This is a genomic window from Zhouia amylolytica (assembly GCF_900116365.1).
Lineage (GTDB): Bacteria > Bacteroidota > Bacteroidia > Flavobacteriales > Flavobacteriaceae > Zhouia > Zhouia amylolytica.
Window position 1 is genome coordinate 57,672 of record NZ_FPAG01000009.1, and the last position, 57,671, is coordinate 115,342.

40 protein-coding genes and 1 tRNA gene (2 of these 41 cut by a window edge) are annotated in these 57,671 nt (G+C 39.0%); 17 read left to right on the forward strand and 24 right to left on the reverse strand.

All coding sequences use genetic code 11. The annotated features are described in order from the left end of the window. The 15 genes from sov to BM361_RS15025 all read right to left on the reverse strand — a co-directional run. A protein-coding gene (sov, locus tag BM361_RS14955) for a T9SS outer membrane translocon Sov/SprA (RefSeq protein ID WP_074979894.1) crosses the window boundary here: on the reverse strand, positions 1-1,939 show its 5' end (the start). 5,129 nt of this gene lie to the left of the window's left edge; 1,939 of the gene's 7,068 nt are visible here — the first part of the coding sequence; it begins with the start codon at positions 1,937-1,939; the stop codon falls past the left edge of the window. A gap of 33 nt (positions 1,940-1,972) precedes the next feature. Beyond that, positions 1,973-2,554, reverse strand: coding sequence for a Holliday junction branch migration protein RuvA (gene ruvA / locus BM361_RS14960; protein ID WP_074979895.1), 582 nt, complete (start codon positions 2,552-2,554; stop codon positions 1,973-1,975). Positions 2,555-2,688: 134 nt separating this feature from the next. Next, positions 2,689-4,977, reverse strand: a complete 2,289-nt coding sequence (locus BM361_RS14965) for an NADP-dependent malic enzyme (RefSeq protein ID WP_074979897.1) — start codon at positions 4,975-4,977, stop codon at positions 2,689-2,691. A 600-nt stretch (positions 4,978-5,577) separates the two neighbouring features. Continuing rightward, on the reverse strand, positions 5,578-6,474 hold the full coding sequence (queG, locus tag BM361_RS14970) for a tRNA epoxyqueuosine(34) reductase QueG (RefSeq protein ID WP_074979898.1): 897 nt from the start codon (positions 6,472-6,474) through the stop codon (positions 5,578-5,580). A gap of 123 nt (positions 6,475-6,597) precedes the next feature. Next, positions 6,598-7,176, reverse strand: a complete 579-nt coding sequence (locus BM361_RS14975; RefSeq protein WP_139226734.1) for a hypothetical protein — start codon at positions 7,174-7,176, stop codon at positions 6,598-6,600. A gap of 75 nt (positions 7,177-7,251) precedes the next feature. Continuing rightward, on the reverse strand, positions 7,252-8,625 hold the full coding sequence (locus BM361_RS14980; protein WP_074979901.1) for an FAD-binding oxidoreductase: 1,374 nt from the start codon (positions 8,623-8,625) through the stop codon (positions 7,252-7,254). A 379-nt stretch (positions 8,626-9,004) separates the two neighbouring features. Then, positions 9,005-10,027 carry a Holliday junction branch migration DNA helicase RuvB gene (gene ruvB / locus BM361_RS14985; protein ID WP_074979903.1) on the reverse strand — a complete coding sequence of 341 codons (1,023 nt, stop codon included), beginning with the start codon at positions 10,025-10,027 and terminating at the stop codon, positions 9,005-9,007. A 73-nt stretch (positions 10,028-10,100) separates the two neighbouring features. After that, the gene (locus BM361_RS14990) at positions 10,101-11,897 is read right to left on the reverse strand and encodes a cytochrome c oxidase subunit I (protein WP_038266794.1); all 1,797 of its coding nucleotides are present in this window, start codon (positions 11,895-11,897) and stop codon (positions 10,101-10,103) included. Positions 11,898-11,946: 49 nt separating this feature from the next. Beyond that, positions 11,947-13,005: a cytochrome c oxidase subunit II gene (locus BM361_RS14995; protein WP_038266797.1), complete on the reverse strand. Its 1,059-nt coding sequence runs from the start codon at positions 13,003-13,005 to the stop codon at positions 11,947-11,949. A gap of 33 nt (positions 13,006-13,038) precedes the next feature. Then, complete coding sequence (locus BM361_RS15000; RefSeq protein WP_038266801.1) at positions 13,039-14,364, reverse strand: hypothetical protein; 1,326 nt, start codon at positions 14,362-14,364, stop codon at positions 13,039-13,041. Positions 14,365-14,396: 32 nt separating this feature from the next. Continuing rightward, the gene (locus tag BM361_RS15005) at positions 14,397-14,954 is read right to left on the reverse strand and encodes a c-type cytochrome (RefSeq protein ID WP_038266804.1); all 558 of its coding nucleotides are present in this window, start codon (positions 14,952-14,954) and stop codon (positions 14,397-14,399) included. A 7-nt stretch (positions 14,955-14,961) separates the two neighbouring features. Continuing rightward, positions 14,962-15,486, reverse strand: coding sequence for a DUF3341 domain-containing protein (locus tag BM361_RS15010; protein WP_038266807.1), 525 nt, complete (start codon positions 15,484-15,486; stop codon positions 14,962-14,964). Next, positions 15,479-16,870 carry an NrfD/PsrC family molybdoenzyme membrane anchor subunit gene (nrfD, locus tag BM361_RS15015; protein WP_038266810.1) on the reverse strand — a complete coding sequence of 464 codons (1,392 nt, stop codon included), beginning with the start codon at positions 16,868-16,870 and terminating at the stop codon, positions 15,479-15,481. The genes BM361_RS15010 and nrfD overlap by 8 nt, the downstream gene beginning before the upstream one ends. A 37-nt stretch (positions 16,871-16,907) precedes the next feature. Next, entirely contained in the window at positions 16,908-20,051 is a 3,144-nt protein-coding gene (locus BM361_RS15020; protein WP_074979905.1) for a TAT-variant-translocated molybdopterin oxidoreductase, read from the reverse strand. A 33-nt stretch (positions 20,052-20,084) separates the two neighbouring features. Beyond that, positions 20,085-21,368: a c-type cytochrome gene (locus BM361_RS15025; RefSeq protein ID WP_074979906.1), complete on the reverse strand. Its 1,284-nt coding sequence runs from the start codon at positions 21,366-21,368 to the stop codon at positions 20,085-20,087. 220 nt (positions 21,369-21,588) lie between these two features. Here BM361_RS15025 and BM361_RS15030 point away from each other — a divergent pair, with 220 nt between their 5' ends. Then, a complete protein-coding gene (locus tag BM361_RS15030; RefSeq protein WP_074979908.1) occupies positions 21,589-21,987 on the forward strand; it encodes an SPOR domain-containing protein in 399 nt (132 codons plus the stop codon). A 44-nt stretch (positions 21,988-22,031) separates the two neighbouring features. On the opposite strand, the gene infB is transcribed toward BM361_RS15030, so the two are convergent. The 3 genes from infB to rimP are packed head-to-tail and all read right to left on the reverse strand — an operon-like array spanning position 22,032 to position 26,723. Then, positions 22,032-24,983: a translation initiation factor IF-2 gene (gene infB / locus BM361_RS15035; RefSeq protein WP_074979909.1), complete on the reverse strand. Its 2,952-nt coding sequence runs from the start codon at positions 24,981-24,983 to the stop codon at positions 22,032-22,034. A gap of 33 nt (positions 24,984-25,016) precedes the next feature. After that, a complete protein-coding gene (gene nusA / locus BM361_RS15040) occupies positions 25,017-26,249 on the reverse strand; it encodes a transcription termination factor NusA (RefSeq protein ID WP_038266824.1) in 1,233 nt (410 codons plus the stop codon). Between the two features lie 12 nt (positions 26,250-26,261). Next, a complete protein-coding gene (gene rimP, locus BM361_RS15045) occupies positions 26,262-26,723 on the reverse strand; it encodes a ribosome assembly cofactor RimP (protein WP_038266827.1) in 462 nt (153 codons plus the stop codon). A 171-nt stretch (positions 26,724-26,894) separates the two neighbouring features. On the opposite strand from rimP, the gene BM361_RS15050 reads away from it, so the two are divergent. Next, the gene (locus BM361_RS15050) at positions 26,895-27,713 is read left to right on the forward strand and encodes a universal stress protein (RefSeq protein ID WP_074979911.1); all 819 of its coding nucleotides are present in this window, start codon (positions 26,895-26,897) and stop codon (positions 27,711-27,713) included. Between the two features lie 762 nt (positions 27,714-28,475). Here the strand turns inward: BM361_RS15050 and BM361_RS15060 are convergent. After that, positions 28,476-28,547, reverse strand: a tRNA-Gln gene (locus tag BM361_RS15060). Between the two features lie 164 nt (positions 28,548-28,711). On the opposite strand from BM361_RS15060, the gene BM361_RS15065 reads away from it, so the two are divergent. Both BM361_RS15065 and BM361_RS15070 read left to right on the forward strand, forming a co-directional pair. Beyond that, positions 28,712-31,990: a glycosyltransferase family 117 protein gene (locus BM361_RS15065; RefSeq protein ID WP_074979914.1), complete on the forward strand. Its 3,279-nt coding sequence runs from the start codon at positions 28,712-28,714 to the stop codon at positions 31,988-31,990. Between the two features lie 32 nt (positions 31,991-32,022). Beyond that, complete coding sequence (locus BM361_RS15070; RefSeq protein ID WP_074979915.1) at positions 32,023-32,682, forward strand: polysaccharide deacetylase family protein; 660 nt, start codon at positions 32,023-32,025, stop codon at positions 32,680-32,682. On the opposite strand, the gene BM361_RS15075 is transcribed toward BM361_RS15070, so the two are convergent. Next, positions 32,675-33,271 carry a helix-turn-helix domain-containing protein gene (locus BM361_RS15075; RefSeq protein ID WP_074979917.1) on the reverse strand — a complete coding sequence of 199 codons (597 nt, stop codon included), beginning with the start codon at positions 33,269-33,271 and terminating at the stop codon, positions 32,675-32,677. The two genes, BM361_RS15070 and BM361_RS15075, sit on opposite strands and share 8 nt — an antisense overlap. Before the next feature lie 129 nt (positions 33,272-33,400). Further along, complete coding sequence (locus tag BM361_RS15080) at positions 33,401-35,812, reverse strand: TonB-dependent receptor (RefSeq protein ID WP_074979918.1); 2,412 nt, start codon at positions 35,810-35,812, stop codon at positions 33,401-33,403. Positions 35,813-36,044: 232 nt separating this feature from the next. Between BM361_RS15080 and BM361_RS15085 the strand changes: the two genes are divergently transcribed. Beyond that, entirely contained in the window at positions 36,045-36,638 is a 594-nt protein-coding gene (locus BM361_RS15085) for an FISUMP domain-containing protein (protein WP_083425970.1), read from the forward strand. A gap of 2 nt (positions 36,639-36,640) precedes the next feature. Here the strand turns inward: BM361_RS15085 and BM361_RS15090 are convergent, their stop codons facing one another. From BM361_RS15090 to BM361_RS15100, 3 genes are all read right to left on the reverse strand, one after another. Next, a complete protein-coding gene (locus tag BM361_RS15090) occupies positions 36,641-36,937 on the reverse strand; it encodes a thioredoxin family protein (RefSeq protein ID WP_038266844.1) in 297 nt (98 codons plus the stop codon). A gap of 52 nt (positions 36,938-36,989) precedes the next feature. Beyond that, positions 36,990-38,222, reverse strand: a complete 1,233-nt coding sequence (locus BM361_RS15095; RefSeq protein WP_038266846.1) for a metallophosphoesterase — start codon at positions 38,220-38,222, stop codon at positions 36,990-36,992. Between the two features lie 66 nt (positions 38,223-38,288). Continuing rightward, entirely contained in the window at positions 38,289-39,011 is a 723-nt protein-coding gene (locus BM361_RS15100; protein ID WP_074980023.1) for a copper homeostasis protein CutC, read from the reverse strand. A gap of 86 nt (positions 39,012-39,097) precedes the next feature. Between BM361_RS15100 and polA the strand changes: the two genes are divergently transcribed. The 12 genes from polA to asnS all read left to right on the forward strand — a co-directional run. Then, positions 39,098-41,926, forward strand: a complete 2,829-nt coding sequence (gene polA / locus BM361_RS15105; protein ID WP_074979921.1) for a DNA polymerase I — start codon at positions 39,098-39,100, stop codon at positions 41,924-41,926. Positions 41,927-42,009: 83 nt separating this feature from the next. Beyond that, positions 42,010-45,927, forward strand: coding sequence for a leucine-rich repeat domain-containing protein (locus BM361_RS15110; protein WP_074979923.1), 3,918 nt, complete (start codon positions 42,010-42,012; stop codon positions 45,925-45,927). Then, on the forward strand, positions 45,924-46,610 hold the full coding sequence (locus BM361_RS15115; protein WP_074979925.1) for a fibronectin type III domain-containing protein: 687 nt from the start codon (positions 45,924-45,926) through the stop codon (positions 46,608-46,610). Before BM361_RS15110 ends, BM361_RS15115 begins: the two co-directional genes overlap by 4 nt. Positions 46,611-46,833: 223 nt before the next feature. Next, positions 46,834-47,289: a 50S ribosomal protein L13 gene (gene rplM / locus BM361_RS15120; protein WP_038266856.1), complete on the forward strand. Its 456-nt coding sequence runs from the start codon at positions 46,834-46,836 to the stop codon at positions 47,287-47,289. Then, positions 47,290-47,676 carry a 30S ribosomal protein S9 gene (rpsI, locus tag BM361_RS15125; RefSeq protein ID WP_038266859.1) on the forward strand — a complete coding sequence of 129 codons (387 nt, stop codon included), beginning with the start codon at positions 47,290-47,292 and terminating at the stop codon, positions 47,674-47,676. Positions 47,677-47,835: 159 nt separating this feature from the next. Beyond that, positions 47,836-48,621, forward strand: coding sequence for a 30S ribosomal protein S2 (gene rpsB, locus BM361_RS15130; protein ID WP_038266862.1), 786 nt, complete (start codon positions 47,836-47,838; stop codon positions 48,619-48,621). 95 nt (positions 48,622-48,716) lie between these two features. Beyond that, the gene (gene tsf, locus BM361_RS15135; RefSeq protein WP_038266865.1) at positions 48,717-49,541 is read left to right on the forward strand and encodes a translation elongation factor Ts; all 825 of its coding nucleotides are present in this window, start codon (positions 48,717-48,719) and stop codon (positions 49,539-49,541) included. A 248-nt stretch (positions 49,542-49,789) separates the two neighbouring features. After that, positions 49,790-50,497 (forward strand): UMP kinase, encoded by a 708-nt coding sequence (gene pyrH, locus BM361_RS15140; protein ID WP_038267913.1) that lies wholly within the window; start codon positions 49,790-49,792, stop codon positions 50,495-50,497. 36 nt (positions 50,498-50,533) lie between these two features. Beyond that, positions 50,534-51,088, forward strand: a complete 555-nt coding sequence (frr, locus tag BM361_RS15145) for a ribosome recycling factor (protein WP_038266868.1) — start codon at positions 50,534-50,536, stop codon at positions 51,086-51,088. Positions 51,089-51,184: 96 nt separating this feature from the next. Beyond that, positions 51,185-53,707, forward strand: a complete 2,523-nt coding sequence (locus tag BM361_RS15150; RefSeq protein ID WP_074979926.1) for a DUF5686 family protein — start codon at positions 51,185-51,187, stop codon at positions 53,705-53,707. A 143-nt stretch (positions 53,708-53,850) separates the two neighbouring features. Then, the gene (locus tag BM361_RS15155; RefSeq protein ID WP_074979928.1) at positions 53,851-56,250 is read left to right on the forward strand and encodes an efflux RND transporter permease subunit; all 2,400 of its coding nucleotides are present in this window, start codon (positions 53,851-53,853) and stop codon (positions 56,248-56,250) included. A gap of 245 nt (positions 56,251-56,495) precedes the next feature. Then, on the forward strand, positions 56,496-57,671 hold the 5' portion of the coding sequence (gene asnS, locus BM361_RS15160) for an asparagine--tRNA ligase (RefSeq protein ID WP_074979930.1). 258 nt of this gene lie beyond the right edge of the window; the window shows 1,176 of its 1,434 coding nt (coding positions 1-1,176); the start codon lies at positions 56,496-56,498; the stop codon falls past the right edge of the window.

Genomic DNA, 57,671 nt, shown 5'->3' on the forward strand with positions numbered 1-57,671 from the left:
TCTCGTATAAGCTTCTAAACACATATTTGCTTTGATTCGCATTGTAAGAGTCCGGGTTATTATAATCTCCTCCACCAAGCACCCCATGAATATATTCTCCAAAGGGTTCAGCCTTGGTAAAAATGATCAAGCCATTTTGAGTATCAACGGTAATTCCCGGATAGAAATCAAAGAATCCGTCTCCACCATTTTGCGGATCGTTGTAAACGTTCAATCGATCAAAGTTAAAAACATCTAATAAAATCCGTTCTTCCAACCCTGAGGGCCATGTTGCCTCATCTACCGGCGAGATATAGTTAACAGGCGAAGGATCTGTATATAGGATGTTCATTTTAAAATCTTCTTGCAACAACTGAAAAGCTCCTGTTGCATAAATATTTTTCATCATTAAGTCCCAAACCGGATCTTCTACACGGGTAAGATTACTTTTAAGCATTTTAAGCACCAAACTCTGAGGGTTTACCGCTACTACCTGACCACTTGCATTACTCTCATACTCTGTTGCATTCACACCATCGTTGGCAAACTCACCTACTTGATACACCTCTCCCCTATACGTATACTGATAAGCCACACCGAGGATCTCATCGTTACTAAGGCGCTGGTTTAATGAAATGTACCCCAATTGCTGATCTAATCGATAATCTCTTCCTTGCTCTAATTTTCTTGCGTTTTCAAGTACGGCATAATCGTATCCTTGATTCACCTGGGTGTTTAATATTCCAAAACCTTGTTGAACGGTTGCTACATCTCTTATTTCTTCAGTTAGCACAGAGGTGCCCCCTATTTCAAATGGATTATAATCATTCGCTTCATTTTGAGGAAGATCACTTGTGGTATTAAAAAAGCCTGCAGGCGCATTTTGATTTAATCGGGTGTTATCCAGAAAAGGCTCCCCTAAATCCTGTAAGGCTACAATATTTCTAACGTTCTGGGTATTTTGAATTCTATTGGTCACCCATACTTCTATTCTGGTAATCTGAACAGGGGTATTCACATAGGGATAATTAGCAACAGCCTGATCGTACTGATCCCGGAAAAAATGCGACAAGAAGAAGTGTCTGTCAGCATCATAATCCAATGCCGAGATTTCAAACTCATTCACTGTACCTCCTCCTTCAGCAACTACTCTCCTGTTTTGAGATCGTTGTTCGGAAAATACAGCTGTAACTCTGGTTTTCCCAAATTGCAATTCTGTTTTAACACCAAACAAACTTTGAGCTCCATTTATCAAAGAACTATTAAGTGGCATGCTTATGTTACCCACTTCAATTTTCTGAATAATATCATCTTCCGTGGGCGTATATTCCAGTTTTATCTGATTTTGAAAATCTAAGGTCGCTTCCGTATCGTAATTTGCATTGATTGTTAATCGTTCTCCAACCTTACCAAGCAAACTTAAACTTATACGCTGATCAAAATCAAAAGTGATATTCGTCCTGTTTCTAGGTGATAAAGCCGGGTTGTCATTTTTTTGAACGCGGACTCCCAAATCCATTGAAATGGAACCTGTAGGGATTACTTCAATTTTATCGCCACCAAAAACCGATTGGAAAAAATCTGAATTAACATAGAAGTTGGGCAACAGGTTTTTTTGATCTTCCTTCCCTTCTTCAGTTTTACCTGAGATCGCACTTTCTTTTTCTTTGAAATAATTCTTCATTTGTTCACGAAGCATCATTTCTTTGAATGCCTTCGGAGTTAGTATCAGCGGATAGGCCGTATCAAAATCTCCGATTTTTTCTGTATAAAAATAGCGATCAGTTACAGGGTCGTATGTATACTTAGAAATTACACTGGCTGGATTTTTTAATTTAATTGTTCCCAAAGAAACCCCTGACTTTACAGTATCCTGTTGTTGTGCAGGATTCTGAGCCACGGTTAAGCCTGATACGCATAACATTAAAAAGATGAAGATCCTTTTCAAAAGGTTCGTCATATATTTTGGGGTATTGGTTGGATTCAAATTTAATTAAAGGTTCTTCAGTGATTGTTTGATTAACGCTTCAACACTTAATTCAGGTTCTGATTTTAAAATTTTATTCACCACTCTCTCGGCTTGCTTCCTAGCATAACCTAACACCTCTAAAGCAGATAACGCTTCTTCCTTATTTGTATTGTTTTGAACCTCCGAAACTTCATCAATACCAAACACTTTCAACACCTTGTCTTTAAGGTCCAAAATAACTCGTTGTGCAGTTTTTGCACCAATTCCTTTGATGGATTGAATCGTCGGGGCATCTCCCACTGCAATGGCATCTCTAATCTGAGCAGGAGTCATCGATGACAACATGGTTCTGGCCGTACTCGCCCCCACTCCTGACACTGATATCAACAATCTAAAAATCTCTCTTTCCGATTTTTCTATAAACCCATATAACGTATGAGCATCTTCCCTAACTTGAAAATGGGTAAATAACTTTATATTCTCATCTGGTGAAATATGCGAAAATGTATGAAGTGAAATATTGATAAAATACCCAAGACCATTAGATTCAATAACCACATAGGTTGGATTTTTCTCAACCAACTTACCTTTAATATGCTCAATCATTTTTAGAAAACATTAGTAGCTCAAACCTACAAAAAATTTTCATACCAAATCTTAGACGTTTGGTATGAAAATTTTTATATCATTTTTACTCTATAAGTATATATTCAAGGAAAGTTTATAAAACTTAAGTTGAGCTATGCTTTCTTTTTGCGCTTTCCACGCTCTTGTGCATCTACAACGGCCACAGCGGCCATATTTACCATTTCTTCAACACTGGCTCCAAGTTGAATAACGTGTACCGGCTTGTTCATCCCTAACATTATAGGCCCGATAGACTCTGATTTATTCAATTCTTTTATGAGCTTATAGGTAATATTAGCCGAGGCCAGGCTCGGGAAAATTAATGTATTTACTTTTCTGCCTGCCAATTTAGAAAACGGAAATTTCGATTGATGCAGCTCCTGATTCAGGGCAAAGTCTGTTTGAATATCTCCATCAACTATAATTTCAGGATGCTCTTCATGCAACATTCTCACTGCATCATTTACCTTTCTGGCGACCGGATGCTCCGATGAACCGAAATTCGAATATGACAACATAGCAATTACCGGTTCTAAACCAAACAACTTCACTGCAGAAGCAGTCATTTGAGCGATATTAGCTAAATCATTCGCTGATGGCTCAATGTTTATTGAAGTATCTGCAAGGAACATAGGACCACGTTCGGTCATCATTAAATTTACCGCCGCTACTTTAGACACATTATTTGCCTTTCCGATAAGCTCTAACATTGGCCTTACCACGGTTGGATATGACCTTGAATATCCAGAAATCAAACAATCAGCATCGCCTTCATTCACCATCATAGCCGCATAATAGTTACGCTCACGCATCTTCTTCTCAGCTTCATACAAGGTAACGCCTTTGCGTTTGCGTAATTCCCAATATTGCTTGGCATATTGCTTTTTCTTCTCGTTATGATCGTCTGTTTTGGTATCAATAATCGTTAGATCGGCGTCGAATTCTAATTCTTGCTTAAGTTCAAGAATTACATCTTTTCTTCCCAAAAGTATCGGAATTCCAATACCTTCATCAAAGACTATTTGCGCCGCCTTAAGCACATCTAAATGATCTGCTTCAGGAAATACGATTCTCTTTGGATTTGTTTTAGCTCTACTATGAAGTAATCGCAGTAATTTATTGTCATTACCCAAACGCTGCAATAATTGTTCTTCATAACGCTCCCAATCTTCGATAGGTTCTTTAGCTACTCCACTTTCAATAGCTGCCTTTGCAACAGCAGGAGGAACTGTGGCTATTAACCTTGGATCGAATGGTTTTGGTATAATGTATTCGCGTCCGAATGTCAATTTGGTTTCTCCATATGCGATATTCACTTGTTCCGGCACCATTTCTTTTGCCAATTCTGCCAATGCACGAACGGCTGCCATTTTCATTTCTTCATTTATCTTGGTAGCTCTAACGTCGAGGGCTCCACGGAAAATAAAAGGAAAGCCCAGTACATTATTCACCTGATTAGGGTGATCTGATCTTCCGGTTGCCATGATAATATCTTCCCTGGTTTTAATAGCAAGGTCGTAGGCGATTTCTGGGTCTGGGTTTGCCATGGCAAATACAATAGGATCTACTGCCATAGCATTCAACATCTCAGGAGTTACAATATCTGCAATAGAAAGTCCAATAAAAACATCTGCATCTTGCATCGCTTCTTCTAGGGTGTCTATTTTTCTATCTGTAGCAAATTCCGCTTTTTCTGAAGAAAGGCTATCTCTATCACTTCTAATTACCCCCTTACTGTCAAGCATTACTATATTTTCTGCCTTAGCTCCAAAAGCCTTATAAAGCCTCGTACATGAAACTGCCGCCGCTCCTGCTCCACTAATTACAATGCGAACTTCATCTATTTTCTTCTCGGCAATTTCCAACGCATTCAACAAGGCTGCTGCAGAAATAATAGCTGTACCGTGCTGATCGTCGTGCATCACAGGGATGTCGAGCTCTTCTTTGAGTCTTCTCTCTATTTCAAATGCCTCTGGAGCTTTGATATCCTCAAGGTTAATACCTCCAAAAGTAGGAGCTATTGTTTTTACTGTTTCTATGAACTTATCGACGTCCTTGGTATCTAGTTCGATATCCATACCATCGATATCAGCAAATATCTTGAATAAAAGTCCTTTCCCTTCCATAACAGGCTTAGAGGCTTCCGGACCGATATCACCAAGACCTAATACTGCAGTACCATTTGATATTACGGCTACGAGGTTTCCTTTTGTCGTATACTTATATGCGTTGCTTTTGTCTTTAGCAATCTCCAAACAAGGTTCTGCTACTCCGGGAGAATACGCTAATGCCAAATCCCTTTGTGTTGCATATTTTTTGGTTGGAACTATTTTAATCTTCCCGGGCTGGGGCTTGGCATGGTACACCAATGCCTCTCGCCTTCTAGTACTGTCTTTACTCATAAGTTCATTCTTTTAAAATGAAGCTACAAAGGTAAAAGTTATCTTGGATATACCACCACCTTAAAACTGTTGTTTTTAAATAATCATCATCTCAGGGTTTTTACGAATCATCTGCCGGAAATTAACAAGTATTTCATTGACACCTGCACCCTTAGGGGTGCTATAATTCTATACCGGGAACGCATCATCTTTCTGATACTAATATTGCTCGGACCAGGTTCCTTTTTAGCTCCTGTAATCGGAACGAAACCGGGAGAGATGATTAACTTTTTCATTAGGGAACAAGCGAAGATGGATAAAGATTATTTAGGGATATTATGGGGATAACATGGGGATAATATGGGGATAACCTTGCATTATTTGCCGATCAAGTTTGTTTTAACGTCGACGCAGCCCCTTAATTCCAATATCGATTTAGAACCCTTCGACGGCTAATGACCGGGATTTTTATATTCGTATAAATGCGCTTGAAATTCACGTAATGAAAAACCTGACAGAACTGAAAATTCACCAATTATTTCAAGATAATAGAATCAGATCCAAGGATTCATTTTTTTTATAGAAAAGTGCTTTTGAATATCTCTATTGAGGAAGGGTTGTTTATTTGAGAAAATCTATGTTTCTCTTGAGTCCGGAGAATTTGGTACGCTTTACAGCAGATTTCTTAAAGACCTTTCTAAAGACATCTTCTGTAATTTCTTCCCAATCCTTTTTGGTCATCGACAATAAATCGGGATGCGGGTTAAACAGTGGTTCATTATGGGGCTTCGAAAAGCGATTCCACGGACAAACATCCTGACACACATCACAACCAAACATCCAGTTATCAAATTTACCGCGAACATCTTGTGGTATTTCATTTTTAAGTTCGATGGTAAAATACGATATACACTTACTTCCATCAACCACATAGGGTTCTACGATTGCCTGGGTAGGACATGCATCGATACATGCGGTACAACTACCGCAGTGATCAGTTACAGGGGTATCACAGGCCAGGTCCAAATCGATAACCAGCTCAGCGATAAAGAAAAACGAGCCAACTTGTTTAGAGAGCAGGTTGGCATTTTTACCAATCCAGCCCAGTCCGCTTTTTGCGGCCCATGCTTTATCTAAAACAGGTGCCGAATCGACAAAAGCACGACCATTTACTTCACCGATCTCCTCCTGAATAAATTGCAGTAATTGTTTCAGCTTATCTTTAATCACAAAATGATAATCGGTACCATATGCATATTTAGAAATCCTGGGAGCTTCAGGATCCTCCTGGGTATTTTCAGGGTAATAATTAAGGAGCATGGAAACCACAGATTTTGACCCTTCGACTAATTTACGCGGATCTAAACGTTTATCAAAATGGTTCTCCATATAATGCATTTCGCCATGCATATTATTCTTTAGCCATTTCTCCAATCTCGGAGCTTCTTCCTCTAAAAAATCTGCTTTAGAGATACCACAAGACAAAAACCCGAGACGTTTAGCCTCTGACTTTATCATTTGTGCATATTTCAATTGTTTGGTCAAATTCACAGCTATTCTAAGGATGCTAAGGTACAATATTCGAATAAAAAAACGCCTGAGGTCAGGCGTTTTGATTTTATAGACGTGTAACGTGGCTCTTTATTCCAGTAAAGGATTTGAAGCTGCAAATACGCCATCAGGATTTTCCATCCTCACCCATACATGCAGTGTCCAGGCACCTACATCCGTATTAAAAAACCATACATCCTCATCTCCCAGGAATCCCTCGGGAGGCGTACCGGGATCTTCCGGATTTGTCGGGAAGACCAGATATTCTACTGCCAAAAACTCCCAGTTACCATCTTCATCAGGAGCATACAACAACGCTTCCGGTTTTAACATTTCAAAAACATCATCCATCAGGGCTTCATTGACAAAATGATGTCCCATCTGGGGTACATACCCTGAAGCATCAACGTTCCATCCGCGTGCTTTAGCCACCTTAAAGTTATAAAAGCTTCGTGTTTTATTGGTTAAAAGCTGCACCTGTGCTTCCCAATTATCCCAATGGTTGGATTGGAAATGAGCATCAGCAGCATTAAGGTCTTCTAAATCCAGAACCTCATTATCGGTTGAACAGGAAAACATCAATAATCCTCCGATACAACAAAGCGAGATAAATTTGATTCCGGATAAAATCGGGGTTGTAATTAAACAGTTTACTGGTAATTTCATCATTGAAAACATTTTTGGTTATACTTTCATTTGCTATATCATCAATACAACTATTCAATAATCCTCCATTAATGTCTATTACCCTGCGGGTTTAATATTTTGATTTATATGAAAGAAATTCCCCGGATCATATTTAGCCTTAATGGCGGCCAATCGATCGTAATTTTCCCTATATGAAGCTTTCACACGATCCTGTCCTTCTTCCATCATAAAGTTGACATAGGCTCCACCCATGGCATGAGGAGTTAGTGCATCAAAATAGCCTTTACACCATTTGGTAACTTTATCAGCATTTGCCGGATCAGGATCAACCCCTACTATTACCTGTGACCATCTTGCCTCTCGATTACCCCAAGCGGTATCACTATTTGAGAAATCGTGCACTCTACCATCGATCGGATATAGGTGTGTAGTTGAATGGATACTTGGAATTTTCGATCCAAACTCAATATTTGCAGCTATTGCTTCGGGAGTTAACTCTTTAATATAATGAGCCCTCCAATACCATTGCATCCCCGGAGGGTATAATTCATCGAACATACCATTAAGCGCTGGCATAGGGATTTCTTGAACAAAGTCAAGAATTGGCGGGCCGAATGCCCTTATTGGCTTAAAGACTTCTTCTGCTTTTTCTATCGGTCCGGTATAATTCCAAACCACTCCACACACATTTTTATTTCTTAAATGTTCCGGGAAAGGGTCGCCGGGTGGTACAATTAAAAACGCAAAGAAACCGTATAGATCATTTGGAGCATCTTTTGTAAAAGCATCATAAAACTCCATTACTTCTTTAGCTTTTTCTAATGGCCAAAACATAGGTCCGGCATATACATTTTTAACATCGATAAGTTTAAATTTAAAAGAAACCACCACTCCAAAATTACCGCCTCCACCTTTCAAGGCCCAGAATAAATCTGAATTTTCATTTTCATTAGCGGTTACCACTTCTCCATTAGCCAACACCACTTTACATTCCAATAAATTATCAATTGTAAGTCCGCCTTTTCGACTGAGATAACCGAGTCCTCCTCCCAGGGTGATTCCTGCTATTCCGGTAGTTCCGATAATTCCACTTGGCAATGCCAGTCCATATTCGTGTGTTGCCTTATCCACATCCCGAAGCACATTTCCGGGTTCTATAACAGCGGTTTTAGTAGCGGGATCGACGCTTATGCCTTTCATTTCAGAAAGATCGATTACTAATCCGTTTTCTACGAGTGCCAATCCAGCCCCATTATGTCCGCCACTTTTAATAGAGACTTCGAGGTTATGTTTTTGTGCAAATTCAACAGCCTTGACAACATCTGAGGTGTCTTTACATTTAAAGATTGCTGCCGGCTTTTTGTCGATCATCCCATTATATATGGTTCGAGCTTCATCATAATTAGGATCTCCAGGCATAATGAGACTTCCATTTACTTTTGACTTGAGTTCTGCTAAACTAGTATTCATGATTACAGGTTGATTAATTAAACTATCAGTGATTTATTTGAACATTCAAGGACATACAGCTGATATGGATCGTAAGGATATTTATTATCTGTTTAGGTTCACTAATTAACACAACCCGATAAGGTTGATTCAAGAAAATCAAAGCGAACTACATACCACTACTAAAACAAATTGATATGGTAACCCTTTTTTACCACACGGCAGAAATAGGCAGGTAATCCCTAAATCTTCTAACAAAAGATTTAGAGGCAATAGCCTTTATAAGTTATTTGGAAAGATTTATGAAGGTAAAATGCAATTGCATTCAGCTGTTCCTAACATAAAAATAAGGAATATTAACTAATTAACAATGAATAAGTTATAGCAAAAAGAAAATAATTTAGAACAGGCCTCCCTGGGCACCACCTTTAATGCGACCCAGATGCTTATACGCCTGCTCGGTAACTTCTCTACCACGAGGTGTTCGTATGATAAAGCCCTGTTGAATAAGAAAAGGTTCATAAACTTCCTCGATAGTTTCAGCATTTTCCGAAACCGCGGTTGCCAGGGTTGTAATACCTACAGGACCTCCTTTAAACTTATCGATTATCGTAGACAAGATTTTATTATCCATTTCATCCAAACCATGGGCATCAACGTTGAGTGCTTTTAGGCCATACTTAGCAATCTCAATATCTATTTTACCGTTGCCTTTGATTTGGGCAAAGTCCCGAACTCTTCTTAGTAATGCATTTGCAATACGTGGCGTACCTCTGCTTCTTCCTGCAATTTCAATTGCGGCCTCCATAGAGATAGGCACTTTAAGAATAGCGGCACTTCTTTGTACGATATCTGCGAGCAGTTCAGTTGTGTAATACTGTAGTCTGCTACTAATTCCAAAACGGGCACGCATTGGAGCTGTAAGCAACCCTGAGCGGGTAGTTGCTCCTATCAGGGTAAATTGATTCAGGTTTATCTGGACGGTTCTGGCATTCGGACCACTTTCGATCATAATATCGATACGGTAGTCTTCCATAGCCGAATAGAGGTACTCCTCTACGATAGGACTAAGACGGTGAATTTCATCTATGAAGAGAACGTCTCTGTCTTCTAGATTTGTCAGCAAACCTGCCAAGTCTCCGGGCTTATCAAGGACGGGGCCGGAGGTTACTTTAATTCCTGCACCCAATTCGTTTGACAGTATGTGGGCCAGGGTAGTTTTCCCAAGTCCGGGAGGGCCATGGAAAAGGGTATGGTCGAGTGCATCACCTCTGAGGTTAGCCGCTTCTACGAAAATTTTAAGGTTTTCAAGGACTTGATCCTGGCCTGTAAAATCATCAAAAGAAAGGGGCCTCAGGGCTTTTTCTATATCCACTTCTTCCGGAGAAAACTGTTCTCCTGTAGGGTCTAAATACTCGTTCATACACGGCAAATATAAGACAAAAAGAAAAGCCCTTTCAAAACTGAAAGGGCTTTATATTAAAAGAATAAATATTCTAATGATTCAATTCTTCTTCATTGGGTTGTAATGGTACCGTTTGCGGAACATAATCTTGTCCGGCTATAACGTATTCTCCATTTTCATTCGTCTTACTGTAATCGTAAGCCCATCTGTGTACTTCCGGAATTTCACCAGGCCAGTTACCATGAATATGCTCAACAGGGGTAGTCCACTCAAGTGTGGTAGCATCCCAAGGGTTTTGAGTTGCTTTCTTCCCGTAGAAGATACTATGTATGAAGTTATATACGAACACCAACTGCGCTAATCCTGCTAACAAGGCGAATGAAGTCATCACAACCTGAATATCAGTAAGGTCGTCAAACATTGGGAACGCTGTATTTTGATAGTAACGTCTTGGTAAACCAGCCATCCCTACAAAGTGCATTGGGAAGAATACTCCGTATGCTGCAATAGCTGTTAACCAGAAGTGTACATATCCTAAATTCTTATTCATCATTTTACCGAACATCTTAGGGAACCAGTGATATACACCTGCGAATAGTCCGTAGATTGCAGAAATACCCATTACTAAGTGGAAGTGAGCCACTACGAAATAAGTATCGTGAACGTTAATATCTAACGCACTATCTCCTAATATGATACCTGTTAAACCACCTGTGATAAAGGTTGAAACCATTCCGATAGAGAATAACATCCCTACGTTGAATTGCAGGTTACCTTTCCATAGGGTAGTAATCCAGTTAAATGCTTTTACTGCCGATGGAATCGCAATCAATAAAGTTGTGAAGGTAAATACCGAACCTAGGAACGGGTTCATACCAGACACGAACATGTGGTGACCCCAAACGATCGTTGATAAAAATGCAATAGCTAATATCGATGCAATCATCGCTCTATATCCAAAGATTGGTTTACGAGCATTGGTTGCCATTACTTCTGATACAATACCCATTGCAGGTAGAATAACGATATATACTTCAGGGTGACCTAAGAACCAGAATAGGTGCTCGAACAATACCGGAGAACCTCCCTGATAATGTAAAACTTCACCTTGAATAAATATATCTGATAAGAAGAATGATGTACCAAAACTTCTATCCATTATTAACAATAATGCTGCAGACAATAATACCGGGAAAGAAACTACACCGATAATTGCAGTGATAAAGAATGCCCAGATCGTTAATGGTAATCTTGTCATTGACATCCCTTTTGTTCTCAGGTTAAGTACCGTAACGATATAGTTAAGAGAACCTAACAATGAAGAAGCAATAAAGATTGCCATTGAAACTAACCAAAGTGTCATACCGGCACCAGAACCTCCTTGAGCCATTGGCAAGGCACTAAGCGGCGGATAGATGGTCCAACCTGCTGCTGCAGGACCTGCTTCAACAAACAGAGAAATCACCATCACAACACTTGACAAGAAGAACAACCAGTAAGAGATCATATTCAAAAGACCAGATGCCATATCTCTTGCCCCAATTTGTAATGGAATTAAAAGGTTACTAAAGGTACCACTTAATCCTGCTGTTAATACAAAGAATACCATAATGGTACCATGCATTGTAACTAATGCCAGGTAGATATCTGCATCCATAACTCCATCAGGAGCCCATTTCCCTAACAAAGCCTCAAACACTGGAAACGATTCCCCAGGCCATGCAATTTGCATTCTGAACAATAATGACATTGCAATACCGATGAATCCCATGATCAAACCAGTAATTAAATACTGTTTAGAGATCATTTTATGATCAAGGCTAAAAATGTATTTAGAAATAAAAGTTTCTTTATGATGATGCCCGTGATCGTGTGCTGTTGCTGACATAATCTTTATCTATTTATATAAAATCGTTATTCGTAATTTTTACTTATAATTATTGTAATGACTCTCCGAAGGTCTTCTGTTGGCTTAACCACTCTTTATACTCTTCTTCAGTCTCCACTACAATTTTCATTTGCATGTTATAGTGCGATTTACCACATATCTTGTTACATAGTAAGATATAATCGAACTCAACATTTACCTCTTGTCCTCTGTCGAGAACTTCCTGTGCATTTTCAGCTCTAAGCTTATTAATGTTCTTATATTTTTCAACAATACCCGGATCCTGTCTCATTTCTTCAGTCGTTACAGTTGGGGTAAAGGCAAACTGGGTAATCATACCAGGTACACAGTTCATCTGAGCTCTAAAGTGAGGCATGTACGCAGAGTGCAAAACATCTTGCGATCTCATTTTGAACAACACTTTTCTACCTACCGGTATATGAATTTCAGTCGTTGAGATAATATCGTCCTGTCCATTAGGATCTGATTCGTCTAAACCTAGGATATTAGCCTTATCCATATCAATTAAACGAACGTTTGCATCCCCAAGCACATTATCCTGTCCGGCATATCTTGCTTTCCAGTTAAACTGTTGTGCATACAATTCGATAACAATCGGATCATCATCTTCACTCACATCCATTACGGTGGTCCAGGTATAAAGACCGTAAAGAATTAAGGCTGCAAGAACGATCACAGGAATAATAGTCCAGATAAACTCTAACTTATCATTATCTGCAAAGAACAATGCTTTTTTACCTTTCTCTCCTCTGTATTTATAAGCGAAGTAGTGCAGTAAAGCCTGAGTGATGAACTGAACGATAAAAATTAACACCAATGAAATAAGCATTAAATTATCGTAGTCTTTACCATGCTCTGAAGCAGGTGTACCCAGAACTACGCCACCCCATTTCCACAATGAGTAAATGGTTAATACATAGATGAACGCTAAGAAGCCGAACATCAGGTAGCCGTTAAGCTTGTTATCCTTATCACTTGCAATTTGAGAATTGTCTGTATTTGGTTGAGACAATTCAAATATCTTGGTCATTTGCCAAATGGCTATGGCTACCAGTACGAGAACTATAATAGTTAATAAAGCAGTCATGTTATTATTTCCTGTTTACTATTTAATTTCTAATTAATAATGAAAGTGTTTACTTTCTTCAATAAATGGGTTGCGCTTCGGTGTTAGTGGTGCTTTAGTAAGCGCACTAAACACAACATATATGAACAGTCCTAAGAAGAACAATACTGCTCCTATTTCGGCTATTCCGATATACCATTGATCACCTACAGTAGCTGGCATGATCATTACATATACATCTATGTAATGTCCAAGAAGGATTACGATACCTGCCATTACCACAAACCAGTTAACGCGTTTATAATCGCTATTCATCAACACCAATAATGGGAAGACAAAATTCATCACTAACATTCCAAGGAACGGAAGTTTATAATCTTCTAATCTGGTTACGAAATAAGTTACCTCTTCCGGAATGTTCGAGTACCAAATCAACATAAACTGAGAGAACCATAGGTACGTCCAGAATATACTAATTGCGAACATAAATTTAGCAAGGTCATGTAGGTGACTATCATTAACCTGTTCTAAATATCCTTTAGACTTCAAGTAAATTGATATTAAGGCTATAACGGTGATACCTGAAACAAACATACTAGCGAATACGTACCATCCGAATAATGTACTAAACCAGTGCGGATCTACACTCATAATCCAGTCCCAAGACATCATAGATTCAGATACCAGGAAGAATACAAGGAAACCAGCTGATAACCTGAAGTTCTTTTTAAAGTTACTGTTATCTTCTGCAGTATCCTGGGCGATAGAGAACTTCCTAGAGAAATGTCTGTAAGCAACCCATCCTGCAATGTATATCGCAGCTCTGATTAAAAAGAAAGGCACATTCAAAAATCCGGTCTTACCCTGAATCAATTCATCTTCTGCTACTACTTCCGGATCCATCCAAATAAACAGATGATTTAAATGCATTCCTGAAAGTGCAAGTATTACAAATACGATTACTGCACCTGGCAATAAGTATGCTGTAATACCTTCCATGACTCTAAATAAAAGAGGTGACCAACCGGCCTGTGCAGCTCTTTGAATAGCATAAAATGCAAGCACCCCTAATGAAATCATCATAAAGAAGAATGCTGCAACATACAAGGCTGCCCATGGTTTATTTTGCAACTGGTGTAACAGGTGTTCATCATGAGCACTATGATCTTCGGCATGACCTTCAGCGGCATGCGCATCGTGTGCTGCAGTTTCGTGTGAAGCTTCTTCACCGTGACCATCTCCATGATGTGCGTCAGCAACCATAGCTTTAGCTTCTTCTACCGTAGCAGGTGCGGAGATATATCCGTAACCCCAGGCCAACAGACCAAGTATCATCAAAACAAAAGCACCAGTCCTTAATTTACTTGAAAACGTGTACATATCTAAAACAATATATCCTTAAATTCTATTATTTATTTTGTTAAGTCTCCTTTTAGCTTCATTACATAAGAAGTAACCTGCCATCTTTCTTTTTCATTCAGCTGAGCAGCATGTGAGCCCATTGAATTTCTACCAAAGTAGATAACATGATATACACTTCCTTCTGTAATTTCTCTATCAGCATAATTAGGAACCCCTAAGAACTTCTCTCTTTTTACTAATGTTCCTTGTCCATCTCCTTTGTCTCCATGACATACAGAACAGTAGATTCCGAATAATTCTTTTCCTTTAGCCATATCAGCCTCAACATTCGTTGAATCTAATGGACTTAACAAGTTGGCTTTAGCTGCCAGATATCCTTCTTCAGTATCCGGATAATCGTATGGCATCCAACCACGGTTTACGCTTCCTTCGGCCGGCAACTGCGCTTCTACTCCATTACGGAAAGCGCTTGATTCCTGATAAGGTTCGTAACCAACAGACTCGTACATATTTGGCATAAACTGATAATTAGGTCTAGACTCGTCTGCACAAGAGGTAATTAATGCAGCCATACCAAAAACAATTCCTATTTTAACAAAGCTCTTCATCATTATATTAATGCTTTTCAGATATTTTAACTTCAACTGCTCCTGTTTTGTTTAACAATGCAGTTAATTCATCTTCATTTCCGTGCAATGAAACTTCCATCAAGAAATGGTCGTCTGTGGTTCTTACATCAGGATTCTCAGCTTCTTTGAACGGCCATAATTTACTTCTTAAGTAGAAAGTAATAACCATTAAGTGGGCAGCAAAGAAAACCGTTAGTTCGAACATTACCGGAACGAAAGCCGGTAAATTCTCAAGGAAACTAAAACTTGGTTTACCTCCGATATCCTGAGGCCAGTCTTCTATCATAATAAAATTAAGCATTGTGATAGCAACTGTTAATCCCAGACATCCATATAAGAATGCTGCAATAGCAATTCTTGTTGGAGCCAGTCCCATGGCTTTATCTAAACCGTGCACAGGAAATGGCGTGTAAATTTCTTCGATATGATGATGGGCCGCTTTAACCTCTTTAACAGCACTTAATAGTACATCATCGTCATTATATAAGGCTTGTACAACTTTATTACTCATGGTTGCCGTCTCTTAATTTTTTATACTTTTCTCCAGATGATTTCAAAATAGTCTTCACTTCTGCCTGCGCAATTACAGGGAATGTTCTTGCATAAAGAAGGAACAACACGAAGAAGAATCCTATAGTACCCACATAAATTCCAATATCTACAAATGTTGGTGAGAACATTGTCCAAGAAGATGGAAGGTAATCGCGGTGTAGTGATGTAACGATAATTACAAAACGCTCGAACCACATTCCAATGTTTACAACAATAGAGATAATGAAAGAGAACATGATACTAGTTCTTAATTTTTTAGACCACATGAACTGAGGTGAGAAAACGTTACATGTCATCATCGCCCAATAAGCCCAAGCATAAGGTCCTGTAGCTCTGTTTAAGAAGGCATACTGTTCGTACTCAACTCCAGAATACCAAGCTATAAAAAGCTCTGTGATATAAGCACAACCAACGATTGAACCCGTAATCATGATTACGATATTCATCAACTCGATATGTTGTACAGTGATATAGTCTTCTAAGTTACAAACCTTACGCATGATAATAAGTAAGGTGTTTACCATTGCGAAACCTGAGAAGATCGCCCCTGCAACGAAATATGGAGGGAAGATCGTGGTATGCCATCCTGGAATAACCGAGGTAGCAAAGTCAAAGGATACGATGGTGTGTACAGAAAGTACAAGTGGGGTAGCTAAACCGGCTAATACCAATGAAACTTCTTCAAAACGTTGCCAGTCTTTTGCTCTACCACTCCATCCAAAGCTGATAAGGCTGTATATTTTCTTTTGGAATGGCTTCACCGCTCTATCACGTATCATTGCAAAATCCGGTAGTAAACCTGTCCACCAGAATACTAATGATACAGAAAGATAGGTAGAAATCGCAAATACGTCCCAAAGTAATGGTGAGTTAAAGTTAACCCATAGCGATCCAAATTGGTTTGGAATTGGAAGTACCCAATACCCTAACCACGGTCTACCCATGTGAATGATCGGGAACAATCCTGCCTGAACAACAGAGAAAATTGTCATTGCCTCTGCAGAACGGTTAATTGCCATTCTCCATTTTTGACGGAATAAAAGTAATACTGCAGAGATCAGTGTACCTGCGTGACCGATACCTACCCACCATACAAAGTTGGTAATATCCCAGGCCCATCCTACTGTTTTGTTTAATCCCCAGGTTCCTATTCCTGTTGAAATGGTGTAAATAATACACCCTAACCCCCATAGAAATGCTACCATAGCAATTGAAAAAACAATCCACCACTGCTTGTTTGCTCTTCCTTCAACCGGTTTTGCAACATCTACAGTTACATCGTGATAGCTTTTATCTCCGGTTACTAAGGGTCTACGTATAGGTGCTTCGTAATGCGACGCCATATCCTTATATAATTGTTTCTTGTATTAGTAATTTAAATTATGCTTCGTTTGTATTTCTCACTTTTACATGGTAGAACACATTAGGTTTTGTTCCAACATGCTCTAATAAGTGATACATACGGTCGCTATCTTTCAATTCAGCAACCTTACTTTCTTTATCGTTAACGTCTCCAAATACCATTGCTCCAGTACCACATGCAGCAGAACAAGCTGTTTGGAATTCTCCGTCCTTCACTTCTCTTCCTTCGCGTTTTGCATCAAGAATCGTTTTTTGTGTCTTTTGGATACACATAGAACATTTCTCCATTACACCACGAGAACGAGTAACAACATCAGGATTCAATACCATTCTTCCTAAATCGTCATTCATGTGGAAGTCAAATTCGTCATTGTTATTGTATAAGAACCAGTTAAAACGACGAACTTTATAAGGACAGTTATTAGCACAATAACGAGTACCAACACAACGGTTATAAGCCATGTGGTTTTGACCCTGACGACCATGTGAAGTTGCCGCTACAGGACAAACAGTTTCACAAGGTGCGTGGTTACAGTGCTGACACATTACCGGCTGGAATGCTACTTGTGGATTGGCCGCAGGATCTTCCATTTCACCAAACTCACTCATTGAGCTTCCTACTCCAGAAATATTATCTTTTTTATCGTTATCAGCTGCGAAAGTTTCTTCAGAAGAATAATATCTATCGATACGCAACCAATGCATATCTCTTGATTTTCTAACTTCTGCTTTACCTACTACAGGAACGTTATTTTCTGAGTGACATGCTATCACACAAGCACCACATCCGGTACAAGCGTTCAAGTCGATCGACAAATTAAAATGATGCCCTACCGTTCTATCAAACTCATCCCACAAGTCAACATCCGGAGATGTTACAGGGGTCTCCTGGTGATTTAACGATACCTGTGGCATGTGATTCCACTCTTTGGCATCTTTCGTATTGAAGATCTCAAGGGTAGTTTCTTTTACGATATCTCCCCTACCCATTAATGTATTATGCAACTGGATACAAGCAAACTCATGCTCTCCCCCAGCCTTTTCTATCGATACATTTTGTACACTATTAAATCCGTGATATAAGGCATAGGCATTAACACCTGTTTGCATCACAGACTTAAGTCCATTGGTTCTTCCGTAACCTAACGAAAGACCTACTGAACCTTTAGCTTGACCTGGCTGAATTATCACAGGAACGTTCTTAATCGCCACATCATTCACGGTAATATTAACATAACTACCGTTAAGCGCACCATTGGCTACATGCCAATTTTCAAGTCCCATTACTTCAGCATCAGCCTTAGAAACCGTTAAATAGTTATCCCAAGAAACTCTTGAAATCGGATCAGGAAACTCTTGCAACCAAGGGTTGTTAGCTTGCTGACCATCACCCATACCGGTTTTAGTGTACAACACAAGCTCCATTCCTGTCTCAGGAGTATTCGCTAATGCTCTTAACATACTACCAACTGATGCAGCCGTTACCTCTCCGGCAACCTCTTTATCATCAGCCTCTCCATTAACCGGAGCTGCTACCATTTGATCAACGGCATCCTGATCTGCCATTACTGACTGCCCACCTACGAAGTAACCATCATGCAACGCTTTGTTCCAAGAAACACCGCCTAACACAGAGGCTTCCCATGTAGATTTCAGGTAATCGTAATAAGCCACATCACTTCCCATCCATTTTAATAATGAATCCTGAAACTGACGTGTATCAAATAAAGGTCTGATTGTCGGCTGAGTCAGCGCAAAATGACCTTTCTTAATTTCTACATCACCCCACGACTCTAAGTAGTGAGGAGCTGCAGCAACATATGTTGTTAATGCTGAAGTCTCATCTTCCTTCATTGAGAAAGTAACTGACAAATCAACATTCTTTAAACCTTCTGTAAACTCATTAGCCTGAGGTAAAGTATAGGCTGGATTGACACCACTCATAATAAGCGCACCAACTTTTCCAGCTTTCATATCCGCTACCAAACCAGCTACTGCCTTGGCATTCCCTTGTCTCAGTAATTTAGGCGCATCCTTATCGAAAGCTGTACTAGACAACATTTCATTAATATCTAAAACGAGACCTTGAGCGTTCTCATCCTGAATTCCAGTTACCACGACCGCTTTAGACCCTTTAGCCTTCACTTGTTCCGCAGCACTCTTACATGCAGCATCTATATTTTCAGGCAAGTCTACAGCCACTGAAGTACCACTCAAGTATCCGTAAAACTTAGCAAGGGCTTTCTTCTGCTGTGAAGGTGTTAAAGCAACACGCTTATCAGCATTAGCACCAGACAAAGACATATTAGACTCGAACTGAATATGACGAGACATTTTTCCTTTTGCAGGAACGCGCCCTTTAGCATATCCAGACTCATATCCTCCGCCTTGCCAGTCACCTACGAAATCAGCTCCAAAAGAAACGATTACTTCAGCTTTTGAGAAATCATAATCAGCGAGTGCTCTAACTCCATACTTCGCTTCGAACGCATTCAAAGCAGCATCTTCGGCTACCGCATCATATGTAACATGACTTACATTACCATACTTCTGTGAAAATTCATTGATCAATTTCAAGGTAGAAGGACTCGCAAAAGTCTGAGTCAACAAAACAATTTGTTTTCCTCCTGCTGACAACCCGTTAAGCTTTTTAACCACAGCAGCATCCAAATCTTCCCAGGTAACATTAGCTCCTTCAGATTTAGGCGACTGCACTCGCAGGCTATCGTATAAATCCAACACTGAAGCATGTACACGTGCATTTGCACCTCCACCTACTTTAGCATCCGCATTATTCTCTACTTTGATTGGTCTCCCCTCTCTGGTTTTTATCAATACACTTGCAAAATCATAACCGTTTGCAATTGCTGTCGCATAATAATTTGCTACACCAGGACGTATTTGCTCTGGTTGCACCACGTAAGGGATTGATTTTTTCACCGGACCTTCACAAGCAGCTAGCGTAGCAGCTGCAGTACTGAATCCGACATATTTTAAGAAGTCTCGACGAGAAGTTGAAGACGAATCAAGATTTTCTTTATCGCCTAAAAATTCATCTACCGGAATCTCCTGTACAAACTCATTCTGTTTAAGCGTTTCAACGATAGAGCTATCACTATTCAGCTCCTCGACACTTTTCCAGTATTTCTTGTTTGACGCCATGTTATTATTGAAATTAGCTTCTTTAATAATTTATTAATAGTGACACTTACCGCACTCCAAAGCACCCATCTGCGCAGCCGTAAGCTTCTCTACACCATATTTTTTAGATAATTCTTCGTGAATCTTCTCATAGTATTCATTACCATCCATCTTCACATCTGTTTCACGGTGACACTCAATACACCATCCCATAGTTAAAGGAGCGTGCTGATACATCACTTCCATCTCTTCCACAGGACCGTGACATTTCTGACACTCTACCCCAGCAACTGATACGTGCTGTGAGTGGTTGAAATAAACAAAATCAGGAAGGTTATGGATACGCACCCATTTCACAGGCTCTGATTCACCAGTATACTGCTGGTTATTCGCATCCCATCCAACAGCCTTATAAAGCTTTTGAATCTCTCCAGTATAGAAATCTTTTGTATAGCCATTCGCTAAATCTTCCTCCCCGGTATACTCCATAATATTCTTATGACAGTTCATACAAACATTCAAAGAAGGAATACCTGAAGTTTTAGAAACTCTGGCTGAAGAGTGACAATACTTACAATCTATCTTATTATCTCCAGCGTGAATTTTATGTGAGAAGTGAATTGGCTGCACAGGCATGTAACCCTGATCAACCCCAACCTGCATCATATAACCATAGGCGAAATACGCACCTATTAACAACAATGCAATTGAAGAAACCAATACTAAAAACTGATTTTTCACAAAAGCCTTCCAGATAGGCAGACGCTTTTCAGCTTTCTCAAACTCGATTCCGTTTGCTTCAGCGATACGCTTTAAAGTTTTATTAACTAAGTAAAGCATCACTACAAGCACTCCGAACACAAGCACTAAAGCTGCCAGGATTACATTATTTGAAAACCCTGAAGAACCTCCTGCTGCACCAGCATCCGCAACAGCACCTGCTGCTGGTTGTGCCGGCTCCGGCTTCGGTTCCATTGCATAAGCTATAATATTATCGATATCCTCTTCAGACAACTGAGGGAACGCCGTCATTGGCGAACCATTATACTCTTCAAAAACAGCAACAGCCTGAGGATCCCCAGCCTTTACCATAGCTGCACTATTGTGAATCCAATCATACAACCACTGTTTTTCATACTTGTCTCCAACACCTCGTAGTGCTGGACCTGTCATCTTTCTATCAAGATTATGACATGCCGCACAATTAGCATTAAACAACTGCTTTCCCTTAGCAGGATCACCATCTTGCGCGAAAAGAGAAGTTGAGAACATTAGCATTAGCGCTAATCCGATACCTAAAATTCTAGAAGTTGAATTACGGTGTACCACCTTTTTCATATTAAAATACGTGTTATCAATCTTAATTTGGCACGATTTTTACTCTACTCAAAGAAGACCGCCAAAAAGCCTTCCGTTAAATTCGGACACAAAAATACGACTTAGAGTCGATTTCAGAAATGTTAGAGAAGCGTTAACAACTAATTTATAACAATTCTAAATAAATTTATTCGTTATCATTTACAAGATAAAATTACTTTTGCACAAAACATCAGGAAATATGAACATTTTAAAAATAAACTATCTAGCTGTCACTCTGTTTTTTAGTCTAGCCGCTTCACATATTTCTTCTGCACAAGAAGGAAAAATCAGCATAAATAAAGACCCTCGGGTAGACCAATTAATGGCCGCAAAAAAAGAGCTAAATAAAAGTGAAATTAGCAACGGAAGGTTACGAATTCAAATTTATACCGGTTCTTTGAGCGATGCTCAAAAAGCAAGGACTACCTTTAATGGTAAATTTGAGAATATTCCTTGTGAGATCGTCTTTGAAACTCCGAATTATAAAGTAAGAGCGGGAAGATTCAGAAATCGCCTGGAGGCCGACAAATTCCTTACCGAGGTCAGAAAAGAATTTCCAAGCGCCTTTATTTTGACACCAAAAAAAAGCGGTAATTAAAATTACCGCTTTTTTTATCTTATATATATTATTAGGACTCCCTACTACTTCAGCTTTTTCTTAACTGCAACCTCTTGATAAGCTTCAACGATATCTCCTTCTTTAATATCGTTGTAATTCTTAACCTGCAATCCACAGTCGTAACCTTTAGACACCTCTTTAACGTCATCTTTAAATCGTTTTAAGGAAGCTAATTCTCCACTATAGATCACCACTCCATCTCTGATTAGACGTATTCTTGAGTTTCTGTAGATCTTACCATCGGTCACCATACAACCTGCAATGGTACCCACTTTAGATATCTTGAAGGTTTCACGAATCTCAGCATTACCAGTAACCTCTTCTTTCATCTCCGGAGAAAGCATACCCTCCATCGCATCTTTAAGGTCATTGATGGCATCGTAGATAATAGAATAGGTTCTGATATCTATTTCTTCTTTATCAGCAACTATTCTTGCATTACCCATAGCTCTTACATTAAACCCGATAATAATCGCATCAGAGGCAGAAGCCAATAACACATCAGATTCTGTAATCGGACCAACTCCTTTATGGATTACATTGATATGGATTTCATCTGTTGATAGTTTCTGGAATGAATCAGTAAGCGCTTCTACAGAACCATCCACATCACCTTTGATAATGATATTAAGTTCTTTAAAGTCACCTAATGCGATACGTCTTCCAATCTCATCAAGTGTAACGTGACGTTGTGTACGAACTGACTGCTCTCTCAACAACTGTGTTCTCTTGGTGGCAATTTGCTTAGCCTCTCTTTCATCTTCAAACACATTGAATTTATCACCAGCCTGAGGCGCACCATCCAGACCTAATATAGATACTGGTGTTGAAGGTCCTGCTTTTTCAATTTCATTTCCACGTTCATCGTACATAGCCTTCACCTTACCACTACACGTACCTGCCAGAACATAATCTCCAATCTCAAGCGTACCCGCCTGTACCAGTGCTGTAGCTACATAACCTCGTCCTTTATCAAGATAGGCCTCTACAACTGTACCTACCGGTAATTTTTCCGGGTTAGCTTTCAGCTCTAATAATTCAGCTTCCAGCAATACTTTTTCAAGTAATTCTTTAACTCCTGCACCAGTTTTAGCAGAAATATCCTGAGATTGTACTTTACCTCCCCAGTCTTCCACTAATAAATTCATATTAGCCAGGCTTTCTTTTACTTTATCAGGATTTGCCGTTGGCTTATCAACCTTATTAATAGCAAACACTATCGGAACTCCAGCTGCCTGGGCATGGCTAATAGCTTCCTTGGTCTGTGGCATCACATCATCATCAGCAGCAATTACGATAATTGCTAAATCCGTTACTTGTGCACCACGAGCACGCATGGCCGTAAAGGCTTCGTGACCAGGAGTATCCAGGAACGTTATTTTTTGTCCATTATCCAGAGACACACTGTAGGCACCGATATGCTGGGTAATTCCACCACTTTCTCCAGCGATCACATTCTCTTTACGAACATAATCAAGCAAGGATGTTTTACCGTGGTCAACGTGACCCATCACTGTAACAATCGGAGCTCTTGGTTTAAGATCTTCTTCTGCATCCGGTTCTTCTTCAATAGACTCCTCTATCTCGGCAGTTACAAACTCTACCTTATATCCAAACTCTTCCGCTACAATCGACAAGGTCTCAGCATCAAGCCTCTGATTCATGGTTACCATGATTCCGAGAGACATACATGCACCAATCACTTTGGTTACAGGCACATCCATCATAGTAGCAATTTCACTTACAGTAACGAACTCAGTTACCTTAAGTACTTTACTTTCTGCAGCTTGTTGCGCTTGTTCTTGTTCTGATTTTTGACGGTGAGAGTCTCTTTTTTCTCTTCTATATTTAGCACCTTTAGACTTTTGAGTTTTCCCTTGAAGTTTCTCAAGTGTCTCACGTACTTGTTTTTGGATTTCTTCGTCTGTAGGTTCAACTTTTTCTACTCGTTTAACCGGACGTTTTCCACCTTTTTTCTTGTCTTTCCCCTGGAACTTATTACCGCCTTGTTGTCCAAATTTCGACTTTTGAACAGGGCTTTCTTTGGTAATTCTTCGTCTTTTCTTCTTAGCCGTAGCATCTTTAGAATCACCACCCTTTTTAGGAGTTTCTTTTTTCTTCTTAGGCTTATTGAACTGAGAAAGGTCAATTTTCTCACCTGTTATTTTAGGCCCAGATAGCTTCTTGTACTTTGTTTCAATAACCCCTGCTTCCTCTTCATTTCCCTCTGCCGGTTTAGCAGTTTCAGGAGCTACAGGTTTTGAAGGAGCTTCTTTTTTCACCTCTTCCTTTTTTTCTTTTGGCGCCTCTTGCTTTTTAGGCTCAGGCTTATTTTCTATTACAGGCTTAACTTCTTTCTTCTCTTCTACCTTTGAAGCGGGCTCTTCCTCTTTTTTAGGTTCCTCCTTCTTAGCCTGAGGTACCTCTTTTTTAGGTTGAGGAACTTCTTCTTTTTGAGGAGTCTCAATTTTCTCAGCCTCGGGAGCTTTCGGTTTTTCTTCTTTAGGCTGCGGCTTTTCTTCTTGCTTAACCTCTTCTTTAACCTCTTCTTTTTTCGGCTGTGGAACAGTTTCTTTTTCGGCTTTAACAGGTTCAACCTCTTTAGGTTCGGATTTTTTATCCGAATCCAAATCAATTTTACCAACAGTTTTAGGACCGGATAATTCAGCTTTAGCCTTAATCACCTCGCTCTTTTGCTCTGTTTGGCGTTTTAACTCCTGTTCTTTTTCCAATTCTTTTCGGATAGCTTCCTTTTCTTTTCTTTTCTCTTCCCCTACCTCTTTAGAAGCTACCTTCTTACTCTTATCGGTCTGGAATTCGCCCAAGAGAACCTCATACACTTCATTAGTAATTTTGGTTGTAGGACGTGCCTCTACTTCGTGACCTTTAGCAGCCAGAAATTCAACAGCCCTATCCAATGAAATGTTTAGCTCTCTTAATACTTTGTTTAGCCTCAATGTTCCCTTTTCAGCCATAAAATTTATTTCCTCAAAAATTTAGTTACAAATTTAGTCTTCGAATTCTTCTTTCAAAATTCTAACTACATCTAAAATGGTCTCTTCCTCCAAATCGGTTAGTTTTACAAGGTCACTAACTTCCCTATCCAAGATACTTTTAGCAGTATCTAAACCTATTTTCTTGAACTCATCAATAACCCACTGATCGATTTCATCAGTAAACTCTGCTAATTCAACATCCTCTTCCACACCTTCTCTGAACACGTCAATTTCATAACCTGTTAATTGTCCTGCCAAACGAATGTTAAATCCACTTTTACCTATCGCCTTCGATACTTCCTCAGGTTTTAAAATAACCTCAGCATGTTTATTTTCCTCATTCAATGTTACAGATGTAACTCTTGCCGGGCTCAATGCTCTACTGATAAACAATTGAGTATTGTTCGTATAGTTAATCACATCGATATTTTCGTTTCCTAATTCACGAACGATACCATGAATTCTGGATCCTTTCATCCCTACACAAGCTCCCACAGGATCGATTCTATCATCATAAGAATCTACTGCTACCTTCGCCTTTTCACCAGGAATCCTAACCACTTTCTTCACGGTGATCAGTCCGTCGAAAACCTCAGGAATTTCTTGTTCGAAGAGCTTTTCAAGGAAACTTGGTGCCGTTCTACTTAAAATAATCATCGGCTTATTCCCTTTTAACTCAACGCTTTCAATCACACCTCTTACATTATCTCCCTTTCTAAAGAAATCAGACGGTATCTGCTTGTCTTTTGGAAGGATGATCTCGTTACCTTCATCATCGATCAGGATAACTGCCTTATGGCGCACATGATGCACTTCAGCGGTATATATATCTCCGATCAGCTCTTTAAACTTCTTATAAACCGTGGTATTATCATGCTCATGAATCTTAGAAATAAGATTTTGGCGTAATGCCAATATAGCCCTACGTCCTAAATCGATAAGCTTCACTTCCTCCGAAACATCTTCACCCACTTCAAAATCAGGCTCAATTCTTCTAGCCTCCGTTAATGATATTTCCTGGTTAGGGTCCTCTACATCTCCATCAGCCACTACTACACGGTTTCTCCAGATCTCCAAATCTCCTTTATCTGGGTTGATAATGATATCAAAATTATCATCTGAACCGAATTTCTTTTTTAATGCGTTTCTAAACACATCTTCCAAAATGGCCATTAACGTTACACGATCTATGAGTTTATCATCTTTAAACTCAGAAAATGATTCGATCAACGCAAGATTTTCCATGTCAACTTAAAATTAAAATGTTATCATCACTTTAGCTTCTTCTATATCGCTAAACGATATCTCTTTTTCTTTACTCACCGTAACCTTGCCTTTTCCAACAGGTTTAGGCTCACGAGCTTTCCAACCCAACTTAATATAATTTTCCGCAACTTCAAGTAAAGTTCCTTCAAACTTTTCGTCCTGGGTCTTAACCTTCATTTTTCTTCCAACATTCTTAAGGAACTGACGGTTGTTTACGATTGGTTCTGTAGCACCGGGTGAAGTGACCTCTATTGAAAAATCAACCTCTTCCCTATCCAAATTATGTTCTACCTGTCTGCTTAAATCAATACAATCGTTCAAAGTTACACCTTTATCTCCATCAATCACCAATTTTATTTTATTATCTGGTGTTATTGATGATTTGATCAAAAAGATATCTTTTCTCTCCTCAAGAAATTCGGCAATCAGTTCTTTAACTCTTTCTTCAAACATAAAATCAACTTATAAAAAGAGGGGACTTCACGTCCCCTCCCAATAGGCTTTAAATTTTAACGGTACAAATATACAATTTTTTTTGAACCTTCATTAAAAAAGCTAATCATTTGTGCTTTAACGCTTTTTATTTTGTAATTTTAAGAAAACGGACCTAAAAACACCTGCAGGATGAAACGAATTCTAGTGCCGACAGATTTCTCTCCCGAGTCAGAATATGCACTTAAAATCGGAGCGTATTTAGCCAAAAAAAATAAGGCGGAGCTGTACCTGCTACACCTACTTGAATTACCCATGCATTTGGCATCTGCACCTGTTGGAGAACTTCCAGAAGCATTTTTCTTCACCAAACTGGCACAACAAAAGATTGAAGAACTTAAAGAAAAACCTTTTTTAAAAGACATAAAGGTTCATGAAATCATGGAGGCCGGCAGCATTCATTCAGGAGTTTCAAACGCCATTAAAGACAAGGCCATTGACTTTGTAGTAATGGGCTCTAGTGGAGCAGCAGGTCTGGAAGAAATATTTATTGGATCTAACACAGAAAAAGTAGTTCGCACAGCGACGGTTCCGGTCTTAATTATCAAAAACGATATTAACGAATTAAAGATTGATAATTTCGTGTACGCCTGTGACTTTTCAACAGACACTTTCGAGGCTTACAAAAAAGCCATCACATTTGGTGAAAAGTTCAACAGCAAGATTCACCTTTTGTTCGTGAACACTCCGAACAACTTTAACACCTCCAGGGCAATCACGGATAAAATCGCAAGCTTCACTAAGAAACTCACCCCTAAAAATTATACCGTCAACATCTATAATGAACTTACTATTGAAGACGGCATCCTTAATTTCGCCAAAGAAACCAATGCTGATCTGATTGGCATGAGCACACACGGAAGAAGAGGAATCACTCACTTCTTTAATGGCAGCATTACTGAAGAATTATCAAATCACGCATTAAGACCTGTTATTACTTTCAGGATCTAGCGATCGAAATTCGTTTTCACTTCATTTCAGGACACTCATTCGGTTTAAGCACCTGGAAAGCTTTTATACCAAAACAAACAGATTTTAACCCACTCATACTCTATCCATACTTTATCCATACTTCAACTATGCTTCAACTATGCTTGAAACGCCCAAAAATGGTCTGGAATTTCACCTGAAAAACAGGCGAAAATTTAAAGTAAAAAAAGGTTTATATGATTTTATACTAATTTATACGAACCACAAAAGGCATAAGTATTACACTAACATCAGCGGTGACAGAAAAACGCATTACCGCCTTATTTTAACTGAGTTTTTTTTTTATCAAAAAAACAGATCATGCCTCATTGTTGTGTTTATGTGAAAATTGTGATTGATGTTTGAAAATAAGATGGATTCCGCAATAAATGCGGAATGACTATGGATACGGAATAAAAGTGTATGCAATGATAGTGAAATGGATTCCGCAACAAGTGCGGAATGACATTGAGGTTCGGAATGAAAGTGGGAGTGTTGAAAGCCTAGTGGGAATGGATTCCGAAATAAATACGGAATGACATTGAGGAGCAAAATGTCATTGGGAGTGACGAAAGCCTAGCGGGAATGGATTCCGTAATAAATACGGAATGACAATCAGGCGCGGAATGACAATTGGTACGGAATGACATTGGGGTGCGGGGTAGACTTTTCGTCCTGGTTTTACCTGACTTTTTTCCATCAAAAAACCCGACTCTTTTGAAGAACCGGGTTTCTTTTTAGCAGTTGGCCTACAAGGACTCGAACCTTGAACGACTGAACCAAAATCAGCTGTGTTACCAATTACACCATAGGCCATTGCTGTAATGCGGATGCAAATTTAAGACAATCTTTTATATGCGCAAATATTTTTTAAAAAATTCGAAATAAAATTTTTCAGCCTTGTTAACGTTAATAAAATGAATCTTTTCATTAGTAATATTATTCTTAAATTCGCCAGCAGTCTATAGAAAATTAACCACATGTCAGAACATCTATTTAAAAAATGGGACACTATCCTGGGTTGGGTAGCTTTTGCAGTATCATTAGTAACATTCGGACTCACCGTTGAACCCACAGTAAGTTATTGGGATTGTGGAGAGTATATTGCCACATCGGCTAAACTTCAGGTTGGACACCCTCCGGGAGCGCCGCTATTCCAAATGGTCGGAGCTTTCTTCGCCATGTTTTCTGCAGAACCGGAAACGATCGCCAAGACCATTAATTATATGTCTGTTTTCTCCAGCGCCTTTACGGTTTTATTTCTTTTCTGGACGATCACTAACCTGAGCAAGAAATTAGTTCTTAAAAATGACAATGACTTTTCTACCGGAAAAGCCATGGCTGTTTTTGGAAGTGGACTAGTAGGTGCACTGGCTTTTAATTTCTCAGACAGCTTTTGGTTTAATGCAGTTGAAGCGGAAGTATACGCCATGGCTACTTTCTTAATGTCATTAATGTTTTACCTGGGGTTACGATGGAAAGACGAAATGCATTTACCAAGAGGTAACCGCTGGTTGGTTTTGATATTTCTTATAGTAGGTCTTTCTTTTGGTGTTCACTTTATGGCCTTATTAACCATTCCTGCCATTGGGATGATTTATTACTTTAACCGCTATGACTTCTCCTGGAAATCATTCATTATTGCAAATATTGTATCTGTAGCCGTATTACTCTTTATATTTAAATTATTACTCCCGAGCACCCTTAAATTTTTCGGGTATCTCGAAGTGTTCTTTGTAAATAGCATAGGTATGCCTTTTGACTCAGGAACTATCATTGCCGGTCTCATTATAATCGTAGCCTTTTATTTTGCCTTAAAATACACCAGAAAGAAAGGCTTTGTTGAACTTAATACAGTCATTCTTTGTACTATGTTCGTTTTGATTGGGTTTTCGACATGGCTTATGGTTCCTATCAGAGCAAATGCAGGCACCGTGATTAACGAAAATGATCCTTCTGATGCGCGTTTGTTACTTGCTTATTACAACCTGGAACAATATCCTGAAACTCATTTGTTTTACGGACCGATGTACTCGGATGCTTTTGCAGGACAGGACCCGATAGACCCTTATATGGATGAAAAACCAAAATACGAGAGGGACTATAAGACCGGAAAATATGTTATTGTTAACCACTACAAAGACGCCGCCCTGGCTCCTAACAGGAACCACGAAGGCATCCTACCACGTATGTGGAGCGCTGATCATGCAGCCAATTATATGAAGATTACCGGTCCGCTAAACATAAAAGTAAAGCCTGAATACTCTGGTGAAGACCGACTAACACAAGCTATTGGTCAGTTTAAAAGGGATTTAGACACCGGAGCCATAGACGAGGATGAATATGTGAATTTCATTCAACAGTTTAAAGAATACCTGGTTATTGAAAAACCTTCATTCTTTCAAAACATTCAATACTTATTTGAATTTCAGATGGGTTATATGTATTGGCGTTATTTCATGTGGAATTTTACGGGAAGACAAGACGACATACAGGGGAAGTATGACAATCACGGGAACTGGTTAAGTGGTATTAAGTTTGTTGACGAAGCCAGACTAGGCTCTCAGGACAACCTCCCTAGTGACGTGTTAAACAATAAAGGACGTAACACCTATTATTTCTTACCGTTAATTTTAGGTATCATTGGATTTGTATTTCAAATAAAATCGAACCCTAAACAGTGGTGGGTTGTATTCGTTCTCTTTATGTTTACCGGTCTCGCTCTTAAAATCTACCTGAACGAACGGCCTTTTGAGCCTCGTGAAAGAGATTATGCACTGGTTGGTTCTTTCTATATGTTCTCCATATGGATCGGCCTGGGCGTATACGCACTTTTCGATGAATTGAAAAAATTATTAAGTCCGAAGATCTTAGCTCCTGCAATAACTATGGTATGTTTACTTGCGGTACCTACTGTTATGGCTGTTCAAAACTGGGACGATCACGACAGAGCTCACAAATACACTGCCAGAGCAATGGCCACTTCCTACCTTAATTCGGTAGCCAAAGACGAAGGATCTATCCTATTCTCTATTGGTGACAATGACACCTTTGCGCTGTGGTATGCCCAGGAAGTGGAAGAATACAGAACAGATGTGAGAGTTATAAACACCAGCCTTTTTGCAACGGACTGGTATATTGATCAAATGAAGAGTAAAGCGTACGAAAGCGAACCTATTCCTTCGCAACTTACACACGATCAATACGCCTATGGCGTAAGAGATGTAATTTATTACCAACCGCTCACAGAAGCCCGTTGGAATATTAAAGATTTTATGAACTGGGTTGCGAGTGACGATAAACGCACCAAAGTGGATTTCGGAAACGGCCAGGAAACTGTTTTCTATCCGACCAATAAAATACGTGTTCCTGTCAACAAGGAAAATGTATTGAAGAGTGGGATTGTTCAGCCAAAAGACTCTTCATTGATCGTTGATTATATCGACATCGATCTTCCTAAATCGGCTTTACCTAAAAACAGAATTCTCATGTTAGACCTGCTGGCGAATAATGACTGGGAAAGACCAATTTATTTTACAGGGGGTAGTTTTAGTCCTGCTGAATATTTATGGATGAAAGATTATTTACAGCTAGACGGTTTAGTATATAAGTTAGTTCCTATCAAAACACCTATCCCTGAAAACAATCCGTTTGAAATGGGACGTATTGATGAAGATCTCATGTACGACATTGTTATGAAGTGGGATTGGGGTAATTCAAACGATCCTAACATCTATGCGGATCCGGAAACAAGAAGAAACAGTATTTCTTACAGAAGTAACCTTGCAAGGCTTTCTGAAACCCTTATAAAGGAAAACAAACTTGATAAGGCAAAGAATATATTAGATCTGGCGATGGACAAAATGCCTTTCGGACGTTTCGGTTACTATGTATTCCTGGAACCTTATATCGATGGTTATTACAAGGTAGGTGAAAAAGAAAAAGCCAGAGAACTGTTTTTAAAAGTTGCCAATGTTTACCAGGAACATATCGATTACTACAGTCAATTAGAAATTACCGAACAGCGCAATCGTATCAATGACATTGTCACCAATATAGAACGCTACCGCAGTCTCACAGATATAGTTATCATTAATGGAGATGAAGCCTTTGGTATGGAACAGACTCAAAAATTCAACGAGTACCTTGAAAAGTTCAGTCACCTCTACGGAAGGTCTGAACCGACTGAATCTGAATTAGAGCAACCATTGCAAATCGATTCGGTGAAGGACACGGTAGAAACATTATCACAACAATAAATATCAACCGGACCTAGTGTCCGGTTTTTTTTATGCTATCAAAGCTTTTTATCAAAACGCCTTTCTGGGCAAAGCTCATTTTCAACCGTCTCACCTGGCACATTGAGTCGGATGAAAAAACCCTATACTTAACTTTTGATGATGGTCCAATTCCCGGTGTTACTGAATTGGTACTGGACACCTTGAAAGTTTATAATGCAAAGGCTACCTTTTTCTGCATAGGAGAAAACATAGAGAAACACCCGAAGATATTCAAACGAATTCTATCTGAAGGACATCAAATAGGTAATCACACTCAGAATCATTTAAATGCAAGGGAAGTTGACACTGATACATATATGGAGAACTTTATCTCTTGCGAACAGACCATTAAAAAGCACCTACCCTCTACACAGGTGGATCTCCCTAAACTATTCAGACCTCCTTATGGAAGAACCACTTTTAAAACGCGAAACCGTATTCTTAACCGTGGCTATAAAATGATTATGTGGGATGTTCTCAGTGCCGATTACATGGAAGAGCTTCCACCTGAAGCCTGCTTAAATAATGTTTTACATAACACTTCCAATGGCAGCATAATCGTATTTCACGATAGCTTAAAAGCTAAAAAAAACTTAATCTATACTTTAATGGGGACTCTTGCGCATTTTACAAAAAAGGGTTATGTTTTTAAGTCGATCAACCCTACTTAATCAAACGAATTACAGGCATATACTTGCTTTTTTTCATTTTCTGGGATCTTCTTAAATTGATGATTATCATAGTGAGGTTATAGCCATACAATAGAAATACAGGCACCACTAATGGATGAATTTTTGAAATCGTGTTTGGAACCAATCTCATTAAATTTACTGGAGTAATTCCAGCTCCAATAACTACCAGATAAATAGTTGTTGCCAGCAACCAGGTTAATTGGAAATTAACCAGATTTTTTCCTGTGCTATCAACCAATCTAATTTTATCTCTTTTAAGCAACCACAATATCAAGGGTACCAAAACCCCCAGGGCCGGATTATATAAAAACCCAAGCGCCCCCAAATGCATTAACGACAGGTACCCCGTATCTTTTACTTTTTCCAAACACAATAGATCATCTGGGGTAATACCCAAGGCTATGGTAAGCTTCAATAGCGTATCTCCTTTGGGAGAAGACTCTCCTTTTTCTATGCGCTGAATCGTTCGCAGACTTAGTTTAGATTCTTCTGATAATTGTTCTTGAGAAAATCCTTTTCTGGCTCGATAGAACTTTACCTTTTCCGATAAGTTTTCATTTTCCTTCATTCGTGTTGAGTATGTTTAGTGCTTTCAACAAAAGTACCTATCCCACCATTTGATCCTTGCGCCAGAAACATGACAATTTTACGTCAATTCCTACCACCCCCTAATAAACAAGGCTCTATAGCAGTTTTATTAAAAGGCTGCCCTCAGGGCTACAATGAAGTTACGGCCCGCTCCGGCCATTCCTGAGCTATAGGGCCTGTATCGTCTGTCGGTTATATTTTCCAGCCCTGCTGTAAGCGCCAAGACTTCTGAGAGCTGTTGCGTTGCTTTAAAGTTCAGGGTATACCATGCAGGAGCATACGGATTTCCATTATCATCCTTGGCATAAAGGTAATCTTTGCCTTGCTCTCCTACCGGAAGGTCCTCATAACTTCTTCCCCCATTATATACCGTATAAAGTTGCATATTCAATTTATTGACATGGTAGGTAAATTTGGTAATTCCAAAGAAGGGAGCAGCATGTCTTGATGGGCTTTTTTCTCCATTATCAAGTTCTTCCTCCCCTTTTTGAAGGTTTAATTTCGAAAGCAATGAAAAACCTTTAGCCAGTTTTGCTTCCAAGCCCAACTGCACTCCATACACTTCTGCCTGTGCGCCATTCTGTATCGCTTGCACTTTACTCAACTCACCGTCATACACGATACTATCCTGTCCGCTCATAGTAAAATCTCTTCTTACTAAAGCATCATCAAGAAGGGTATAATACGCACTAAAATCTACCCGCAACTTATCATCCACTATTTTGCTCACTCCTACCTCAGCGGTATAAGCATATTCAGCTTTCAGGTCGGGATTTGGAACTACCACTGCCCCGGGTTCTGAATCAAAAACCTTTCCTATATCATCTACATTTGGTGATCTAAATGCGGTAGCAAGTTTTGCCGTAAGCGACCAGGAGTCATCAGGTGTATATACCAGCCCTAAACTTCCGGTAAGTGCTCCATTACTTATATAGGCATTACTTTCCGGAATTGGATAATAATTCATATTGTTTGAAAAATCAGCATCCAACACATATTGATTATACCTCATACCGGCATGCAATCCAAGCACTTCGGATACTACATATTCATAGACTCCATAAATTCCATAAGACCACCATTGTGAATCCGGGTATCTTGAAGGGCCTTTAGACACAGCACCTGTTTCGATATTCTCTTGTTGCCCGGTTGAGTTTACATCGTTAAAAACTAATTCAGCTCCGTATAAAAACTTAGATTCGTTTTTAAACTCCTTTATAAAATCGGCATTTACTGAAATTGCATTTAATCGCTCTTCTCTCGTACTCCTATCTAGATCATTAAAGTCACGATCGATTCTACTCTCTTCAAAATGCTGATGCGCTATTCTCAGACTCATATGATCATAAATGCCCTGCTCCGCCTCATTTGTGATCGTCAAATTATTCATCATCCAAATCTGCGGACCATAGGACCATTCTGCACTTCGTGGTTGTCCGTTTCTCGTACGAATATGGCGATCGTATCTTGCATAATCTGAAGTCTCCGAGTAGTGAAACCCATATTGAAAGTCCCATGATTCGTTTGGCTTAAATCTTATTTTCTGCATTAAATTCATCTGGGTATATCCGGAGGGCACCTGCTTATCAGGGTTATCGTTGGTTACGACCACATCCTCATTATTTTCCCGAATAACATAGAAGTCTCGCAAATAGTCATCCGGGCCATAAGCTCCCATTTCAAGGTCTCCGAAATCATAACTTGAAACACTGGTAACAATCGCCCACTTATCCCAACCAACATTGATATCGAAGTGTGCGGTTTTTTCATCATTAGCAGATGCATAACGAACAATGCCTTTTCCGGACACCAGGGTTTCTTCATCCAGAGAAAACTCCGGGGTTAAGGTATGAAAACTCATTACCCCTCCGATAGCATCACTACCATATATTACAGAACCCGACCCGAATAATACTTCTGTATTCTGCATGGCAAAAGGATCTAAGGAAATCACATTCTGCAAATTTCCACTTCTGAAAATAGCCGTATTCATACGCACCCCATCCACAGCATACATCAATCGATTGGCAGAAAAGCCACGAATCATCGGGCTACCTCCTCCTTGCTGACTTTTTTGAATATACACATCGCCGGAAGCTCCCAGCAGATCTGCAGCTGTTTGCGGGTTCTGAATGGCAACTTCTCTTGGGGTTATAGTCGATATTTTAAATGGTATTTTCGCCTTAGATTCTCCCCACCTTGTGGCAGCCACCACTACCTGATCCAGAGAGATGTCTGACGGGATCATAAACAACTCAAAACCATGCTGTTCAAGACTTAAAAAACTTACGGATTGAGTAACATAGCCCAAAAGCCTTATTTCTATGATATCGGCTCCTTTAAATTCTGAAATATCTGCCTGTCCTTTTGCATTGGTATACACATACTTTTTCGGACTATCAGACATTACAATGACCTGCTCTAAAGGTTGAAGCGTTTCTGCATCCTTGACTCTTAAAACCTGAGCATTGATCTCACAAAACCACAAAGCTAAAAGACCGGCTAATACTATTTCCTTCATATAAATTCAATCATTTTTACCACCACTATATACAACCTTTGGTTAAAATTGATAAAATATAGGGTTTTACACAGCACAAATATGCCACAAACTCTGTACCATAACCAAATTTCCAGAGACATATTTCGCTGGATTTAACGGTAAAATGAACATCAGCACGTCAGCTGAAAGATCGCATGTTGAATAATTTTGCTATTTTTATAGGAAATTACAACCATTACCTCTTAGAGCTATGAAACCAAAATTATTACCTCTTTTCTTATGTCTGTCAATTTTGTGCGCATGCAGTAATGATGACGACAACTTGAACAACACCTTTCAAACTGGTAGCTTAACGGATAATAGAGATGGACAAACCTACAAAACCGTACGTATTGGCACTCAGATCTGGATGGCCGAAAACATGAAATTCGATACTGAAGACAATTCCAGCATTTGCTACGAAAATGAGGCTTATAACTGTTTTGTATATGGAAGGTTATATACGGGAAATACTGCTCAGACTATTTGTCCGGAGGGGTGGCATTTACCTACAGTGGAAGAATGGAACACCTTATTTGATTATTTTGGAGGTGAGGATGTTGCCTATGCATTTTTAGAACCTTTCGGGATGATTCACGAACAAGCTGTTGAATTCAATATACTTCCAACGGGTCGAAGTATCGCAACTAATTTTGAGAAAATGAATGAAGGATTTTACTGGACCTCAACCGACGGAGGGTATCCAGAATCATTCAGGTATATCAATTATAAACCGGGAGCTAGCTTTAGTACACCTGGAGCCAGCCAAACCGTGATGCAAAGCTGTAGGTGCCTAAAAGACTAAGATCAGACGTATTCCTGGAGAATACCTATTAATGTATTAGCATCCTGCTCTCCGCTTTGGCGCCAAACCATTTCTCCTTTCTTATAAATCATGAGAGTGGGCAAGCCTTTGACTCTTAAGGCGTCTGCTAGTTCTTTGTTTTTATCTACATTAATTTTAATGACTTTGGCTTTATCCCCCAATGCGGCGGCCACATCCCTGAGTACAGGATGCATTGCTGTAGAGGAATCATTCCAATCCGTGTAGAAGTCCAACAAAACAGGAATATTGGCTTCAATTAATTCACCAAACTTAGACATAGGCGAAAAATTTTAACAGTAAATATAATACAAATGTAATATTTTCTTTGAATTAAGCGATCTTCGATGACTTTTTCAGCTCAATCACAGTAATTTCAGGCCAAATCCCAACTCTTCCGGGGTATGCTAAAAACCCAAATCCTCTATTCACATTAATATATTGTCCTTTCTGTTTGTAAATTCCGGCCCAATGCTTATATCGCCAACTTGCGGGGCTCCATTTCACCCATCCCGGGATTTCAATACCAAACTGCATACCGTGTGTATGTCCACTCAGGGTGAGATGATAGTGATAATCATCATCAACCACTTTCTCTTCCCAATGTGTTGGATCGTGGCTCAACAAAACCTTAAAGTCATTTTGGTGTACTGCCTGAGTCGCTTTCTTAAGGTCTCCTGCTTTTTTAAAACCACCTGCTCCCCAATTTTCCACACCTACTAATGCTATACGCTCTCCTTCTTTTTCAATAAATCGATTTTCATTAAGCATTAAATCGAATCCGATTTCCTTTTGAATATCTTTTAACTGTTGTAAATTTTCGTCTTTTTCCACCGATGAGTTCCAGTCTACATAATCTCCATAATCATGATTTCCCAAGACAGAGTATTTACCATCTTTTGCTTCAAGTTTCGAAAAGGATTCTTTCCAGGGAATCATTTCACTGGCTTTATTATTCACCATATCTCCGGTAAAGAGAATCACATCACTTTCCTGCTTATTGATCAGGTCTATTGCGTATTCTATTTTTTCTTTGTTATCAAAGCTACCGCTATGGATATCCGAAATCTGGGTAATCTGATAGCCATCAAAGGCGTCCGGTAAATCGTCGAATTCCAGTTCATACCTGAGTACCCTGAAATCATACTTCCCTTTGAACATTCCATAAAGCATGGAAGCAAACGGGATGGCAGCCACTCCAATAGCCAATTGACTTACAAATTTTCTACGGGAAGGGATGTGAAAGGTTTCCTTAGCTCCATAGAGCTTATTATAAATTCCAGCGCCCAGTCGAACCACATCTTCACCCAACAAAAAAGGCAGAGCAGCCAATTTCAGCACCATTAAGGTTAAAAGAAACCCCATGGCGTAACTTTTGGCGTGGGTCAAAACGCGACCTGAACCGTCATCCGCATTAAACTGATAGATCAAATTCGCAACGACCACCAGGGAAACAATAATATTGAGTATTAAAAGCCACTTATTCTTGGTGAGTGTTTTTACCACCTGGTAAAAGTACACTTCCAAAACTATAAAAATAAGCAGAAAAATTATCCAACGCATCATAACTATTTACCATTCAATTTATTACAAATGTACTTGAATTGCACCACCACCAAACTACTTTAAAATTTATTTAACGCTCTTTACCATTCTTTTAATGATTTCAAGATTGGAAACAGGCACTGTTTTCTCATCCTGCTGTCCACCTGAAAACGATATTCGAGGTTCAGTATCAAGTACGTGCACGGGTTTAGACGCAGAAAAGTGTATTTCCTTAAATCCTCTTTCCTTAAACTTCAAAATGTTTTCTTCATTGATTCCGCTACCGGGCATTATCGTTATCTTTTCACCATACTGCTGATGCAGGCTTGTTAATAGATCGATTCCGAGTATGGCTTTTGGCTGTTGCCCACTCGTTAATACTCTATCGCAGCCAAGTGTTATTAATTGTTGCATGGTTTCATGAACATCAGGCACCCAATCCAGCGCTCTATGAAAAGTAAAGTGTAATGGTTTGGAAAGCTCTATGAGTTCTTTGGTACGTTCAACATCGAGCGTATTATCTGCATTTAACACACCTGCCACTATGCCTTCGCACCCTAATTCTTTACAAAGCTCAATATCTTTTTTCAGGATATCGAATTCCGCTGAAGAATAGGTGAAATTTCCACTTCTGGGTCTTAGCAGGACGCTCACCTCGATCGTTAGTTCTTCCTTAATCTTTTTCAACAATCCGTAAGTTGGTGTGGTTCCTCCTACACCCAGTTCGGCACACAATTCAATCCTGTCTGCTCCAGCCTCTTGAGCATTTCTTGCTGATTCGAATGAATTAGCACATATTTCTACTATCATTTCCTTCAATTTTATTTATTGTTACTTGCTTCTGTGTATCCACAAAAACTTCCTTATTTTTACAAAAATAAACTTCAACTTTTATTATGTCGGCTCAAAAAAGACTTTTTCTGTTAGATGCATACGCTTTAATTTTTCGTGGTTACTATGCTTTTGTAAAAAATCCGAGAATCAATTCTAAGGGAATGGACACTTCTGCCATTATGGGGTTCATGAATTCTCTACTGGATGTGATTAAAAGAGAAAAACCGGATCATTTAGCAGTGGCCTTTGACAAGGGTGGCAGTGTAGACCGTACAGAAATGTTTGAGGCGTACAAAGCCAATCGGGATGAAACCCCGGAAGCTATAAGAATCGCAGTTCCAATCATACAAGACATATTAAAGGCGATGCACATTCCTGTTATCGAAAAAGAGGGGTTTGAAGCTGATGATATTATAGGTACTTTATCGAAGCAAGCAGAAAAAGCAGGCTACAGAACCTACATGGTAACTCCGGATAAGGATTTTGCTCAATTGGTGTCTGAAAACATCTTTATGTACCGTCCGGCACGAATGGGAAATGGCATAGAGATCTGGGGAATTCCTGAGGTTCAAGAAAAATTTGAAATAGAGCGTCCCGAACAAGTCATAGACTACCTGGGCATGATGGGAGATGCGGTGGATAACATCCCAGGGTTACCGGGTGTAGGAGATAAGACAGCGAAAAAGTTTCTAAAACAGTTTGGTAGCCTGGAAGGACTGCTGGCCAATACGGATCAGCTGAAAGGCAAGATGAAGGAAAAGGTAGAAGCCAATGCTGAACAGGGATTACTCTCTAAAAAATTAGCGCGGATTCTTCTGGATGTTCCCGTTGAATTCCATGAGGAAGATTTTGAATTGAACACTCCGGATCTGGATAAGGTGAAAGAAATATTCCAGGAACTTGAGTTCAGGAGGATGACAGAAAATCTGATGAAGACTTTTAGTGTTGAAGTAGAGACCGAAACTGCAACATCCGAGCCTAAAGCCAATGTCAATAAAGACATGAATGTACAGTTTGACCTCTTTGGACAAGGAACACCAAAAGACACTTCGACAAGCGAAGAAGTTATCTCAGGATATAAAACCATTGACAACATCCCACATTCTTATCAATATGTCAACAGTGAACTGGGAAGAAAATTACTTCTGGAGAAGTTAATGAAGCAAAAGAGTGTATGCTTTGATACTGAAACCACAAGTCTCACTGCGCTTAAAGCGGAGTTAGTTGGCTGTGCTTTTTCATGGGAGCCCGGTAAAGGCTACTATATTGTCTTCCCTGAAGACTTTAAGGAGACCAAAGGAATTCTCGAAGAGTTTCGTCCGTTTTTCGAAAATAAGGACATTGAAAAAATTGGTCAAAATTTAAAATACGATATCAAAGTATTATCGAATTATGATATGCCTGTACACGGTAAAATTTTCGATACTATGATTGCGCATTACCTGATCAATCCGGATATGCGTCATAATATGGATGTACTGGCAGAAACTTATTTGAATTACGCTCCGATCTCTATTGAGTCGCTAATTGGAAAAAAAGGGAAAAACCAAAAGTCGATGCGTACTGTTGCGTTGGACCAGCAAACTGAATATGCTGTAGAGGATTCAGATATCACTTTGCAACTAAAAAATCTTTTTGAAGAGGAATTACCCAACAGAAATGCCAAGCAGCTCTATGAGGAAATAGAAGCTCCGTTGGTATCTGTATTAGCGGCTATGGAAATAGAAGGGATCAATTTAGACATTGATTACCTGAAAAGCTTGTCCGGAACGCTTGTTAAAGACATAGAAAGACTTGAAAAAAATATTTTTGAGCAAGCCGGCGAGGAATTCAATATTGCATCTCCAAAGCAACTGGGCCCTATCCTGTTCGATAAGCTTAAGTTGGTTGACAAACCTAAAAAAACAAAAACCGGTCAATACTCTACAGCAGAAGATGTATTGTCTTATTTAGCCAAAGACCATCAAATCGTTGCTGATATATTAGAATGGCGACAGCTTCGAAAGCTTCAAAGTACTTATGTTGATGCACTACCAAATGAAGTACACCCAAAAACCGGTAGAGTTCACACTGTATATAGTCAGGCGGTTGCGGCCACGGGGCGATTAAGTAGCAACAACCCTAATTTACAGAACATCCCTATTCGCACGGAACGTGGGCGTCAGGTAAGAAAGGCTTTTATTCCCAGAAACGAGGATTATGTTTTACTAGCGGCTGACTACTCTCAAATTGAATTACGCGTTATCGCTGCCTTAAGCGAAGAGGACACTATGATAAAGGCTTTTCAGGAAGGTGAAGACATTCACGCTTCAACGGCCTCCCAGGTTTTTAATGTTCCTATTGAGGAAGTAACCAGAGAACAACGAAGCAATGCCAAGACCGTAAACTTTGGAATTATATATGGAGTTTCTGCCTTTGGTTTGAGCAACCAAACCACCCTTTCAAGGAGTGAAGCCAAAGAGTTAATCGACACTTACTATGAGACTTACCCTAAATTAAGGGCATACATCAACAACCAGATACATTTTGCCCAGGACCATGGGTATGTTGAAACTATTTTGGGAAGAAGAAGGTATTTAGCGGACATCAATTCCAGAAACCAGGTTGTGCGCGGTGCGGCTGAAAGAAACGCTGTTAATGCTCCTATACAAGGGAGTGCTGCAGACATTATTAAAATTGCAATGATCAACATTCAAAAGAAACTTCTAGCAGGCAATTACAAGACCAAAATGCTACTTCAGGTGCACGATGAACTTGTCTTTGACGCACACAAAGAAGAATTGGAAACCATTAAGGAGCTTATAAAATCTGAAATGGAAAATGCCTATAAACTTTCTGTTCCTCTCGATGTAGAGCTTGGTATTGGGAACGATTGGCTGGAGGCACATTAATTTAATTTACCCTTAATGCATCTACGTACATTTTAAAGAAGTATTTTTCGTAATATTGCCAGAATTATCTTTAAATCAATATTATGAAAAAACTTTACTTTATTTTCTTTTCACTTATAACCCTCTCCGGCTTTTCTCAAAGGCTTATCCCTAATGGGGATTTTGAATATTGGAGTTCAACCGGAGTCTTAAGTAGCTGGGCTTCCGTGGAAGGGCAGGTGAATCCAGAGACCAATGAGGTTTCCCATGGATCCAGTAGCGCCCTTTTTATAGATGGTACTACGACACCCAAAATCACCTCTCCTGGTTTTATACTGGAAGCAGGCGAAACTTACAGATTGACCTTTGATTTTAAAGTAAAGACCGCTAATTCGACCTTCGGCCAACAAGTTATCGGTTATAAATACGGTCCTCTTGACTCCTACCCTTTAACCTCAGGAAGCAGAATTCCTCAAAATTTTGAATGGACGAGTGTAGAAAAGACCATCGAGGTAACGGAAACGAAAGAATGGAAGTTTGAAATCAGTTTATTTTCATTCATCGATGAGCCTTTCGAGGTGTTTATTGACAATATTAAATTAGTTAATATTAAAGCTGACCAAGACAAGCAGGCTTTAATTGCATTATATAATGCCACGAACGGCCCTAACTGGACCACAACATGGGACTTAAATGCGGACATACGCACATGGGATGGAATCACAGTTCATCCGGATGAAAGAGTAAGATGGATTCAATTAGTGAATAATCAGCTTAGTGGAAGTATTCCTCAGGAAATTGAAAACCTGACAGCTCTTGAGCTTTTCAATCTGAACAGAAACAACTTAACGGGTACTGTTCCGGATATTTTTCAAAACCTTATCAGGTTAAGTTCTATAAACCTGGAAATAAATGATCTCTCCGGAAGTCTTCCAACATCGATATGGAGCTTAACCCAACTTAATGGTTTAAGACTAAGAAACAATAAGTTTGATGGCATTATACCTGAAGATATCGGCAACCTTAGCCAACTTATGTACTTGTCGTTATCCTATAATAAATTCACCGGGAATTTCCCTCAGGCACTTTGGCAATTAGATCAATTAAGGACTCTGGAAATTGATGGTTTATGGGATTTAAATGATTGGCAAATTCCAGGAGATATGAACCTCCCATTACTAGAAAGGTTTGAATGCCAGGGTTGTAACGCTACAGGAACCTTACCTGATGTATTTGATAAAATACCGAACCTCAGTTATATCACTTTATCCGGCAGTACTATCTCAGGCCCGATTCCTCCCACGTTCTCAAGCCTATTAAAATTAAGAACCTTGTTTGCTCCGGGAAATAATCTATCGGGACTAATCCCTAAAATAAATTCTCCATTAATTGAAAGCATAACGGTTTCCAACAACAATTTTGTTTTCGATGACTTTAGTGAAGTTTTAGGAACAAGCGCTTCTTTTTCTTATGAAGGTCAGGCCAGGATCGGTGAAGAAAAATCGCTGCAACTCGATGAAGGTGCATCAATAAATTTAACCATAAGTGAAACCAGTGATCCTGATAATGTCTACCAATGGAGGAAAAATGGGGTTAATATTGAGGGCGCAACAAATTCTGAATTAGCATTTGCAAGCATTACAACCTCAGACACGGGCATTTATGATTGCATTATCACCAACCCGAATTACCCAAAATTAACCCTAACCAATAGAAGCACCACTATTAAGGTATATTCCGAGAATGACATCAATGCCCTTATAGCATTTTATAATGCCACAGGCGGACCTGACTGGACTACAAAATGGGATATTACCAATAAAGATCTTTCGAAGTGGTACGGGGTGTATTTCGATGAAAATAACAGGGTCTCCAAAATATACTTAACCAATAACAATCTAAACGGGACTATTCCGGCTGAGATTAGCGATTTAAGCAATCTTCAGGAGCTTACCTTAAGAGGCAATCAATTAGCAGGCGCCATACCATCGACCGTTTCCTCACTTTCAAACCTGGAGATAGTGGATTTAGCCAACAATAATTATACGGGCTCCCTCCCCGAGGAGTTGAGCACCATACCAGCGGTTAAACAAATTCATTTATACAGGAATAATTTCACCGGCACTATCCCTGCAAGTTATGGAACCTTAGCCACGCTTGAGGTTTTAATACTGTCAGAGAATGAGCTCGAAGGTACTATTCCGGAGTCTTTTAAGAATTTAAAGAGCCTCACATTTTTGAACATTGCAGACAACAAGCTTAATGGCTCCTATCCACTATGGTCTGAATTAAGCTCATTGGAATATTTAAAACTAAAAGGAAACGATTTTTCCGGGAGTATTGCCTTTGTTGAAAGCCTGCCGATGCTAAATCATATTGATCTTTCATTCAACAATTTTACGGGATCTCCTGCCGCTTTATTTAACAATACCAGTCTCAAAAACATCGATATTTCCTATAACGATTTTGATCCCTACACCATCCCTGAGAGCATTCAGCTATTAGTCAATCTCGAAGAAATTAATCTTTCAGAAACAAATCTGGAGGGCACCCTCCCGGATGTATTTGACAAGCTTACATTGCTCAACTATTTCAATATCTTTTCGAACAATGTATCGGGACCATTACCTCAAACGATGTCTACACTCCCTAACTTAAGACGTCTTCTTGTATCGAACAACAACTTGTCCGGAACGGTACCAACAATCGCATCTGTGGCAACGAATGAATACGGTTATTTATTACTCAGTTCCAACAACTATATTTTTGAAGACCTCGAACCGATTATAGACACCTATAAAAACATTGAGTTTTCTTACTATTCCCAAAACAACATAGACGAAGTCAAGGAAGTCAATATCACCAAAGGAGATGTGTTTACGCTTTCTGTGGAGGCCACATCTAGTCCGAACAATAACTACCAATGGAGAAAAGACGGGATCATCATAGAAGGTGCCACTGCCAAAAGTTATACCATCCCGACGGTTGCAGCTTCAGATAGCGGCAAATACGATTGTGTCATAAAGAATAGTATCGCCACTAATTTAACTTTATACAAAAACGCTGTAACATTAAATGTTATTATTCCGGATAGTGACGGCGATGGTGTTAATGACGAGATCGATCAATGCCCCGGCACGCCAACAGGAGAAAGCGTTGACACCAATGGCTGTTCATCGAGTCAGTTAGATGATGATAATGACGGCATTACCAACGATATTGATCAATGTCCAAATACAACCGCAGGAGATTTGGTTAATGAAAACGGATGTTCGTTGTCACAATCACTCGACATCAGTAGCACTGACATACAAGTAAGTGTAACCAGCACCTCATGCCCCGGTATCGCTAACGGAGAAATACGCATTAGTTTTGCCAAGAACTACAATTACACTATTGCACTGAGCAGCAGTTCAGACTCACAAACCTTAACTAATATAACATCCGACTACACCTTTACGGGTTTAAATGCGAATACTTATGAAATCTGTGTTACAATACCGGAATATCCGGAATTCAAACAATGCTACCATGCTTCGGTGGTCACTCCGGAAGATCTGACATCTAATAAAGTTGCCGTTGATAACAATAAAAAGAAAGCTACTTATACGGTATCGGGAAGTAAGGAATACACCGTAAAGGTTAATAATAAATCTTATACTATTACCACCCCCGACACCGGCTCCAACGAAATTTCCATAGACCTTGATGAAGGAAGTAATAGCATATCGATTGCAACCGATAAAATATGCCAAGGCAGTTATCAGGACACCATATTCGTAAATGGAGTAACATTCTATCCGAATCCTGCCACAGATTATATAAATATTGAAAATTTGAGCGATCTGGACAGCGTAACCATAACTTTAACGGATACGGCAGGTAATGTAATATCATCCAGAAGTTTTCAATCAAAAACAGACTCATACCAATTACCATTGAATACCATTTCTTCGGGTATGTACCTGGTAATTATCAGCTCTAAATCGACAACCTTTACTACAAAAATCTTTAAAAAATGAAATCAGTAAAAGCATTATATTTTGTCATAGCCATATCATTACTACAGTCTTGTGGTGGTGGCGGTTCGGATCCCAACCCAGTGGAAGAAGTAAAAGCACCTGAGGCATTTAATCTGGTTTTTCCTGAAAACAACACGATATGTACAGAGGGGATAGATGTGAGTGCCGAAACTGTGGTTATTGAATTTGAATGGGAACGTGCTACAAACGCCACTTCCTATATCCTGAAAGCGATTGACAGTGAAAGCAAAAAGGAATATTCAGCGAATTCGAACAACACTACTGCTTCTTTAACCTTACCAAAAGGGATGCAATTTTCATGGAGTGTTGAAGCCTTCAATATGGACAAATCGAAGGTTAGTGATGACCAATGGAGTTTTTATTCGGAGGGAATAACAGAAGAAAACCACTCCCCTTTTCCGGCGAGCATTACACTTTCAGATAACGAGAACGGCACTATTAATATTAACTGGACAGGAAGCGATCTGGATAATGACATTGTAAGTTACTCGGTATACCTGGGCAAAGACACCACCTCTGCTGCCATCCTTGAAAATTCGATCGCAACCAGTATCGCGGATGTACATATTGAATATAACACCACTTATTATTTACAGGTTATTTCAAAAGACAGTAAGGGAAATTCCTCAACTGCTGAAAAGCAATTTAACTTCAGGAACTAATTTTGGAACTGTTCTATAAACAAAAGCTCTCTTAGAAAGGGAGCTTTTTTTATTCGCCTAAAAATCAATCGTATATAAATTCAGTTAGCAACTTGATTTATTATAAAATATTAATTCAGAGGGTGTTTGTATTATTCATAAATAGTTGTACTTTTGCACCCCATTATCCCGGATTCACATTCGGGGTAGGGAATGGAATGTTTAATTTTTAAATAGAGTAAGTGTGGATACATTAAGCTACAAAACTATTTCGGCTAACAAGGCTACCGTTGATAAGCAATGGGTACTTGTTGATGCTGAAGGACAGACGTTAGGCCGTCTTGCTTCGAAAGTAGCCAAACTTTTAAGAGGTAAGTACAAACCTAGCTACACACCGCACGTTGATTGTGGAGACAACGTTGTAATCATCAACGCTGACAAAATCAATTTAACAGGAAACAAGTGGGACGACAAAACTTATGTTCGTCATACAGGTTATCCGGGTGGACAGAGAACTCAGACTGCAAACGAACTTTACAAAAAGAATCCTGCAGCTATAGTTGAAAAGTCAATTAAAGGAATGTTACCTAAAAACAAATTAGGTGCTGATTTATTCCGTAATTTAAAAGTGTACGCTGGTGCTGAGCATGCTCAAGAAGCTCAAAAGCCAACTGCAATTAACTTAAACGATCTTAAGTAAATGGAAATTATTCACAAAATCGGTAGAAGAAAAACAGCCGTTGCACGTGTATACGTTTCTTCAGGAAATGGAAACGTTACCATCAACAAAAAAGAACTTAACGACTACTTTCCTACTGCTACATTACAATACAAAGTATTGCAGCCATTCAATTTAACTGAAACTGTAGATACTTATGATGTAAAAGTTAATGTATACGGTGGTGGGGTAAATGGTCAGGCAGAAGCTATTCGTTTAGCGATCTCCAGAGCACTTTGCGAAGTAGATGCTGAGAACAGATCTGCACTTAAGCCAGAAGGATTATTAACAAGAGACCCAAGAATGGTAGAGCGTAAGAAATTCGGTCAGAAGAAAGCTCGTAAGAAATTCCAGTTCTCTAAGCGTTAATTTTTGGCTCATTTATTATTAATATTAAAAAAACAGTTGTCGTTGTCTTTGGCTTTAATAGACCAAAGAAATTAGTTTAGCATCCAAATGATGAAGGCCGGGGATCATCTCGCCACTTCACATTGCTAAAACTCCAACGGAACGTAAACTATTACGAAAATGGCAAATAACATAGAAGTTAAAGATTTACTTGAAGCAGGTGTACACTTTGGACACCTTACAAGAAAGTGGAATCCAAACATGGCTCCTTACATTTATATGGAGCGTAATGGAATTCACGTTATTAATCTATATAAGACTGCTGCTAAAATAGACGAGGCTAACGAAGCACTTAAGAAAATTGCAGCTTCTGGTAGAAAAATATTATTTGTTGCTACTAAAAAGCAAGCAAAAGACATCGTTGCTGAAAAAGCAGGTGGTGTAAACATGCCTTACATTACAGAAAGATGGCCAGGTGGTATGCTTACAAATTTTGTAACTATCAGAAAAGCAGTTAAGAAAATGACTGCTATTGACAAAATGAAGAAAGATGGAACATTCGATTCACTTTCTAAAAAAGAAAAATTACAAGTAGAGCGTTTAAGAGCTAAGTTAGACAAAAACTTAGGTTCAATTGCAGACATGACTCGCTTACCAGGTGCATTATTTATCGTTGATACAATGCGTGAGCATATCGCTGTTAAAGAAGCACAAAAATTAAACATTCCAATTTTTGCAATGGTTGATACGAATTCTGATCCAAGAGATGTAGATTTCGTTATACCATCTAACGATGACGCATCAAAGTCTATCGAAAGAGTATTGTCTTACACAACTGAAGCTATTGCTGAAGGTTTAGCACAGCGCAAAGCTGATAAAGAGGCTCATGCTGAAGCTAAGGAAGAGAAGAAAGCTAAAAAAGCTGAGAAGGAAGTAGCTGAAGAGACAAAAGAAGAAAACAAATAATAGTAACTTAAAATTGACATGTTGATTTGTTTACTCTGATCTCGTATTTTCGAGTAAACAAATCGGCTTCAATAATAATTAAAAGGAAAGTAAAGATGGCAAATATCACAGCCGCAGAAGTAAATAAATTAAGAAAAGCTACTGGTGCAGGTATGATGGACTGCAAAAAAGCATTAGTAGAGGCAGAAGGCGATTTTGACAAGGCTATTGAAATCCTTCGTAAGAAAGGTCAAAAAGTTGCTGCTAAAAGAGCTGACAGAGCTTCAACTGAAGGTGCTGTTATCGCTAAGGTGAATGACGACAAAACATCAGGTGTTGTTGTTTCTCTTAACTGTGAAACTGATTTCGTTGCTAAGAACGATAGCTTTGTTACTTTAGCAAACGATCTAGCAGAATTAGCTCTTGGTTTTGACAACTTAGAGGCATTATTAGCTGCTGATTACAACGGTCTAACTGTAGCTGACAAGCTTACTGAACAAACTGGTGTAATTGGAGAGAAAATCGAAATTGGTGCTTTCAAAAAATTAAGCGCTCCTTTTGTTGGTTCATACATCCACGCTGGTAACAAGATTGCTACTATAGTAGGTCTTTCTGCTAATGTTGACGGTGCTGAAGAAGCTGCAAAGAATGTAGCTATGCAAGCTGCTGCTATGAACCCGGTTGCACTTAATGAAGAAGGTGTTGACCAGGAAACTATTGACAAAGAAATTGAAATCGCTAAAGATCAATTACGTCAAGAAGGTAAGCCTGAAGCAATGTTAGATAAAATTGCTGAAGGTAAATTGAAGCGTTTCTTTAAAGACAACACTTTAATAAACCAAGATTTCATTAAAGATTCTAAACAAAGCGTTGCTGGTTATGTTAAGTCTGTAAACGGAGATTTAACTGTTACAGCTTTCGAACGTGTTGCTTTAGGTTAATCTAATCTCACAATATTTAAAAACCGCTCTATAACTGGAGCGGTTTTTTTATACCCTTTTAATGCAATTAATAGCATAAAAAAGCTATAAATACAATTCAAAAACGAACCGCCACACCACACCAAAAAAAACAAGAACATATTTTAACGCATAGTTGGAAGCATTTTAGTTCTCACTTCATGAGCAAAAAATTATTTTCATTACTTTTGCTACGATTTAATTTGAAACTTCAGAACGCAACTAAAAACATGAAATACAAAAGAATTCTTCTTAAATTAAGTGGAGAAGCTTTAATGGGGGATCGCCAGTACGGTATCGATCCGAAAAGATTAGCCAATTACGCTTCAGAAATTAAACAAGTTACCGATAAAGGCATTGAGGTTGCTGTAGTGATTGGTGGAGGAAATATCTTTAGAGGTGTTGCTGGAGCAAGTAATGGCATGGACCGCGTGCAAGGAGATCACATGGGAATGTTGGCTACGGTCATCAATGGCCTGGCACTTCAAAGCGCACTAGAGGATGAGGGCATACAGACCCGTCTTCAATCGGCTGTTCAAATAAACGAGGTCGCGGAACCATTCATTAGAAGACGCGCAATAAGACACCTTGAGAAAGGGCGTGTTGTAATTTTTGGAGGTGGAACGGGAAATCCGTATTTTACAACAGATTCAGCTGCAGTATTGAGAGCTATAGAGATCGGTGCTGATGTCATATTGAAAGGAACACGAGTAGACGGAATTTACACTGCAGATCCTGAAAAGGATGAAAACGCTACAAAGTTTGACAACATTACTTTTGACGATGTACTGAAGAAAGGGCTCAAAGTGATGGACACCACAGCGTTTACATTAAGCCAGGAAAACGAATTACCTATAATTGTCTTTGATATGAATACGCCGGGCAACCTGTTAAAAGTAGTTTCCGGAGACAATATCGGGACTAAAGTAAATTTATAAGATTACAAAAAGCTTACTATATAAAAACAATCTGTTATGAACGAAGAGATAGATTTTATCCTTGACGCTGCTAAAGAATCTATGGAGGGTTCAATAGAGCATCTCAAAAAAGAGTTGGCAAATATTCGTGCCGGTAAAGCTAGTCCAGCGATGGTAAGTAGTGTTATGGTTGATTATTATGGAACAATGACTCCATTAAATCAAGTAGCTAACGTAAACACTCCAGACGGTCGTACAATATCTATTCAACCATGGGAGAAAAACATGCTACAACCTATAGAAAAAGCAATTATTGTTGCTAACTTAGGCTTTAATCCAATGAATAATGGAGACATGGTTATTATCAATGTTCCTCCTTTAACGGAAGAACGTCGTAAAGAGCTTGTAAAGCAAACTAAATCGGAGGCTGAAGATGCACGTGTTTCTATTAGAAACGCACGTCAGGATGCTAATAAAGACATCAAAAAACTGGATGCTTCTGAAGATTTGAAAGGCAACGCCGAAATAGACGTACAAAGTCTTACAGATACCTACACTCAAAAGGTAGAAGAAATTATGGAAGCCAAGGAAAAAGAGATCATGACAGTATAAAATAGCTACTTTATATTTTTTTTATAAAAGCGACTTCTATAGTCGCTTTTATTTTTTGTAACATTACGCATTCAAAAAAGGAACCGGATTGTATCGATGAAAAAAGTCTTCTTTGTCATTCTCTTTTTGCATTGCTCCTTTGGCATTGGGCAGGTGATTATCAATGGGGTAATTAAAGACGCCAATGCTAATCAGGGACTCTCATACGCTTCCATCCGGACCCCGTATGGAGTGCATACAGTATCGAATTCAAATGGCACCTTTCAAATTGAAGTGCCCCAAGACACTGCCAAGCTCCTGGTTAATTATCCTGGTTATAACCCTAAAACAATCGTGGTTGACGGTAAACAGGAATTCCATGAAATCCTGCTGATAAAAGAGGATAAAGGCTTTAAAGAAGCTTTTAGACAATCTACTCATGATGGGAATGAAATTATCCAAAAAGCGATCGCCAGCAAGTCAAAGAATGACCCTGAACGTTCCCTTGAATCTTTTTCACTTAAGAACTACAATAAAGTTATTGCCACAGCAGACCCTTCAGACATTGATGGACAAATTGATTCTGTATTCATCAAAAAAAGAAAAGGCCTTAAATACAGAACTATTGATTCTACCGGATATAAATTAAAAAGACAATTAAACACCTCTCATCTTTTTATCACGGAAAAGGTGTCGTCTATAACATTCAACCAGGAAGACGGCAGACACGAAACCATTTTAGGCAGCAAAGTCTCCGGGTTTGAAAAGCCGGTATATGAAGTTTTGGGACTTAAGATTCAGTCATTCTCTTTTTACCACAACAAGTACACTCTATTTGGGACGGATTACACAAGTCCGCTTTCTGAGAAGGCTTTAAAAAAATACAGTTACCGGATCTTAGACACCATCACCACCAATAAAAACCCTGCATACCTGATACATTTCTATGCTAAAAAAAGCAGAAAGTCTGCAACTCCTGAAGGCTTGTTATATATTGATATAAACACCTATGCTATCCAAAAAGGCATCATTGAGCTAAAAGGTATCATTAACATTACGGCTTCTCAGGAATTCAGGTATGACCCAGAAGAAAAAGTCTGGTTTCCGGATCGAAAAGAGGTTCAGATCGCTAAGGGAAGTAGTAAGAATACGGTGAATTTATTTGGTGGCGTTTTGCAACTAACCGAGCAATCGGAGAAAGAGATCGACACCACAAAGACCAAACACACCAACTACTTTGATGCTTCTGAGGTGATAAAAATTAGCATAGAGGATCAAAATTATGACATCTCTTTAAACACTCCTGTCGCAAAAAACGACACGAAATTCCGAATTGAAGTCGACGAAAAGGCCACCAACCAAACTGAAGCGTTTTGGACCACCAATCGCACTGAGCCTATAACTATTAAAGAAAGGAATGCATATCCGTATGCCGACAGTATTACAAAAGCCAAAAAAGCAGAACGCAAAATAAAATTAATCCGCAAATTACTTGTTGGGTATTTTCCACTTGGCCCTTTTGATCTGGACACCAAGTCGGTTATAAAATATAATAATTACGAAGGCTTCAGGCTTGGGGCAGGACTTACCACCAATAATAAATTCTCTAACATATTACGGTTTAATACCTACGGTGCTTTTGGCACCAAAGACCAGGATTTCAAATACGGACTTGGAGGGGCTGTAAGGCTACACAAAAACACCTCTATGTGGTTAGGTTTCGATTATATCGATGACCTGGTAGAGACCGGTAGTACTTCATTTATCACCGACACCAGAGCATTTGCTATATTTGAACCGAGGTTGTTTAATATTTCCATGTTTCAAAACAGTAAACGGATAGCCACTCATTTAACGTATGACTTCAATCCCCGCATCAGCTCAAAGATCAGGCTGCAAAAGGCGGATATCATCCCTAAATACAACTATAGTTACCTCAATGAGGGAATGGCCTTTGAAACGTATAAAATTACAACCGCAACTTTCGGAATTCAATGGACTCCCTACAGTCGATATATGTTAACCTCTGAGGGTAAAAAGACGATCAAAAATTCATTTCCGCAATTTTCATTGCAATACACTCAGGCAGTTAAAGGACTTCTGGACGGGTACTTTACTTTTAGCAAATTAGACTTCAAGGCAACCTATAAGTTAACTCCTTTAGATAAAGGAAGAACTAATTTCCTGATAAATGCCGGCCTGGGGTTAGGAGATATTCCGCTAACACATTTATACCAAACGGCCCCAAACCAACCAGATGGCACAACTGTTCTTCAGCGGTTCTCTGTGGGAGGTGGCGACAGTTTTGAAACTATGTTTTTTAATGAATTCTTTTCAGACAAATATTTCTCATTACAGGCTAAACATTATTTCAAGAGAACTAAAATCATCGGAAAGTTACGTCCTGAATTTGGTATAGCCTCTCGATTTGCTATTGGTGATATTAAGGACAGTGAGAACCATCAGTCGATAGCATTTAACTCCTTAAACAGGGGGTATATGGAATCGGGCTTTGAAATAAACAGAATCCTAAAAGGTTTTGGATTAAGTTTCATGTATAGACACGGTGCCTATCACCTTCCAAGGTTTGAAGATAATGTATCACTTAAGTTCACCTATTATTTCAGCTTCGGATTCTAGGCAGCTTCATTTGCATTTTCTACCTTTGCCCCACTAAAATTTAAAAGAAACAAGTAGTTTAAAGTAATGTTGCTCTGAATTTTACAAGTTTGTTGAAAAGAAACTAAGCTACTATTATTAATTCATTCAAAGAAAAATCATAGATGGTCACCTGGATCAACACTAATTTCTGGGCACGTGTTGCAAGAATTATTTTGAGAAATCGCATTTTGATACTAGCTATAATTGCGGGTATCACGGTCTTTTTAGGCATGCAGTGGAAGCACATGCGATTCACCTATACCGAAGCTAACCTTCTTCCTGATGATCATCCTGTTAACCTGGAATACAATAAGTTTCTCGACACATTTGGAGAAGAAGGGAATCTGATAGTTATTGCCATCAAAGACTCCACGCTTTTTACTCCTGAAAACTTTAATCATTGGAACAGGTTGAGCAAACAGCTCCAGGCTAAACCAGAGATATCTTTGGTTATATCAACGGACAACCTACAGGAACTTGTTAAAAACACCGACAAACAAGCGTTTGAATTAGTACCTCTGATTAAAGGAAAACTAGAAAAACAGTCGGAAGTAGACACCATTAAAAAGGAATTATTCACGAAGCTTCCTTTTTATGAAAGCTTACTATTAAATCCAGAAACACAAACGCTTAGAACGGCGATCTATTTAGACAAGGAGATTGTAAACACTTCCGTTCGAAAAGATTTTATTTTCGACGATTTTATTCCTTTAATTCAGGAATTTGAAAAAGAGACCGGGCTAAAAGTCCACAGCTCGGGAATGCCTTATATCAGAACGCTCAATTCTCAACACATCATTGATGAAATCGGGCTGTTTATATTAGCGGCTTTGGGGGTTACCTCCCTTATATTCTTTTTCTTTTTTCGGTCTTTCAGGGCTACTTTCATATCGATGGTCGTTGTGTTGATTGGCGTGATGTGGGCCTTTGGTATTCTTGGTTTACTTCATTATGAAATTACTGTTTTAACGGCTTTAATTCCACCATTAATTATTGTAATTGGAATTCCTAATTGTATATTCCTCATCAACAAATACCAACAAGAGGTAAAGAAGCACGGGAATCAAGCTAAATCGCTTCAGCGGGTTATCTCGAAAGTAGGTAATGCTACTTTAATGACCAATGCAACGACTGCTGCTGGTTTTGCCACCTTTATAGTAACCGAAAGTAAAATTCTGAAAGAATTTGGATTGGTTGCCTCTATCAACATCATGGCGATATTTATTTTATCGTTGTTGATCATCCCTATTATTTACAGCTTTATGAGACTTCCTAAAACGAAGCACCTCAAACATCTAAATAAAAGATGGATCGGCAAATTTGTAGGATGGATGGAAAACAGTGTAAGAAACCACAGGATTGCAGTCTATGCTGTAGCTGTTGGTTTGCTTACAGCGAGTATTATTGGTATCTACCAGATCAGAATTTCCGGTAGTTTGATTGAAGACATGCCAAAAGATGCGGCATTTTTTGACGATATTCGTTTTTTTGAAAAAGAATTCGACGGCATCATGCCTGTGGAAATAATGGTCGACACTAAACGTCCGAATGGCGTTATGAAACTATCCACCTTAAAAAGGATGGAACGTCTTGAAGAGTTAATTGATGAGATTCCTGAACTTTCTAAGCCTATTTCAGTTACCAATTTAGTGAAATACTTTAAGCAAGCTTATTACAACGGGAATCCTAATTATTATCAACTCCCTACCAGTCAGGAGAATACTTTTATACTTCAATATGCGAGAAATTCATCAGGAGAATCTGATGTATTGAGCAATTTTGTTGATTCAACGGGTCAGGTTGCCCGTATCACTACCTTCATGAAGGATATTGGAACGGACAAAATGGAAGGCATCGAAGAGGATCTTTGGAAGAAGATCGATAAAGAATTACCGGCAGAGCGCTATGATGTAACCATTACCGGAAAGGCATTGGTTTTTATGAAAGGGACTAAATATTTGGTGAAAAACCTAATTATTTCTTTACTACTAGCCATTTTATTAATTTCGATTTTTATGGCTTATATGTTTCGATCTTTCAGGATGATTTTAATTTCCTTAATCCCTAACTTATTGCCATTATTGATAACTGCGGGAACTATGGGATATCTTGGGGTTCCTATTAAACCTTCTACCATTTTAGTATTCAGTATTGCCTTTGGTATTTCGGTTGATGACACTATTCACTTCCTGGCGAAGTACAGACAAGAATTGGCTGCTAATAACTGGAAGATTCAAAAATCTGTTTATAATGCGCTAAGGGAAACGGGGGTAAGTATGTTCTACACCTCAATAGTGTTATTTTTCGGTTTCTCTGTGTTTATGATCAGTAGTTTTGGAGGTACTAAAGCCTTAGGTGGATTGGTTTCTATGACCTTACTTTTTGCCATGCTTTCGAACCTGGTATTATTACCAGCTCTTTTACTATCCTTAGAACGCAGTATTGCAAATAAAAAGGTACTTAAAAAACCTGCCTTTGATGTATTAACCGAGGGAAAGACTAAAGGGAAGAACCGCCTATAAAAAACAAAGTCTGCCGGAATAAATCCCGAACAGACTTTTTAAGGTTCCCCCAAACCTCGATTCCTAATACCTTTAAAAAGGCACCAAGCAAATAATTGATTAATAGCAATTCAAAGATATGACTACTTTGAATTTTAGATAAGGGTGTTTTTCCCCTTTATACGAAGAAATTAAAGTAAACATCATTTAATAAGTAGTCTGAAAACTTTTATCTTTGCTCACCGAATTTCAATTTGAAAATCAATATGAAGGCGTATAGCGTTAAAGAACTATTAGAAGGAGACAAAATCCTACAAGAGGTCATTGTTAAAGGATGGGTTAGAACATTTAGAAGCAATCGCTTTATTGCTTTGAACGATGGCTCAACTATTAAAAACATACAATGTGTTGTTGACTTTGAGAATTTAGACGAAGAAGATTTAAAAAAGATCAGCACAGGAGCAGCCTTAGAGTTAAAGGGGACCCTCGTTGAAAGTATGGGTAGGGGTCAGACTGTTGAAGTACAAGTGAATGAACTTGAAATCTTAGGTGCTTCCGATCCTGAAACATATCCAATTCAACCGAAGAAACATTCTATGGAGTTTCTAAGGGAAAATGCTCATTTACGTGTTCGTACCAATACCTTTAGCGCTGTAATGCGTGTACGCAATGCTTTATCGTTTGCTATTCATCAGTATTTTCAACAAAATGGATTCAACTACGTTCATACTCCTATTATAACAGGTTCGGATGCTGAAGGAGCCGGAGAAATGTTTAGGGTATCTACTTTGGATGCTAAAAATCCACCCTTAACTGAAGATGGTCAGGTAGATTACAAGGAAGATTTCTTTGGAAAAGAAACTAACTTAACGGTTTCCGGTCAGTTAGAGGCTGAAGCATATGCAATGGCTTTAGGTAAAGTTTATACATTCGGTCCAACGTTCCGGGCAGAAAACTCGAACACATCACGTCACCTTGCGGAATTCTGGATGGTGGAACCAGAGGTAGCCTTCATGGATCTTGACGGCAACATGGATTTAGCTGAGGATTTCATCAAATTTGTACTTCAGTATGTTTTGGACAACTGTCCGAATGATCTCGAATTTCTGGAGCAAAGATTATTGGATGAAGAAAAATCAAAGCCACAAAAAGAGCGCAGTGAGATGAAGTTAACGGAAAAGATCCGTTTTGTTTTAGAGAACAACTTTAAACGTGTTAGCTACACTGAGGCTATTGATATTTTAAAGAATTCAAAACCTAATAAAAAGAAAAAATTCCAATACTTAATCGAAGAATGGGGAGCTGATCTTCAGAGTGAACACGAGCGTTTCTTAGTAGAGAAACACTTCAAGTGCCCTGTGATTCTGTTTGATTACCCTGCTAAGATTAAAGCTTTCTATATGCGTCTTAACGAGGATGAAAAAACGGTAAGAGCAATGGAC

Coding starts and splice junctions, on each gene's coding strand:
- ruvA (WP_074979895.1), bottom strand. CDS start 2,554: ATGATTGAGCATATTAAAGGTAAGTTGGTTGAGAAAAATCCAACCTAT.
- BM361_RS14965 (WP_074979897.1), bottom strand. CDS start 4,977: ATGAGTAAAGACAGTACTAGAAGGCGAGAGGCATTGGTGTACCATGCC.
- queG (WP_074979898.1), bottom strand. CDS start 6,474: ATGATAAAGTCAGAGGCTAAACGTCTCGGGTTTTTGTCTTGTGGTATC.
- BM361_RS14975 (WP_139226734.1), bottom strand. CDS start 7,176: ATGATGAAATTACCAGTAAACTGTTTAATTACAACCCCGATTTTATCC.
- BM361_RS14980 (WP_074979901.1), bottom strand. CDS start 8,625: ATGAATACTAGTTTAGCAGAACTCAAGTCAAAAGTAAATGGAAGTCTC.
- ruvB (WP_074979903.1), bottom strand. CDS start 10,027: ATGAACGAGTATTTAGACCCTACAGGAGAACAGTTTTCTCCGGAAGAA.
- BM361_RS14990 (WP_038266794.1), bottom strand. CDS start 11,897: ATGTCAGCAACAGCACACGATCACGGGCATCATCATAAAGAAACTTTT.
- BM361_RS14995 (WP_038266797.1), bottom strand. CDS start 13,005: ATGACTGCTTTATTAACTATTATAGTTCTCGTACTGGTAGCCATAGCC.
- BM361_RS15000 (WP_038266801.1), bottom strand. CDS start 14,364: ATGTACACGTTTTCAAGTAAATTAAGGACTGGTGCTTTTGTTTTGATG.
- BM361_RS15005 (WP_038266804.1), bottom strand. CDS start 14,954: ATGAAGAGCTTTGTTAAAATAGGAATTGTTTTTGGTATGGCTGCATTA.
- BM361_RS15010 (WP_038266807.1), bottom strand. CDS start 15,486: ATGAGTAATAAAGTTGTACAAGCCTTATATAATGACGATGATGTACTA.
- nrfD (WP_038266810.1), bottom strand. CDS start 16,870: ATGGCGTCGCATTACGAAGCACCTATACGTAGACCCTTAGTAACCGGA.
- BM361_RS15020 (WP_074979905.1), bottom strand. CDS start 20,051: ATGGCGTCAAACAAGAAATACTGGAAAAGTGTCGAGGAGCTGAATAGT.
- BM361_RS15025 (WP_074979906.1), bottom strand. CDS start 21,368: ATGAAAAAGGTGGTACACCGTAATTCAACTTCTAGAATTTTAGGTATC.
- BM361_RS15030 (WP_074979908.1), top strand. CDS start 21,589: ATGAACATTTTAAAAATAAACTATCTAGCTGTCACTCTGTTTTTTAGT.
- infB (WP_074979909.1), bottom strand. CDS start 24,983: ATGGCTGAAAAGGGAACATTGAGGCTAAACAAAGTATTAAGAGAGCTA.
- nusA (WP_038266824.1), bottom strand. CDS start 26,249: ATGGAAAATCTTGCGTTGATCGAATCATTTTCTGAGTTTAAAGATGAT.
- rimP (WP_038266827.1), bottom strand. CDS start 26,723: ATGTTTGAAGAAAGAGTTAAAGAACTGATTGCCGAATTTCTTGAGGAG.
- BM361_RS15050 (WP_074979911.1), top strand. CDS start 26,895: ATGAAACGAATTCTAGTGCCGACAGATTTCTCTCCCGAGTCAGAATAT.
- BM361_RS15065 (WP_074979914.1), top strand. CDS start 28,712: ATGTCAGAACATCTATTTAAAAAATGGGACACTATCCTGGGTTGGGTA.
- BM361_RS15070 (WP_074979915.1), top strand. CDS start 32,023: ATGCTATCAAAGCTTTTTATCAAAACGCCTTTCTGGGCAAAGCTCATT.
- BM361_RS15075 (WP_074979917.1), bottom strand. CDS start 33,271: ATGAAGGAAAATGAAAACTTATCGGAAAAGGTAAAGTTCTATCGAGCC.
- BM361_RS15080 (WP_074979918.1), bottom strand. CDS start 35,812: ATGAAGGAAATAGTATTAGCCGGTCTTTTAGCTTTGTGGTTTTGTGAG.
- BM361_RS15085 (WP_083425970.1), top strand. CDS start 36,045: ATGAAACCAAAATTATTACCTCTTTTCTTATGTCTGTCAATTTTGTGC.
- BM361_RS15090 (WP_038266844.1), bottom strand. CDS start 36,937: ATGTCTAAGTTTGGTGAATTAATTGAAGCCAATATTCCTGTTTTGTTG.
- BM361_RS15095 (WP_038266846.1), bottom strand. CDS start 38,222: ATGATGCGTTGGATAATTTTTCTGCTTATTTTTATAGTTTTGGAAGTG.
- BM361_RS15100 (WP_074980023.1), bottom strand. CDS start 39,011: ATGATAGTAGAAATATGTGCTAATTCATTCGAATCAGCAAGAAATGCT.
- polA (WP_074979921.1), top strand. CDS start 39,098: ATGTCGGCTCAAAAAAGACTTTTTCTGTTAGATGCATACGCTTTAATT.
- BM361_RS15110 (WP_074979923.1), top strand. CDS start 42,010: ATGAAAAAACTTTACTTTATTTTCTTTTCACTTATAACCCTCTCCGGC.
- BM361_RS15115 (WP_074979925.1), top strand. CDS start 45,924: ATGAAATCAGTAAAAGCATTATATTTTGTCATAGCCATATCATTACTA.
- rpsI (WP_038266859.1), top strand. CDS start 47,290: ATGGAAATTATTCACAAAATCGGTAGAAGAAAAACAGCCGTTGCACGT.
- rpsB (WP_038266862.1), top strand. CDS start 47,836: ATGGCAAATAACATAGAAGTTAAAGATTTACTTGAAGCAGGTGTACAC.
- tsf (WP_038266865.1), top strand. CDS start 48,717: ATGGCAAATATCACAGCCGCAGAAGTAAATAAATTAAGAAAAGCTACT.
- pyrH (WP_038267913.1), top strand. CDS start 49,790: ATGAAATACAAAAGAATTCTTCTTAAATTAAGTGGAGAAGCTTTAATG.
- frr (WP_038266868.1), top strand. CDS start 50,534: ATGAACGAAGAGATAGATTTTATCCTTGACGCTGCTAAAGAATCTATG.
- BM361_RS15150 (WP_074979926.1), top strand. CDS start 51,185: ATGAAAAAAGTCTTCTTTGTCATTCTCTTTTTGCATTGCTCCTTTGGC.
- BM361_RS15155 (WP_074979928.1), top strand. CDS start 53,851: ATGGTCACCTGGATCAACACTAATTTCTGGGCACGTGTTGCAAGAATT.